The sequence below is a fragment of the Streptomyces sp. NPDC002742 genome, from assembly GCF_042888885.1.
In the GTDB taxonomy this organism is placed as follows: domain Bacteria; phylum Actinomycetota; class Actinomycetes; order Streptomycetales; family Streptomycetaceae; genus Streptomyces.
Window position 1 is genome coordinate 1 of sequence record NZ_JBIAQF010000039.1, and the last position, 53151, is coordinate 53151.

Sequence of the window (53151 nt, forward strand, 5' to 3'; positions counted from 1 at the left end):
TCACCAACTGCCAGGTCGGCGTCTCGCTCCACCTCGCGTCCGACCGCGCCTCGACGGCGGTCAACTGGCGGCTGTTCCTGCCCCCGAGCTGGGATTCCGCCTCGCCGAAGGCCGATGCGGACAAGGTCGCCCGACGTGCTGCCTGCGGCATCCCCGACGATGTCGGGCACGTGGAGAAGTGGCAGCTGGCCCTGGACATGCTGGATGAGACCCGTTCCTGGGGGATCGAGGTGCCGCTGGCGATCGCGGACGCGGGTTACGGCGACGCCGCCGCGTTCCGGCACGGACTGCAGGAGCGCAATCTGAATTACGTGGTGGGGATCTCCAGCACGCTGTCGGCCCAGCCCGCCGGTGCGGTGCCGGTGGCCGAGCCGTACTCGGGGTCCGGACGCCCGCCGGTGGCGAAGTATCCCGACCAGCCGCGGTCGGTGAAGGAGCTGGTCATCGCGGCGGGCCGGCAGGCGGTCCGGCCGGTGCAGTGGCGCCAGGGCTCCCGGCCCGGCACCGGCCGCAGCGGCTTCAAGCGCATGTACTCCCGCTTCGTGGCCCTGCGGATCCGGCCCGCCGGACGCGAGGTCCGCCAGAGCGTCGACGGCCCGGAACTGCCCGTGTGCCGGCTGCTGGCCCAATGGCCCGCCGGCGAGAGTGAGCCGGTGCAGTACTGGCTGTCCGACCTGCCCTCCGGCCTACCGTTGACCACCCTGGTCCGCCTCGCCAAACTCCGCCGGCGCATCGAGCACGACTACCGGGAGATGAAACAGGCCCTGGGACTTGCCCACTTCGAGGGCCGGACCTGGGGCGGATGGCACCACCACGTCACCCTCGTCTGCGTCGCGCACGCCTTCTGCACCCTGCAACGACTGGCCCAAGCCCCAAAAGAGCCGGCGCCGGCCTGAGCCTCTACCAGGTCGTCCGCGAGCTACAGACACTCCTCGCCCTGTGGACCGGCGCCTGCCCCACCTGCCACCGCGACATACCAACACCCATATCAACCTGACCAGGCACTACTAGCAGGGCAAGGGCTGCAAGCGTCCGTCAGACACAGATCCAGCAGTAGAGGCGATGCCCTCGCTCGACCGCCCGGCTCGCCAGGTCGACGGCCTGCTCGAGGAACTCCGCAAGGCCGTCCGGATCTGGCGGCGTGGGGAACACGTCCGATGCGGCCCATACCCGGGCCAAGCCGTGCAATGAACCATGGTCAGCGGCGGCGAGTGCGTCACGCAAGGCATCTGTTAGCGACAAACAAAACAGTTGCCCATCGTCAGCCGTCGCGAGCAGGTGACCATGCCGCAGGTCCTCCTGGACAGTCTTGGCCGACCGGCCCGAAAGGATCACCTCCACCGGCAGCAGGTCGACGGTCGGATCCATACCGTTGACGTCAAACCCGTCATAGCCCGTCGCGGTCGGTTCGTCGTCCTCGCGTATCACGGCCCGGACCGCGTCGTCATCGTCAGCAGCGGCAAAGTAGCCATAGATAACTCCCATGCGGCAATCTTGGCACCCGCCCCTGACACCCGCTCTCGGTCAGTCCTTCACTCCAGAGGAACCGCACCCATCGAAGTTTGAGCAGCCGGGGTGTTGGTGTGCCAGGGGTAGGGGTTGTGGGGTCGCGGAGGCCTGCGCTTTGGCCCGGCCTTGAGGGGGCCTGTTGCCGTCGCGGGAGGATCTCAAGTCTCCGTTCGTCGGGTTGACCCGTGGTGGTCGCAGCGACGATGGAATATCGCGCGGTACTCCCTCGGCCGCTGGCCCGTATGTCTGGCAAAGATGCCGCTGAACGCCCCAGGGTCGCCGTACCCGACGTCGCCTGCGATGCTCGCGACGGTCCTGTCGGTCGTCTCCAGCAGGTGTCTGGCTCGACGCACCCGGACCGTCTGCAGGTACGCGAGTGGCGTCTCGCCGGCTTCGTCGCCGAAGCGGCGGAGCATGGTTCTCGTGCTTACGTGGAACTCCTGGGCGAGGGTGGGCAGGTCATAGCGAGCACTGAGGTTCTGGTCGAGCCACCGCTTGACACTGAGCGAGAACTCCCTGCCCACAGTGGGTATGAGCCCAGGGTCGACATAGGGAGCCTGCGTGGAACGCGCGTCATCAACAAGCGCGATACGCGCGGTGCTACGGGCGACGCGGGGGCCGTCGTGCTCGCGGATGAGCTGCAGGGCGAAGTCGTACATGGCGCTGAAGGCCGCTGTGGTCGTCACCCCCCGGTCGGTCACGACCAAGCTGTCCGGGCGGAGGCGCACGTCGGCGTACCGGCGGGCGAACCGATCCGCGAACAACCAGGACGTGGTCGCTTGGCGCCCGTCGAGCAGCCCGGCTTCAGCGACCAGGAAGGCGCCCACGCAGATCGATACGACAGCGGTCCCCGAGGCCGCCTGCGATCGAATCGACGCTGCTTCCGGTCCCAGGTTTGCGAGTGTCGCGTCGAGATCGAGCGTGGGCGAAAGCTCGAATCCCGGCACGATCAGGATGTCCACCGGGCGGACCGCCGAGACGTCGAGGACCGAGCCGCCGGCCGCGATCACACGACGCCGGGGCGAGATGACCGACGCCTCGTAGGCCGGCTGAACCGACCCTTGCGCCGCGGCGACGTGAGTTGCCATTGCCAGGAGGTCAGGGACGCCGAATACCTCCGACGCGAAGCAGCCGGGGTAGGCCAGCACACCAACGCGCAGCGGACTCATGCGGCCCCTCCGGCACCTTCGAACGGGTGGCGATATTACCGTGATACGTGGCGATGCCGCCGCTTCTCAGAAGGGGCGGCCGCTCGTCATCATCTCGGTCATGACAATCATGCGAGGACAGAGCGACCCCTTGGACGACTTCTCACGGAGAGCCGTCAGCGTCGATGACGTCGACAAAACCGTGTACGTTGCCGGGTCAGGACCGGCAGTCATCCTCATGCCTGAGATGCCGGGTATCAGCCCCGACGTTGCGCGGTTCGCGCGGTGGGTGCGTGATGCCGGCTTCTCCGTGTACCTGCCCTCTCTTTTCGGCGTCGACGGTGCCTATCCGCTCGCCGAGGCACGCGAGACCGTCGTTCGACGCGCCTGCGTCAGCGCCGAGTTCCGAGCCTTCGCCGGTGGCGGCACCAGCCCCGTCGTCACGTGGCTGCGCGGCCTCGCCCGCCTGGCGCACGCCGAGCGTGGCGGCCCTGGCGTCGGCGCCGTCGGTCTGTGTTTTACCGGCAACTTCGCCTTGACCATGGCGCTCGAACCGGCTGTCATCGCACCAGTGGTCAATCATCCGTCGCTTCCGCTGGACGATCCCGGCGGTCTGGAGATCAGCGACGAAGACGCTGCTGCCGTGGCTGAACGCGTAGCGCGAGAGGGATTGAAGGTTCTCGCTTACCGCTTCGACAACGACAGGTGGTGCACTGGTCAGCGGTTCGCGGCTTACCGAGCGCTGCTCGGGGACGCATTCGACGGCCGCGTACTCAAAGCCGAGACGGCGAACACGAACCCTCCGCCCTTCTTCCGTGACGTCGTCGGTTGCGCCCACAGCGTCGTCACGGCACACCTAGTCGACCAGGACGGTCACCCCACCATGCAGGCCCGGAACGAGATCATCGCCTTCCTGGCCGAGCGGCTCGGGATGTGGGCTGAATGAGCCCTTGGCACTCCGGCACCTGGCGATGTGACAGAGCGCCGCCGCTTCCCGATGCGATCTGGTCGTCGGCCTGGGGCACTCGTGACCGCCCCTCGGCGACCACGCGTGACACAGGCCACTCAGATTTCGATGACACACGCTCAATCTTCAGTGGCGCAGGACAGCCTCTCCGGTAGGTCGTGGTATCTGATCACGCTGAAGGGGAGAGCTGTTCGCGTACCCATTCGGGGTCGGGGTTGGTGTGTGGCTGGCCCGCCACGACGACGGTCGGCACGGTCTCGTTGCCGTCGTTGGCTGCTCTCACCGCTGCGGCTGCTGCCGGGTCGCGCCAGATGTTGACCCAGTGCAACTGGCGGGCGCTGCCGCCCAGCCGGATGCGCAGTCGTATGCAGTACTTGCAGCCCGGCCGCCAGAAGACGACTGGTCGGCCGTCGACCGCGCTGCGGCGTTGTGCCTCCTGCGCACCGATCGACCTCGGGAAGATCAGGGGTGAGTTCACGCCGGCGAGCGCCAGGAACGCCAGCAGGAGTGCTGCGGCTGTGCCGGGGCTCCCCTTGAAGATCTGCCCGGTCGCGACGGCTGAGCCGCTGAGCACAAGCAGCATCGGCAGGATCCAAGCGCGCATCATGGTGATGCAGGCTATCGATGAGTCGAATTGCTCCTCGAACTAGGTCGTTCACCTGGGTGTTCGCCGGACGTTGAGGCGGACTTCGTCTGATCATGTGCTCCGGCCAAGGACACACGTGACCACGACGAAGGCCGTAAAGGTGAGTGTGCTGCCTGATCATGCTCCGGGGGAAGCGTTCGCGAAAGCGTCACGCTTCCGGGAGGACTAATTCGACTGTCTGACGGCGCGCGGGGACGAACTGTTCGACCTCGCCGGCGCGTTGCTGTGCGCGGACGGACCGGTGACCTCGCCGGTGGACCTGACGCTCATGGGCGCCTTCCACGGCCTGGGGCCATGAGCCCCTTCGACGCGCCGCGCGTTGGCAGACGAGCCAGTAGATGAGCGCAGCAGGTGGCGAGACGCACAGCAGGACGATCAGCAGGCGGGAGTCGATCACACGAGTGGGTCGCGCTGGCGGTTCCGCGTCGCCCGGCAGGTCCGCCAAGAGGGCATGGAGTTGCTCGCGGGTGCGCGCTTCGTAGGCCACGACCACGCGTTCTTCGAGTTCGGGAAGTGTCAGTCGGCCAACTGCGTAGTGGTGTTGCAGTTGCGCTTCGACCAGGTCGCGTTCGGCGTCCGAGGCTCGTAACGCAGGGCTGGTGGGGTGCTCCTCGCTGTCATTCATGGCGGCCTCTCAGGCGGGGGCGTCCGGGGATGGGCGGTCTTGCAGGTCGACGACCGCGATAACCACCCGCGTCCAGACCCCTGGGGCGTCGCGGTCCCCGAATCGGGTGGCGAGCCGTTCGATGTGACCGCGCAGCTCGGCGAGGGCCTCGTCGGTCAGTCGCAGCGCACCACGATGCCGGGCGAGTTCACGTGCGGACTGAGGCATCTCCCACAACGCCTCCAGGAGCCGGATGCAAACTCGACAACCAATAGGGGGCGCGATCAGTCGGAGCTGTTGGTACGGAGCCAGGCCAGAGGTTTCCATCCCGGACGGGCCGGTGCGGTGCCTGGGCAGCCGCGTCAGCCGGCCGAGGCTTGCCGGGCTTGTGCCTTGGTGTGTGCGAGCCGACAGGACTCGGTGCCGGCCTGGATGATTGCGCCACCGGTCTGCGGAGCGGGCCTGTTCCAGCACTGTCGACCCGGGGAAGGCGCCCGGCTTGCGCATCAACGCTTCCAGGTAGTGGTCCAGGGCCGGGCGGCAGCCGTTGCGGCCTCCGAGACGCTCGTGCCGGGTCACCACGGTCCGGCCGTCATAGACGATCAGGTCGTTGGCGTGCGGCAGGACTCGCAGCTGACGTCCGATGAAGCGGACCGGCACCGAGTGGGCATTGCCGCGGACGCTGATCTGGGTGAACCGGTCGACCCGGGGAGTGAACCAGCGGCCCGTCTCGAACGGCTCGGTCGGCAGCGGCCTGAGCAGGTGCTGTTCGCCCGCGAAGTAGTCACCGACGGTGCGTATGCGGCCCCGCAGCAGTCGTGCCTCATCGTCCTGGTTCCCACTGGTCGACCATCGCGTTCAGTTCGGTGAGCGGGGCGGCCTCGGGAACGGGAACGAAGTGGTTACGGCGGAAGTATCCGGTCTGTCCCTCGACCCCGCCCTTCTCGTGGGCGCCCTCGATACCGGGTCGGCAGTAGAACGCCTCGACGCCCAGTGCGAGCGGAACGCGGTCCAGCGATCTGCCTCCACCCGGCCCCGGTAGAGGCCCAGCACCCGCTCGACCGCGGCCAGCAGGTTGCCGCAGCGGACGTGCCTGCGGGGGATGCCGCCCAGGACCCGGAACGCGTGCACGTGTAATTCGAAGAAGGCTTCCTGACCTGCGGTGGCGAACACCCTTCTCTGCACTATGCCGGGTGCCCTGCAATGACTCGCTCGACCACGGTGTCGGGGTCGGGGTCGGGGTCGGGATTCGACGGCGTCAGGCGGGAGTGATGAATGGTCTCGCGCTGGCCCACTCCCAGAAGGCATCGCCCGCGTTGACCGCCGACTCCATGACAGCAAACAGGCTGGAGGGCTCGGTGTTCGGCGGGACGTCGACTGCGACGTAGCGCTCGCCGCTCCACTCGCTCAGGAGTCCCGCCTGGCTGATCTCGGCCCTGATCCGGTCTGCCGCCTGCTGGCGGTCTTCGGCGGGCAACTCGGGGACGAACATCATCCGCAGTGCCCGATGACCGGACGCCCTGACCAGCTCGTCAACGTAGTTGTCATCCGTCAGGAGCACAGTGTCGCCGAGCGCGAGTCCATAGGTGAAGAACGGGATGCAGGCGACCTCGTAGGTTCCGTTGGCGACGGCTTTGAGGCAGAGCTGTTCGACTCGTCCGCCCATGCCGAAGCTGGCCAGGTCGGCTCGTGCGATCCAGTTGCTCGCGGAGCGACCAACTGGATCGTCGTGAACGATGAACCTCATGACGTGCACTCCCTGGCGGCTCCGGTGGCCTGCCATGATGCCGTAGTCGATCAATGTGACCTCCGCCGGGGCGCCCCGAATGCGGTGGGCCTGGAGCGGTGAAGCCGGCTCGTGGGACCCCGCCACGCAGGTCCTGGCGCCACCGCCGGACCACCCGCGACCGGGCTACCGGCTCTGCGCGGCGAACGGCTGCACCACGGCTGCCGAGCCGGACGACGGCCTCTGCGTGACCTGCTCCCGCTTCCAGCAGGCCAGTGGCCTACCGCTGGAAGTCTTCGTGACCGCGCCAGCGCGGCGGGCTCCGGCCCGAGGCGACCACGGACCATGCGCGGTGCCCCGCTGCGCGCGGCCGGCCAGGACACGCCGGACCGGTTTGTGCATCACCCATGGTCGCCAGTGCGACCGCCTCGGCTGAACACCGCCGCATTCGTCTCACGGCCCTGCGTACTTCCCGCAGCCAGATCCTGGCTTCTGGCGCAGTGAACAGCGACGTGGTCACGGCCTGGTGGAAGGAGCAGCCGGACAACGCGGATGCGCTGCTGATGTGGGCCAGGGTGCAGACGCAGCGCGCCCTCAACGCAAGGTGCGGCGCGGTGACGGCGCGGGTCGTGCTGCGGAGCATCGGTGACGCCCGCCGTGCCCGCTGGAACGCCGCCCAGACTCTGCCGAACGACCCCGTGCAGTGAGTGTGCCGTCTGGCTCTGGCTCAACTGGACCTCGACCGCAGGTACATGCATCTCCCCGAGCACGGGGCCGCTCCGCCGGAGGCCCTGCCGCCGCCCGGACCGTGGCCCCTGCTGTGGGAGGTCGTCCGCCGCGATCCCGACAACCGCGAGGGCTATCACCGCATGCTCCAGTGCTTCCAGGCCCGCAGGCAGGGCACTTGGGACTTCGCGCGGTGGACGGCACTGAGGTCGCGCGAGGAAACGAAGAACTACTGGCGCAGGACACTCGGGCGCCGTGATCGACGAGGCGCAGGAGCTTTGAACTGGCATGTCAGAAGCGGCCAGTAGCCTCAGGCACCATGGGCATTCAGATCGATGTAGTGGCTGGCCACCCGATCAACGATGAGGTGGAGAGGGTGCTCGGGTTGGCCGAGGCGGTTGGCGAGCCCGTCACGGTCACGTTTATGTGGGAGGGGCGTGAAGTGGCGGAACGCGCGGTGCTCGTGCCTGCGGCCACGCTGGCTCTCTGGGAGCATTGGGCCCCCACCGCCTACCCGACGAGTGGCGCTGGAGACGAGAACCGGGCTGTGGCGGAGGAGCCGGAACTGGCCCACCCAGCGGAATTCGGCGTGTTCACGCTCTTTCGTCGTCGCGTAGGAGGGCGCACGGCGGTTGCTCGCAAAGGCGTGGTGGTCGCCGAGCTACTGGACCCCGACGAGGCGCACTGGCTCCAGGAGAAGGCCCGCGATGTCCGCCAAGGCTTCATGGATCCGAAGCAGAAGGCGGCGTTCGAGGAGTTCCTTGGCCGGCAGGCACCCCTCGATGAGCAGTGACGCGCCGACTCATGTTTCGTGGCTTTGTAATTGATCTTCGGGTTCTGGTCCACTTCGTGCGGTGTGGTGATGCCTGCCGTCGGCATCGGTGGATCTTCAGGGGGATCCGACGGCGATCGCCCTGGTGCGTGAGGCGCTCGACGGAGCAGCGCATACTGCGGAGGGCACGGCTCCCGGCCCCGAAGGCGACCGGTTCCTCGTGCCGACGGCACACCGCTGGCGGATCTACCTGCCCTGTCCCTCGGCCCACCAGACACCCCAGGTCTACGTCTGCCTTCACAACCTGAGCGACCGGCCGCTGCTCGTCGCACTGCTGAACCTGACCGACCGCTATCGCTGCCATGCCGGGCTCTTCTTCGGCGACCTGGGAGGGAAGCCCGGGAGCGAGTGCGGCTGAATGCTGTGGCTCGGTTCGAAGCCGGGGATAGGAACAAGGCCATCGCCGCCGCTCTGCGGGTGTCTGAAAGATCGGTGGAACGGTGGCGTCGGCAGTGGCGTGAGGGTGGGGCGGCTGGTGTTGCCTCGAAGGGGTCGCCCGGTAGGCCGAGGCTAGCGGTGCCCAGGTCGTAGCCGGAGGGGTCGAAGCGGGTGATCCGGCGGATGCCGCTGTCGCCGCGCAGCACGGCCGACCAGTAGTCGTCGGGGTTGAGCCCGGTGGGGGCGACGATACCGATCCCGGTGATCACGGACCGTACCGTCGTGCCGGTGGCGCTGCTCACGCTGGCCTCCCTTCCGGCTTGTTGAGTACCAGCGCGCTCTGGAAGCCGCCGAAGCCGCTGGCCACGCTGAGCACCGTGCCGACCGCGCTCTCGCGGGCCACCAGCGGTACGTAGTCGAGGTCGCACTCCGGGTCCGGCTCGTGCAGGTTGGCTGTTGGCGGATCACCGAGTGCTCGACGGCCAGAGCGCACGCCGCTGTCTCCAGCGCGCCGATGGCGCCCAGGGAGTGCCCGATCATCGACTTGATGGAACTGACAGGGGTGCGGTAAGCGTGATGTCCCAGGCTGCGCTTGAGCGCACTGGTTTCGTGCCGGTCGTTCTGCTTGGTGGACGACCGTGGGCGTTCACGTAGGCGATCTCGCCAGGGTTGAAGCGGGACATGTCCAGGGCCGCGGTGATGGCGTCCGACATCTCCAGGCCCTCGTCGCTCAGCCCGGTCATGGAGTACGCGTTGCACCGAGAGGCGTGGCCGGAGAGCTCGGCGTACACATGGGCGTCGCGCCGCCGAGCGTGCTCCAACTCCTCCAGGACGAACACCGCGCGGCCCTCGCCGAGCACGAAGCCGTTACGGGTGCGGTCGAAGGGCCGGGAGGCGGTCTCCGGGCTGTCATTGCGAGCCGAGGTCGCCTTGATGGCGTCGAAACAGGCCACAGTGATGGGCGAGATCGCCGCGTCGGACGCGCCCGCGATGATCACGTCCGCGTGGCCTTCGCGGATCAGGTCCGTCGCGTGCCCCAGGACGTCGATACCGGAGGTGCAGCCAGTGGACACCACGCCCACCGGGCCCTCCGCATCGGTGATCCAAGCGAGCTCCGCGGCCATGGAGGACGGCACGAAGTAGTCGTACAGATAGGGCGAACCGTGGAACTCGTCCACCAGCCACGACTTGCCCTCATCGCTGACGAGGGCGTACTCGCTGTCGAGGCTCATGGTGCTGTCACAGGCCGTCCCCATCATCACGCCAGTCCGGTGCGGATCGGACTGGCCTGCGCTGAGCGGGTCGAAATCGCACTCCGCCGCCACTCGGGATCGGAAGGGTGCCGCGCCGAACAACGAGATGGTGCGGGTGGCCGTACGTCCTGACGTGAGCAGTTCCCAGTACTGCTTCCTGCCGATTCCACCAGGGGCCACCACGCCGATTCCAGTAATGACAACGCGGCGCCCCTCGGGTATTCCTGTCACCGTAACTCCCTCCGCTGGTGATTCCCGGAGCACACCATCCAGCGGTCTAATTTCCGGGCTGGATTCGAGAACGCGATGGCGCGATCGAGGATGATTCGAAGTCCGATCCACGGACCATTTCCTGCACTCCGCGGAGGCTCCTCAGAGGGCCGGCGCCGGAGTCCGGTGTGCCGGGACGCGCCGGGTGGCCGGCTGGATCGGGCTGTGTGCGGAGCGCGCCCGTGAGTCCGCTGCGAGAATCTTGTGGTGCAGCTCCCACAGCTCGGGCGAGGGCTCCAGCCCGAGCTCGTGGCGCAACAGATTACGCACGGTCTGATAGGCGCGCAGAGCCTCGCTGCGGCATCCCGGCTTGTTCAGCGCAATGATGAGCTGGGCGTGGAACCAGTCGTTGAGCGGGTGAACGGCCACCAGGGAGGGACGACGAGCCGCTGGATCAGAGCTGGCGCCCCATCGACCCGGACCGGGACCACTTCGAACCTCGCGGCAGGCAGGAGGCACCGTGGCCCGTCGACTGCACGGTCCTGTACTGGTGGCACCATCGCGATACCGGATTCTGGCGCCGCAGCAGCTGAGGCGGTCAGCTGTAGGTTCGCATTCTCAGTGTCCTATTCTCACAGGCGGTGTCCCCTGCCCGGCCCGAAGGACACGGAAGTGAGACAAACGTGTCTTGTCGCGGTGCGGCTGGCGGATTGTCACTCGGTCTCATCGGGGCTGCCAGATTCTCACTGCGCCGCGGTTGACCGCTGGATGTTCGTCTCGTCGAACCTTGGCTGGCCCGGCACCAGCAACTGGGGCCGCACATGGACGCATCTGGGCAGGGAATACGGTGACGACGTGACGGAGACACTGCCCGCTGATGTGGCCCTCGTGCTGGAGGCCGTTCTCGGCGAGGAGGATCCGGTCCACCTCGCACTTCGCCAGCAGGTGTCGCACATCCGCGTGCGAGAACGCTGCACGTGTGGGTGCGGCACCGCGTACTTCGATCTCGATACAGAAGCGGTGGAGCCAGCGCCGTCCGGGCCGGGCACTGTGGTGGCGGCCGAGGTCCAGATCTTCACGGAAGACGGAGAGTGCCCCGGCGAGGTGCTGGTCTTCGCGCAGGGCGGCTACCTCTCGTGGCTGGAGGTCTGCTCCTGGAGCGACGACATCGAGGTAACCCTGGCCACCGCTCAACGCTCGCTGCGTTCTTGAAGCTGGAGCCCTTCACCGAGGGCCGGCTCCGTTTCTGACCTGGGGCGGTCGGCTCGCAACCCACGCGGGATTCCGTAGAAGTCAGATGCACCGAGAATCCCGAACCGGGAGTTCTGATCCGACCTGGCAACCCCGCAGCTCAGCGCAAGGTCCACAGACAAGCTCAATTCGACGGGACAAACGACTGGGGTTTGACCCCGCGAGAACTCAACGCTTCAGGCCGTGCCCGGACGCGCCGGGGGCGGGCTCACTGTTGCACCGGCCCCGCAGCGACGGCGTCCAGCTGCTCCTTCGACCACGAGAGCCTGCCGGCTCGCAAGTCTTCGACCACGGTGCGCACCCACTCCAGCTCCGCGGCCGTCACGGCCCGCAGGTACTCGGTCTCCAGGCGGGTGATGCGCGGCAGCCCCTGCTCCGCCTCAGCAGCCAAGGCCACGTCCAGTCCGTCGAGCTTCTCCGAGAGCGCGTCGACCCGCCGCTCCAGTACGTCCGCCATCTCTTCCGGCGTGAGCAGCAGCAGATTCGAGAGGGCGGCCGGGAACTCCGGGAACTCCTGCTTGGGCGCGGAGAGCATCTCCTCCAGCCAGGCGCGGGCGGTCTCGCGCCCCACCTCGGTGACCTCGTACACGGTCCGCTCGGGGTACTGCTGATCGCGCCCGGTCTCGCGGACGGCGATCAGCCCGTCGCCATTGAGTCGCTCGATCGTGCGGTAGAGGCTCGCACGCTGCCTGACGTTGACGACCTGCTCCTTGCCCCAGTCCTTGACCAGCCGCTGGATGCCGTACGGGTGCAGCGGTTTGTAGTGCAGCAGGGCCAGGACGGTCAGGGCGAGGGGGGAGCTGCGGGGAGCCGATGTGGTCATGGACTCGATTTTAGCCCCGGAATAACTAGTTGACGAGATACTAGTTGCAGTGCAACTATCAAATCGTCAACGCGACACCACCCGAGAGGAACCACCGAGATGTCCCTCACCGAGCGCATCCACTCCGACCACGACCTCGTCAAGCACCTCGGCAACTGGACCGAGGCCGGCCACTTCGAGATCAAGGCCCGCCATGGCACCGCTGTCCTCGACCTCCGCTCCCCCGGCCTCCCCGACGACGTCGAGATCCACCTCGACATGGACCGGGCCACGGTCAAGCTGCTCGTCGACGACGGCACCGCCGTCGACCACTGGAACCTGAGGTGGACCGCCCGCGGCAAGGTCAAGGACTCCCAGTCCTCATCCACCCACGACACGACGGCCGGCCGCCGTGTCCGCCTGTCCGGCTCCGCGACGAACAGCGAGATCCGCATCCACCGCGGTGGCATCGCGATCCTGTCGGCGATGTTCTCCCGTGCGTACGTCCAGGATGTGCGCCGCGCACACAAGAGCGGCGGCGTACCGACGATCAACGACCCTGCGAGGGGGAACCAGTCATGACCCGCATCGGCAAAGCCCGCACCGCGCTCGTCATCGGCGGCGGCATCGCGGGCCCGGTCGCCGCGATGGCCCTCCGCCAGGCAGGTATCGAGGCCGCCGTCCACGAGGCGTACGACTCCACGGCCGATGGGGCCGGAGGCGGCATGACCATCGCCCCGAACGGCCAGAACGCCCTCGACGCGATCGGCGCGGGCGACCTCGTCCGCACCATCGGCACACCGGTCACCGCCATGGGGCTACGGAGCTGGACAGGTAAGCACCTCGCGCAGTTCGCCCCGCCCTCCCGCCTCCCGTCCCCGCAGTTCGTCTGGCGCGCCGATCTCTACCGCGCGATCTACGACGAGGCGGAGCGCCGCTCCGTCACCATCCACCACGGCAAGCGGCTGACCGGCACGACGGACACCACCTCCGGCATCACCGCGCACTTCGCGGACGGTACGGAGGCGAGCGCCGATGTCCTCATCGGCGCCGACGGCATCCGCTCCACGGTCCGCTCCCTGATCGACCCGGCCGCAGCACAGCCGAACTACGCCGGCCTGGTCTGCTTCGGAGCGCGGATGCACCAGTCAGGGATGCCCTCCACCGACGGCGTCATGTACCTGTGCTTCGGCAAGCGCGCATTCTTCGGCTACCAGGTCTTCGACGACTCCTCGGCGGTGTGGTTCGTGAACCTGCCCCACCGCGCCCCGATGACAGTCGCCGAGGCCCAGGCGATCGGCGCCGAGGAGTGGATGCGCATCCTGCGGACCGCCTTCTCCGACGACCGCACCCCGGCCCTCGAGATGATCAGCCGTACCGACGCCGCCCAACTCCTCATCACCGGCCCGATGGAGAACATGCCGAGGGTCGCGAACTGGACCCACGGCCGCATGACCCTGATCGGCGACGCCGCCCACGCCGCCTCGTCCAGCTCCGGGCAGGGCGCCTCCATCGCCGCCGAAAGTGCCGTCGAACTGGCGCGCTGCATGCGGGACCTGCCCTACGACCAGGCTTTCGCGGCATACGAACAACTGCGCCGCCCCCGCGTCGAACGCATCATCAAGCTCGGCGCCCGCACGAACAGCAACAAGACCGCGGGCCCGGTCGGCCGCGTACTGCGCGACCTCGTGATGCCGGCGACCATGAAGCTGATCAACCCGGAGAAGATGGCCTGGCAGTTCGACCACCACATCGACTGGGACGCGAAGGCAGCCCCGCTCACGTGAACCCCAGCCCGTCCGCCGGGAACGGGCTGATGCTCGTACACGTTGCCCCCTACTCCGTGACGAAGGGTGCGTATCCGACCGGGACCTCGCTCACCTGCAGGTCCGAGAAGAGCAAGGTCAGGTTGTGCGTGTTGGTCTCCATGCGTACCTCATGGAAGTCGACCCCGAGGGCGTTCGACCAGCGGCGGGTCGCCTCTGACTCAGGGAGGAGCTTGGCTCCCGGGTACAGGCAGTGCCACTTCACGCCCCAGACGTATCCGTCGAGGTCGACGCCGGTCTCGGACTCGATGAGCCGGTCGTCCAAAGAGACACGCCAGGTCTCCGCCGGCACTGACGTCTCGCACCGGGCCTCGACGCAGTACCGAAAGAGATACCGCAGGTGGGACGGCATGATGCCGGTACGGGGATCCGCAGTCGCGTAGACGATGACCTCGTAGTCGCGCATGTAGCTGGTGTATCCGTGGTGCACGACAGCGTGATCGAAGGCCTCGTCCAGCATCTGTTCAAGAACGGCGGTATCCATACCGCCCTTCTACCTCACTCGGCGAGAGCCTCGACAACGAGATTTACAGGCGGCAGCCACCGTTGCCTCAGAGATCGCCCGGACAAGTCCTGGCAGCATCGCGAGCACCATGGCCCGGTCCCGTGCAGTGTTCAGTGTGCCGAGCACCCCCTCGACCTCGTCCGGGCCAAGAACGCGTGGCAGGGTCGGGGCGTCCGCAACAACGGGGCCCCGCGATTTCCTCCCCGTCGGCGTTCGGCCAGCCCCGTCGGCACCGGATTGCGCTTGACGGCCAGGTCATCGCGGGTCATCAGGTAGCCGAACAGCCCCGAGACACCGGCGAGTCGACGCTTGATCGTCCGTGCCGACAGACCCGCTTCACCGTCCTCGAGGCGGACGACCTTCGTTCCTCGTCGCGGCTTCCTCCGTGCGGTGATGAACGCGAAAACGTCGGCGGTGACGACATCTGTAGGCTCCTTGGGCACTGCCGAGAAGAAAACCTTCAGGTGGCAGGCGGTGGCCAGCAGCGTGTTCAGCCGGCAGCGAGCCGCCACGAACTCCAGGTAGTCGTCGACCAACGCGTGATCCAGCGATGCCGCAGGATTGCCTGCGGCATCGACACCTCGTACCAACTCCGGCTGCCCGGCCATCCGAGCTCCTCGACGGGAGCGACCATCCTGGCCGGGAACACGAGATCGCCGAAGAGTCGTCACCCACATAACCGCCCAGGACCCGGAACGCGTGCACATGGCCTTCGAAGAAAGCTTCCTGACCTGCGGTGGAGAACACCGGGTGCACCGCCTTGCCCGAGTACGACAGCCGCAGCGAGAACTGGTAGAGACGCGTCATATCACCGGCCAGCACCATGCTGACCTCACCGAAGTCGACCTCTGCCTCAGCCCCCGGCAGGTGCGTCTGCGGAACGAACATGGCCTGCGGACCGATCCCCGCGTCCTGCCTGATCTGCGGACGCCGGTCCTTCACATAGGTGCGGACCATCGGATACGAGATCTCATGGGCGTCGTGCTCGTCCACCAGCCGGTCGAAGATCCGCTGAGCTGTGTGCCGCTGCTTGGCCGGCGCGTCCAGATCCGCCCGCAGGATCCCGTCGACCAGCGACTTGTATGGATCAAGCCGCGATTCACGGCGCCGGTGCTGTCTGCGCGGCTCAGGCCACTTGCCGTCCAGAGCCCGACGCAAGGTCCGCCACGTGACGTTGTGCTTGCGCTGTAGCGCCCGCTGCGACATGCCTCCTTAATGATCACGACGGATCGCTGCGTACAGATCAACCTTCGATTGCGGCATACGGCCCCCAGCGGCAGAAGCACAGTCCACCGCCCCACCGCAATACCTCAGGTGACGTCAAAACAAACCGACATCGCAAACTCGGTCAGAAGGTGACTCCCGGCATCACCTCGAAACGACTCCCGCACTGAGATACAAAGCCAACATGCATGGCAGCTCCTACTAGATTGTGGTGCTTGAATGGACCGTCGTCTCTGGTCGAGCAAGGAGCGCGCTGTGCCCCTGGTGTCTGTCGTGATGCCCGTGTACAACTCGGCAGCGACGTTGGGCGCAGCTGTCCGGTCGGTGCTCACGCAGACCCACGGCGACCTGGAGCTGCTGGTCACCGACGACCAGTCCTGCGACGGATCCATGGACCTGCTCCAGGAATTCGCCCGGCAGGACAAGCGCGTCCTGCCGGAATCGGCACCCGAACGGGGCGGTGCCGGCCGGGCCCGCAACCTCGCGATTGAGCGGGCCCGCGGGGACTACGTCGCTTTCCTCGACAGCGACGACATGTGGCTGCCGGCGAAGACCGAGCGGCAGCTCGCATTCGCCGCGGAAGGTGACGCGCCGCTGACGTTCACCTCGTACTTCAAGATGGACGCCGACTACGACGGCGAGAGTACCGACTTCGTCCCGAACGGGCGCGTGGTCCGCGCGCGTGAGCACGTGGACTACCGCGCGATGCTGGTCCAGGACCACATCGGCGCTCTGACCGCCATGTACGACCGCAACGTGCTGGGCAAGAGGCTGATGCCGGAGCTACGGAAGCGGCAAGACTACGGCTTGTGGCTGTCGATCATGCGGGACGGCGCTGACGCCCGGGGCATGGCCGAGCCGCTTGCGGTTTACAGGGCCCACCAGGCGGGCTCGCTGTCCTCCAACAAGCTGTCCCTGATCCAGTACAACTGGGCGCTGTACCGCGAGCACGAGCACCTGTCGGTCCCCCGGTCGACGCGGGCGCTGGCCGGGGCGGTGTGGCAGTCGCTTCGCAATTCGCGGATCTAGAGCAGATCTAGAGCAGATCCAGAGCCTGTCTCCTTGATGAGTCGGTCCACTGATCGGCGCCCCCTGAATGCTTGCGGCACCATGCATGGAAGCCTTTCCACATGGACACATTCGCGGACCGACTCGACGGCGGGTGGAAGTGGTGGGAGGCCGCCATCGAAGAAGTGCAGGAGGGGCGCTGGGTCCGTGACGCCGTGGAACGGCAAGTGATCGAGGACATCGGCGCCGCCACAAACCCTCTTCATGGTGGGCGGATGGCCCCGTTCACCGAGGACTCGTGGCACGTACGCATTGGGAGGATCGCGAACTGGGCCGGAGTGCTACGGCTCGCGGCCCGGTCAGGCGGCTGGGTACTCCAACCGGTCGCCGGGCGCAACCCGCCGGACCCTGCCGGCATGACCGAGTTGCTTTCTGGCATCTACGCGGTCGGCGAGCAGGGAGTTCCACGACCTGCTGGGCGCCACGGTCCGCGAGAAGCTGGGCCGCGACGCGGAGCCGAGTGCGGGTGTGATCGACTCGCAGTCCGTCAAAGCGGACGCCGTCGTCGGCTCCGACAGCCGCGGGTTCGACGGCGGGAAGCTGGTCAACGGCCGCAAGCGGCACGTCGTGGTCGACACGCTCGGCCTGCCGCTGGGAGTGATGGTCACCGCCGCGGACACCGGCGACCGCGCCGCCGCCCAGGTCCTGCTGCGACAAGTCGCCGACGCGCACCACCGGCTCGCCCTGGTCTGGGCCGACGGCGACTACACCGGCAGCCTCGTCGAATACTGCCTGACCGGGCTCGCGCTGGTCCTGTCGATCGTCAAGCGCAGCGACGACATGCGTGGCTTCGTGGTGCTGCCCAAGCGGTGGATCGTGGAGCGGTTCTTCGCCCACCTGATGCGCACCCGCCGCCTTGCGCGCGACTACGAGCGCCGCACCACCAGCGCCGAAGCGATGGTCTACTGGTCGATGATCCTGCTCATGACCCGCCGCTTGGCCGCGACGCGACGACGTCTGCAAGGGTGAACCGGCCCGGCTGCCGCTCGGCGAGCCAGCCGCGTGCCACCAGGCGTTTCGCCTTCGACCGCAACACCTCCACCTTGGCCGGCACCGCGTCCAGGCCGAACAAGACAGCCAACTCCTGGCAGGTCAGCGGCCCTTGACGGAGCCGATGCCGGTCCGCGAGCGCCTGCACGATGCGCTGATAGTCCACCGACAGATGCCTGCTCTGGGTGACTCAGCGAGCCGTTCGGCCGCAGAACTCTGCCTGGTCGCTGTCGGCAGGCTCCCGGCCGACGCCGTCTGATGGCGTGCTCGCCTCGACTGCGGATTCTGCTGTGCGCCGAGGTTGCCCTGACGGTGACTGTGCCGATGCCGACCGGGCTTGCCTGCGTGCAGGGGTGGGCTCCTCCTGGCAGGAGGAGCCCACTTCGGGGGATGTGTGAGGGGTTATTCCGTGCGCAGGCCTTCCGGGCGCATCATCCGCAGCAGCGGCGGCAGGCTGAGCAGCGTGACCACGCCGACCACGGCCGCGCCCACGCCGGTCATGGTCAGGACGCTCGCCCAGTCCATGGCCACCGGTGTACGGGTCATCTTCAGCAGCGCCGAGCCAAGGGTGATGCCCACCGATGTGGCCAGTACGAGGCCGAGTCCGACCGGGAGGGCCGTCTGCCACAGTACCGACAGGGTCAGCGTGCGGCGCCGGGTGCCGAAGGCGACCAGCGCGGAGAGCAGCTTCCTGCGCTCGCGCAGCTGCTCCAGCTGGGAGACCAGCAGACTCGCGCCGATCAGTGCCAGCACGAAGGCGGAGCCGACGAACAGGCCGGTGCGGATGGAGGTGTACTTGGCGTCCTCCTGGGTCGCCGACCAGCTGTAGGTGCGTGCCAGGGGGTCGATCCGGGCGACGACGTTGCGTATGTACTCCCGTGAGTCCGGCACCGACGGGTCCAGACGCAGGTAGACCCCGTCCGAGAACACCGCGGGCGCGGCCTTTTGGGGCAGGGCGGCGGGGGTGACCAGCAGACTGGTGTAGTCCTGCAGGGAGTCTTTGCGCGCGTTCACCTCCCGAATGTTTGCCGGAACGGTCCAGGGCACCTCGAGGCGGCGTTCGGCGCCGTCGTATGACGGGTCGATGTAGAGCTGCCGACCGGGTTTCACCAGGGCGATTTCGGATGCGTTGCTGGGGTCGGAGTAACCGCTCCGCGTTCGCGTGATGAACACGTCACCGTCCTTGCAGGAGGGCAATGTGGCGAGTTCACGCAGGGCGGCGCAGTTACCCACGGTCAGGCCGTTGCTGTTCTCCGGGTTGCGACGTGCGTCCCCGTACTGGGAGCGGGCCAGGGCCACCGCGGCCCGGACCCCCTTGGTGCCGGTGAATTCGCGCTCGATGCCGGGCAGCGGCTTGGGGCCGCTGAAGTCGACCTGCATCTGGACCCGGCTGGGGTCCTTGCCGGTGTTCTTGGTGTACTGGCTCTGCGTTCCCGTGAAGAGCATCTGCAGCGCGATGGCCCCGGCCACCGCCACGGCGATGCCGTTGACCATGCGGGCGGCAGTGCCGCTACTCAACTGCAGTCGTCGCACGGCCAACTGCCAGGACAGCGGGCCCTTGCCGAGCCGGACGACGACCGCCTCCACGGCCCAGGGCAGCAGGGCGGTGATGCCGATCAGCAACATCAGGACGCCGCCGATGACGAAGTACTGGTTGAAGTTTCCGTTCTTGTGGCCTTGGCCGATCATCGGGTAGAGCATCGCGAGGCCGGCCAGAGTCGGCAGCAGCCGCCACCACAGCCGACGGCGACTCTGCTTGGCAGCACGCACGACACCGAGGGGTTCGACGACCACGCCGCGCATCGCGAGCAGCGTGACCAGCACCGCGGCGACCGGCACCGCCACCGCGACCAGCGCGGCAAGCGCGGGAGTGGGGTCGAGGTAGCTGGGCCAGACGCTCACGCCCAGCAACTCGCCGGTGCCCAGCTTCTGGCGGCCGAGCAAGAAGAAGCCGGTGCCCACGGCCAGACCGAGCAGGGCTCCTGCCAGCGCCTCGCCCGCCGCGATCCGCCGGGTCATCCCCCGGTCGGAGCCGACCAGGCGCAGCGCGGCGAGGCGGCGGTCGCGGCGTTCGCCGCCGAAGCGGACGGCGGCGGCGATGAACACGGCGACCGGCGTCAGCAGCACCACGAACACGACCAAGACCATGAGCAGCAGCACCGGGTCGCTCTTCTCGGGCGTCGCGTCCGGTTTGCCGAACTTGGCCAGCCGTGTCGCCAGGGAGGAGTCCGTGAGCTTCAACCCCGAGGCGCCCGCGTAGTAAGCCAGTTCGTGCGAGCCGATCAGCCCGCTCTCGCCGATCGTGCCGGTGATCTTGTACGGCAGGCGCTCCCGCAGCAGTTTCGCGTCGTCCGAGTCCAGCAGGTCCTTGAGCGCGGGGGAGACCACCATCTCGCCCTTACCCGGGAAGCGGTCGACCCCGGGGGGCAGCGGCGCCCGCCTGCCCTCGGGTTCGACGAACCGGCCCCGGACGTCGTCGTCGTGCCAGGTGGTGTCGGCATCGGCGATCAGGAAAGTGTTGTCGGCCTTGGGCGGGACCGTCTGGGAGTACGTGTTGGCGTAGCGGGCGTCCTCCACCTTGCTACGGGAGGTGAACACGTTGGGCATCGCGGTGCACAACAGGAGCAGAGCCACGCCGAGGCCGACGCCGACCGCTGTCAGCGTCATTCGGACCCAGCCCTCGCGGCCGCCGGTGACGGCGAACCGGGCTCCCATGGCCAGGTCTCTGGACCACTGGCGCGGACTCATATGGCGCGCTCCATGTCCCGGGACTTGCCGTCGCGTACGACGATCTCGCGGTCGGAGTAGGCGGCCACCCGTGTCTCGTGGGTGACGAGGACGACGGCGGCGTTGGTGGAGCGGGCCGCGCCGGTGAGCAGTTCCATCACGCGCTCACCGTTGTAGGAGTCGAGCGCGCCGGTCGGTTCGTCGGCGAACAGCACCCGGGGGCCGGTGACCAGCGCGCGGGCCACGGCGACGCGCTGGCCCTGGCCGCCGGAGACCTCGCCGGGCCGCTTGCCCTTCAGGTCGTCGACCTCCAGGCGTTCCATCCAGCCGAGCGCCGCCCGCTCGGCTTCCTTGCGGGAGGTGCCGTTCAGCCTGAGCGGCAGGGCGACGTTTTCCACGCAGGTCAGTTCCGGCACGAGCTGCCCGAACTGGAACACGAAGCCGAACTCGGAGCGGCGTAACGCGCTGCGCTGGGCGTCGCTCATCGTCGTCACCTCGCGCCCGTTGTATGTGATCGACCCGGAGTCGGGCGGCAGGATGGCCGCGAGGCAGTGCAGCAGCGTCGACTTGCCGGAGCCGGAGGGGCCCATGACGGCGACGACCTCGCCGGGGTGGATGGAGAACTCGGCGCCGTCGAGGGCATGGGTGTGCCCATAGGTCTTGCGCAGGTCCTGCGCGGTGAGCAGGGAACCAGGGGGAGAAGTCGTCATCGAGCTACAGCCTCACGGAGTTTGTCGAGTCGGGCGGCGGTCAGCTCCAGCCAGCGCAGGTCCGCTTCCAGGTGGAAGAGGGCGTGGTCGCAGATCAGCTGGTCCGCCAGATCGCCCTTGCGCTTGCGGTCGGTCAGGATGCGCATGCTGCGCAGGTGTTCGGAGCGTTGGGTGTCCAGGATGTCGGCGGCGTCCCGGTGGGTGAGCAGCGCGAGGACGACTTTGGTGTAGAGGGCCGACTGGAGGTATTCCTCCGGCTTCTGCGGGGTCGCGAGCCACCGCTCTACGTCGGTGATGCCAGCGTCGGTGATCGCGTAGCGCTTGCGCTCCGGGCCGCCGCCGGCCTCGATCCCGTCGACCTCGACGAGGCCGTTCTTCAGCAGCCTGGACATCGTCGAGTAGACCTGGCCGTAGTGCAGCGGTCGGTCGTGACCGAACGTCTCGTCGAAGGCCCGCTTCAGGTCGTAACCGTGTCGCGGGCCGGACTCCAGGAGCCCCAAAAGGGTGTGACCGATGGACATGACCCGCACTATACACGCCGTGTATACGCGGCGTGTATACGCAGAGTGTGTAGCTCATGGCGAGGGTGTACGACAGCGCAGGTGAGGGAGCCGGGAATTCCGATCGTCACGGTCCGGAAACGGGCAGTCAGCTGCCTCGACTGCTCATGACCCGCTTCGAACAGCTGTAGGTCGACCGGCGAGGCGCCCGGCCGGTCGGGCAGAGAGCGGCGGTCCGAACCCTTGCGCCGTCACGGCCATCTCCTCGGAGACCATGTCAAGCCCGCCGACCAGGCCGTCCGCGACTCGGCGAGGTCGTCCGGGCTGTCGAAGGTGGGGTTGGGGCCCGGCCACGCCAACCAGGTGCGCTCGTGCGGGGGAGGCATGGGATGTGGGTTCGTAGACGGTACTGTCACGGAGCAGCGCGAACAGCACGCTGCTCGCGTTGGTCCATGTCTTCCCCGGGCCAGGGGCGGAGGAGCCGTCGGCAGGCTGTCCGCCGGACTCGTACAATGCATTCTTCCGCCGCTGGCGCGACCACGCCCTGGTCAGGGAGTTCCACGACCGGCTGGGCGCCACGGTCCGCGAGAAGCTGGGCCGCGACGCGGAGCCGAGTGCGGGTGTGATCGACTCGCAGTCCGTCAAAGCGGACGCCGTCGTCGGCTCCGACAGCCGCGGGTTCGACGGCGGGAAGCTGGTCAACGGCCGCAAGCGGCACGTCGTGGTCGACACGCTCGGCCTGCCGCTGGGAGTGATGGTCACCGCCGCGGACACCGGCGACCGCGCCGCCGCCCAGGTCCTGCTGCGACAAGTCGCCGACGCGCACCACCGAGGAAGGCCGCCCCGAATCATCCAGCAGCCGAATCCACGTCAATTCTGCCCGTGGGCGGCACGCTATGTCCCGTTCGATCGAGAATAGATCTCGCCGGATTCCGGGAATTCAACGGCTGGCGACAGCTGCAGTTTTCCAGAGTTTCCAGAGTAGGCGTACAGGCCGAATTTGCCCGTCCCTGAAAATCCGCACTGCCCTTCCCGGAAAATAACGGAAACCCACATGTCGCCTCCCGCAGGCACAGTGTCCACCTTCCAGGAAAACTCACACTCCTTTCTAGTCTCGCTTTCCTCTATCAGGCTGCTCAACTGAAGCTGTGCCTCCGCGGAAATGAGACCCGTTCCTTCTTTTTTGAAGTTGATCCAGTCCCCTCCGGGATTGCTCCAGGAGCCGACGACCTGTCCTTTCGTCGGGACGGGGGCATCTTCTTCGTCCGCGCAGCCAGACACACTCATCACGAGGGCCGCGACGAGGATGGCGAGGAAGGGGGACCGTTGACTTCGCTTAATACGGTACATACCCTTCCTCGATCCAGGTGATCTTCACGTTTATGTCTCTCCGGCCATCAGGGAAGATTCGTTTGACGGCGTCCGATCCCGCCTTCATGACGAGGTTGCCGCTTCCGTTCTTGTAGCCGTCGTTCGACAGGCCGCGCGTGGCCGAGGCTACCGTCATACGGTTGGACACCTCTATCTTCATTTGGCCGACCAGCGCTCCCTGGTCCCGAGTTCCGACACAGTGCCCCCTAAGGGCTGTCCCGGCAAGCCCCCCGCCATGCGGGCCAGCAACAATGGCCCCCATCCTGTGCCATCCAGTACCGGCATTTCAGGGAAATCCAAGAGAGACCCGTAGAGCGTCTCGCCCGCCAGGAGTCCGTGATCAACCAACTCACCGAGTTCAAACAGCGAGCGATCAGCCAAACTTGCAGGAAATTGTCAAATCCTGTGTATCGATGAGTCTGGTCGGACTTCCCAGGTAGGCCGTTGGAGCTGATCGTTGTTCACGATGATGTCGGCGTGGTCGGTTGGGCGGGCTGTGGCGAAGTAGAGCTGCTGGGACGGGATATAGCGGTTGCGCCAGGACCGTTCGATTTCGGCGGTGACTGCGGTGGATCCGGCCGGCGCTGTGCCTCGATCCCGGGCCCGATCGATCGTCTGTTCGAAGGGGGCGGACACGAAGATGCGCAGGTCCCACCGGTCGATGAGTTCTGGGCGCAGGAGGAAGACGCCGTCGAAGAGCAGTACGGCGTCTGCGGGGGCGGTCGTGACCGGCGGGGACGATGGGGTGTCGGTGTCGCTGTCGTAGACCGCATGTTGGAACCTTCGGTCTCCGCCTGGGCCCAGCGGATCGAGCAGGACCCGGCACAGCGCGGCGCGGTCGTGGGCGTCGAAGTAGCAGCCTTGCCGGAACCTGGGCTGAACAACACCTGCCGGCGCAGGCGGCCGCCGTCACCGCCGCCCTGTCACGGGCACTGGACCTGGCGCCCACACAATGACCAGCTTCCTGACCCACCGAGCGCGCGTGCACGACGCCCGCCTCCCCCTTCGTCGTCGGCACAGCGCGCTGCGGACCTGCATCACCGTCTTTGCGCCGTACGGCTTCCGGGCGACGTACCACCACCTCACGCTCAGCGCCGCGATCCCCCGGCGGCTGGAGGCGGATCCGGAAGCGCTGGTGCGGGCGGTGGAGGAACTGCATGAGGCGCGGGTGCTGTGGCTCGCGCGAGCGGAGGAATACGCCGTGCAACGCCGGGCGGAGAAGCGGGCCGGGCGGCGGGCTGTGGCGAACCCACGACCGTGGTGGCTGCGGAGCGGGTGGGACGGCCCGGACCGCGCCTGGCACCAAGACACGTTTCGCCACCCGTCGCTGCGGCTGTCCGAGTACGTCCGGAGACAGAACATGATTCTGGAGGGCGCCGAACCCCCGGCTGCCCGGCCTGTGGGGATGAAGGACCGCGGGTGCTGAGCTCGACCGGGCACGGCTGGATCGAGCTGTGCCGTGGGTGCGCGTGGGTGCTGGTGCCATGTCCGTGCGGGCAGCGGCACCGGCTCGTGCCGGAGATCCCGTTCAGCTGGAACGAGATCTGGCAGCGGGCGCACATGAGCGATGACGGCATGCCGAACCCACACTGGCCTGCGGGCTAGCCAGTCGGATGCGGCACGGCGAACGTTCGGAACCAGATTCCGTCAGCTAATGGCCAGCAGCGCGGCCTGACCTGCATTACGGGCAACCGAACGCATCCCAGCGGATCGCCGGAGTAGAGCCGAACCCGAGGTCAGGGCGCCAATCGTCGAAGCCTTGTCGACCGACTCGGCCGACCGGTCACATGCTGGCCACCACCCTGTTCTCGGCGGCGCTCACGGTGCCCATGTTCACGGCGACGGCAGCGAACGCAGCCGATGGCGCCGTCAGCCCGGGCAAGGCAACGACTCGAATCGGGAACTCCCAAGTCCAATCGGTGCGCGCCATGACCGAGCGGATCGCAGACATCCTCGACGAGTTCGGCGCCGGCCATGCCAGGCCAATAGCAGCCGCGTTCCTGGTGAACAGGGCGGGTCCCTGGCTACGAGCGCAGGTCAGCGAGACGGTCCACGCGAGCATGCTGACTGCCGCCTCTGATCTGACGTACCTGACCGGGTGGATGGCCATGTACGAGAAGGCTCACGGGCTCGGGCAGACGTACTACCTCAAGGCCCTGAACCTCGCTCAGAAAGCAGTGGGGCTCAGCGTCCCCGCAGCCCAGACCTTCCCTCCGGAGAACCGCACCCATCTCGGATTGAGGCCGCACACCCTGTCATCGAGCCGTAGTGGCCTCCTTGATGGTGCCAGTGCGGACCGGAAGGCTAAGCAGACCGCGGGAGCGCATCGAGGGCCTCCACTGCAGTTCGCCTGGCGACACGTCCAGGGCCATCTCGGGGAAGCGTTCGAGGAGCGCAGACAGCGCGATCTCGGTTTCCATGCGGGCCAGCGGAGCGCCGAGGCAGTAGTGGATGCCGTGGCCAAGGGCGAGGTGGCCGGTGGCATCGCGGTCGATGCTGAAGCGGTCCGGGTCGGTGAAGCGTTGCGGATCCCGGTGGGCAGCGGCGAGGGACAACAGGACCGTCTCGCCCGCGGGGATGGTTACGCCGCTGACGGTGACGTCCTCGGTCGGAAACCGGCGAATGGCCAGCGGTACCGGGCCGTCGTAGCGGGCGAGCTCCTCCACCACCGCGCTCAGGCGTGTGGGATCGGCCCGCAGCTCCGCCAACTGGTCGGGGTGGCGAAGCAGAGTCAGGACCGCGTTCCCGATGAGGTGAACGGTGTTCTCATACCCGGCGAACAGGATGAGGAAGGCCAAGGACATCAACTCGTCCTCGCTCAGCCGGTCTTCCTCATCGCGCACGGCGATCATCGCGGAGAGTAGGTCATCGGTCGGGGCGGTTCGCTTGTCGGCGATGAGTTGGGTGAGGAACGACAGCATGTTGCCGACCGCTTCCTTGGCAAGGAACGGCCGCGCTGGATCGGGAGCAACGAGAGCGTCGGTCCATGAACGGAAGTCGAACCGGTCGGCTGGGGCTACGCCGAGCAAGTCACAGATCACGGTGATCGGCAGCGGCGCTGCGTACGAGGCAATCAGGTCCGCGCGCTCAGCCGCAGCAATGGCGTCCAGCAACTGGTCAGCGGTGCGCCGGATCGGCTCACGTAGCTGCTCGATCTGACGCGGGGTGAAGGCCCGGCTCACCAGCCGCCTGATGCGGGTGTGGTCCGGAGGGTCCATGTTGAGCAGATTTGCGTCCAGCGCCGGCGGTAAGGCCATGCCTCGGTAGCCGCCGGGCGCCGCGTTGCGTTTGTCCAAGGAGAGCCGCGGGTCGGCGAGAGCCTGGCGTACGTCGTCATAGCGGGTCACCAGCCAGGCAGGCAGCCCGTCTGTCCCAGTGATCCGGTGAACGGGTCCGGCTCGGCGAAGCTGCGTGTACACGGCGTACGGATCGTCAGCAAGTGTTGCGGGGTCAATTGGAGTCTGCTGACCGGGGGTTGTTTGGGTCATTCCCTGACCCTACTCAGACGGCGTCTTGATTGGCGGTAGCTCGTTGCCCAGGGCATGGACATGATTGAGCCGCTGGTGCCGGACGGGCTGTGGGAGATTAACGGCCAACGGCAGTGGTTGGCCGGCGACATGAGCGGTGAGCACATGGAGTTGATCGACCGATGGCTGCGTGGCGAGGTCATGGACGGCAAAGTGGGCATCAAGGTCCAAGGCGGGCCGTTCCACGGTCGCACCCGGATCGTGGTGCTGGACGAGTCCGGTCAGCCGCCGCCACGGCAACGCGGGCGTGGCTCGGGCGGACACGCGCCGACCGATATGTGGCACGTCCACGAGCACACACCCTCGCTCGGCACAACCGCGGGATGGTCGTACGACTACGCCGGAACCGAACCCTGCAACGACACTCGGTAGATAGCAGGCCAACTGAGAGAACGTCTTAGCTACGGCGTGTATCGAAAGTCCCTGGTGAGTATGACGGAGAGCGCATTTGTGGTCCAGGATGATCGGATGGTCGTGCTTGAGACTCCTCGTTTGATCCTGCGTCGCTGGCGTGAGGAAGACGTTGCGCCCATGGCTGCCGTCAATGCCGACCCCGAGGTCATGCGGTGGATCCGTGACGGCAGCGTCCGTGACGAACAGCAGACTCGCGGCGGAATCCAGGCATGGGAGAGCGAGTGGGAGTCACGGGGCTTCGGCCTGTTCGCCGTGGAGATCCGGTCTACTGGCGAGCTGGCCGGGTTCACCGGTCTTTCGGTGCCCGACTTCTTGCCAGAGGTACTGCCGGCGGTCGAGGTCGGCTGGCGGCTGGGACGTTGCCACTGGGGGCAGGGCCTGGCTACCGAGGCCGCGAGAGCTGCTGTGCGGTTCGGGTTCGAAGACCGCGGGCTGGAGCGGATCGTCAGCATCGCTCAAGTGGGCAACGACGCCTCTGAGCGGATCATGACCAAACTGGGGATGCATCCGGTCCGTGAGACCGTCAGTCCCACCGGCGGTCGGCGAGTACGGGTGTTCGAGTTGTCGTCGGACCACGGCCTCGGGACTGGTAGGCCCACATGTTGAGGTGTCGCGTATTCCTCGGTGAGGTCAGGCGTGGTGTCACCGTGTGTGGTCGCCGAAGGTGCCATCATCTGCTGGCACAAGACCCCGGTCGTCCGCTGCCTGTGCGCCGTTCCGTACCATCCGCTGGTGATATCCCGTCTTTTCTCCACTCCACGCCGCGCCGCCGAGTCACAGCCGTGCTCACAGTGATGGCCGCCGTCGTCGCGTTCGGGTCGTGGGCGCTGTGGCCGGTCTACGACTCGTCGTGCGTCGTCTACTCCGGGGCCTACATCCCCATGAATACGCCGAAGGCCGAAACCGACGCCGCCGTGCAGCGGGCTTACGACAAGGCCCTCGCCGACGGCGCGTGCGGTCCCAAGCGGGCGCGCTTCCACAACTGGACCCAGTGAGCTCAATCCTGACGTCACCGTGAATGGTCGCCAGGGGCGTATCGGCTCCAGGTTCCTCCGGCTCACGCCGTAGCCGCCGTCGAGCGGCCGGCAGCGGGCAAGGAGCTGGCGGTGGACCGCTGGCACGGCCGTGACGCGCAGGGTGTAGCCCTGGCCGCGCCGTACGGCTACCCCCTGGTCGAGCGCGGCGCGCTCGGTGGGCTCCAGATCGGCCGCGCGGAGGAAGTCCGCGACCTTGCCCGGCACGTCGAGGGTAACCGGCAGCTCTGGGGCCGGGGCATCGTCCTGCTCGATGGCCGTGTGCTCGAGCGGGAGATCGGCGACGGCCGTGCGGAGGCGCCGCGGCTCACGCCGTGGTCGCGGGCGGGAGCGGCGCTGGAGCGGCCTTCGAGGTACGTGGTGCGCACGGCGTCGGTCTTGTCGGCCGGGACGGCAGGGCGGCGTCCGCCCTTGCTGCCCTTGGCCTGCGCGGCCCGCAGTCGGTCGTAGGTCAGCTCCCGCTGGAAATCGCGTTGGAGTTCGCCGGCGGCGAGGGTCTCCACCATGAACTTCACGGTGGACAGCAGTTCGCCGGTGCGCGGGTGGCGGGCGGTGAGGTCCATCGCGGAGAACGCACCGTCGTGGATGCGCGGTGCCACCTGGTCGCGGTGGAGGACGTCGAGCACCTCGAGGATGTGCCCGGTGCCGCGTACGAGGCGGAACATCTCGGAGATGTGCACCGTGTCGCCGGGCCGCGCGTAGGTGAGCAGTTCGCGGAACTTCGTCCGCTGGAGCCGGGTGGAGGCGGCTGGAGGTGCAGGGGTCCTCTTCGAAGACGACGGGGTCCTCGGTCCCGGCCTCGTCGAGAACGAGGTTCTGCCGGGCGGTGGACTGCTGGTCGGTCGAGACCCGCTTGTAGACCAGGTTCGCCACCAGGGGCCCCTTCCGTGCGGAGGATCGGACCCTGCCTGTCACCAAACCCTGGTCAGCAATCGCCATCGGATCTGCAGTGATTGGATTCAGGCCGTCGCGAATCCCCGGATCGCACGGGTTCGTTGGACGCGCCACCCGCCTGTCGTCAAGCGATCGCTCGGCGACAGGCAAGCAGCCGGCGAGGCGGCTGGCCGGCTTTGCGCAGACCTCGGGCATCGCCACCCGCGCTCGACCTCACAGCACTACCGCACATGTTTGACATAGGACAAACCGTTAGTGTGGCCTGTGGAGGTGATGGCGTGCCCATCAGCGGTACGACCGCGGCGGAGATCGCCGGCAGTGTCCGGGACCAGGTGGCGTCGGGCGAGCTTGCGCCAGGGGCGCTGCTGCCCCCGGTGCGGACGCTCGCGGCCGGGCTGGGGGTGAACCGGAACACGGTCGCCCTGGCCTACCGGCGGCTCGTCGAGGCCGGGGTGGCCCAGACCCGGGGCCGCGGCGGCACGGTGATCGCCACGGTGCCGCAGCTCGCCCGCGAGGGCGTCGGCATCGGCGGCGATCGCGTCGACCTGGCCAGCGGAAACCCTGATCCACAACTGCTGCCGGACATCCTCGCCGCGGCCCGCGGCGGACACTACCGCCAGCCCTTGTACGGGATGCCCGCAGTGGATGAAGCGCTGGATGCCTGGGCCCGCGACGACTTCGCCGAAGACATAGACCAACCGTTTCGGACACTGGTCACACACGGCGCGGTCGACGCCACCGAACGACTCCTGAACGCCCACCTGACCCGCGGCGACACGGTGGCGGTCGAGGACCCCTGCTTCCTGGCGAGCATCGGCACGCTGCAGCTCAACGGCTACCGGACGGCGCCGGTCCAGGTCGACAGCGCGGGCATGCGCCCCGACGACCTGCGGGCCGCGCTCGAAGGCGGCGCCCGGGCAGTCGTCTGCACGCCCCGGGCCCACAACCCGACCGGAGCGAGCCTGACCGCGGAACGGGCCGCCGACCTGCACGCCGTCCTCGCTGACCACCCCCAGGTCCTGGTGATCGAGGACGACCACTTCTCGGCCGTCTCCACCCGGCCGTACTGCCGGATCACCCCTGCCGCCACGGCGCGCTGGGCACTGGTGCGGTCCCTGTCCAAGTTCCTCGGACCGGACCTGCGGCTGGCCCTGGTCGCCGCCGATACGCAGAGCGCGATGCGACTGGAGGCCCGGCTCAGCGCCGGCACTACCTGGGTCAGCCGCCTGCTGCAGCACAGCGCCCGCGAACTGCTGGCCGATCCCGGCGTGCACGAACTCCACGAACGCGCCCGCGAAGCGTACGCACACCGCAGCGGCCTGCTCATCCAGCGGCTGCACGCCCATGGCATCGAGGTGCCCCACCGGCCCGATGGGCTCAACGTGTGGGTCGAACTCGACGTCGACAGCGGATCGGTGGTCCAAGCCCTGGCGGAGCGGGGCTGGGCCGTGCGACCCGGCCACCTCTTCGTCCATGCCCCGTCCGCCCGCCAGGGCGCGATCCGGGTCACCAGCTCCACCGTCACCGAGCCGCAGGCCGAAGCATTCGCCGCCGAACTCGCCGCCGTTGTCGCTTCCTCGCGCACCACGCGCTGACGAGCGGACCTTCTTCCTTCGTCTGCGGCACCCCGGCCGTGTGGAGCCACCGCGCCACCGCCTATAGCAATTCCGCCCGAGTACCTATCGGAGGTTTCCTCTTGTTCACCGGTCTGAGCGCCTTCCCCCTCACCCCCATCCCCGGCAACGCGGGCATCGACGAGAAGGCGTACGGCAGGCTCGTCCACCGGCTCGCCACCGCCGGCGTCGACTCGATCGGGGCCCTGGGTTCCACCGGCTCCTACGCCTACCTGACCCGCGAGGAGCGGGCCCGCGTCGCCCGCCTCGCGGTCGAGCACGCCGACGGGGTGCCGGTCATCGTCGGCATCGGGGCGCTGCGCACCCGCCATGTGCTGGAAGCGGCCCAGGACGCGCAGAACGCCGGGGCAGCCGGTGTGCTGCTGGCGCCGGTGTCGTACCAGCCGCTGACCGACGACGACGTGTTCGGCCTGTTCGAAGAGGTCACCGCGCACCTCTCCGTCCCCCTCGTGATCTACGAAAACCCCGGCACCACCCACTTCACCTTCACCGACGAGCTGTACACCCGCCTGGTGTGCCTCCCGAACGTGGCATCCATCAAGATCCCCGGAGTTCCCGCCGATCCTGAGGCGGCGCGGGCTCGTATCGAGCACCTGCGGCGGCTTCTGCCCGCCACGGTGACGATCGGTGTCAGCCGAGACGCGGCAGCCGCCAGGGGCCTGAACGCCGGATGCGACGCCTGGTACTCGGTGATCGGCGGCACGTTCCCTGAGCCGGCGCTCGCGCTCACCCGGGCCGCACAGGCCGGCCGGGCCGAGCAGGCCGAACGGGAGTCCCAGCAGCTCCAGCCGCTGTGGGACCTGTTCGCCCAGCACGGCGGATCGCTACGGGTCGTCGCGGCAGCGGCCGCCCATCTTGGCCTCACCGCATCTTGCAACCTTCCCCTGCCGCTGCGCGGCCTCGGGGCGAAGGAACGCGCCCAGGTCGCCACAGTGATCGAGAAGCTGCAGCTCCACGCCTGACCACGTCACACGCCCACGTCACCGTTCTCCCGTCGGCGGGCGGGCGGGCGGTGACGTGAGCCGCTCCCGTCTGCCGTCCCGGCAGAGCGCACGGCCATGCACCGCAGCACCGAGAAGAACACCGGCAGTGCGGGCTGGGGCCCGCTCCCCCGCTACGTCATCGCGGCGACCTTTGCCCGCACCTCCGACGGCGGCGCGGTCGTGGCCATCGCCTGAAGGCGGGCGATGTCGGGCTGAAGTTCCTCACAGGCGAACTCAAGGGCTCGCACGACCCGTCCGGGATCGAGTTCACGGTGCTGGCCGCGATGCCGGGCATGGAGCGCGAGTACATCCGCGACCGCACCCACCATGTGGTGAGGCGGACGTTGGTCTGTTCATGGGGCGGGGTACGCGGAGTTGGATTGTTCCGGACGGGCTGTGGGTGATCACGAAGCCGCTGATCCCTCCGCCAAGGGTGCGGCCGCAGGGCGGCGGAACGCAGGACACTCCTGATGAGACGCTGTTCGCGGCCATCATCTACGTCCTGGTCGTCCTGGTCAGCGGCTGCGCCTGGCGGGTCCTGCCGCCCTGCTTCGGCATATCGAAGTCGACCGCGTATCGAAGATTCCTGATCTGGCCGAGAGCCGGTGCGTGGGGCCGGCTTCACCAGGCCGTGCTGCACCGGCTCGCGACGCCGGCCTCGTCGATGTCACCCGCGTCTTCCTCGACACCGCCCATGTCAGGGCTAAAAAAAGGGGCGGGAACCCACAGGTCCGAGCCCCGTGGACCGGGGTAGGCCGCGTTCCAAGATGCACATCCTGTCGGACACGAACGGACTGCCCCTGGCGGTCGTTGTCTCCGCCGCAAACGTCCACGACAGCGAAGGGCTGAAGCCCATGGTCGCGGGCCACCAAACGAAACACGACCCGTTCCGCGGACGGTACTTCGAGCCCCAGCGACTCCACGCGGACAAGGCCAACGACATTCCCCACCTGCGAAAATGACTTTGGGGAAAGCCCATCGGCGTTCGCATCGCCCGCAAGGGGATCGAGTCCAGCGAACGACTCGGCCGCCGCAGGTGGGTCATCGAGCGAACCATGTCCTGCCTCTCCGGCTACCGACGACTGAGCCCCCGCCACGAACGCAACCCCCGCAACTATCTGGCATTCCTCGGCCCCGCCGCCACCCTCTGCCGCTACAAGAGGTTCGTCCGCCTCACCACATAGGACACGGTCCAAGCCACAGACTGGCTGCAACACCCCGGGTGTTGCAGCCAGTCGGAGAAGCCGACCTCTCATGGGTGCAGGAGTCGTAGACGACGTGCAAACTGGCCTCTGCCACTACACCTTCATGGAGGCCGACTCCGGGCCAGTCATGCCCTAACCGCTTCAGTCATCACTTGCGGGGCAAGTCCTCAGCCCCCGGCGCAATGGGCTCCGGTTCAGACATTTGACGACAGGCCGAGATATACACCATTGAGCGCCCCATACGAGTTCACCTGGCTGCTCTCGTTGAGGGTTGTTCCGAAGCAAACCGACCAGGAGTTCGCCCCAACCCCCGATGACGGGCACTTCCAATCACCCAAGTGCGTGCCGGAGGCGGTATACAGGTCCATACGCGCTTCCGCGCCATAGAGGCTGGTTTTGTTGTTGCGCACGATTACTGCCGCCTGGACCCCGCTTCCACTTGATGACCTAATCGCACAGACCTGCGCGACCACGCTGGTAGTGATCGTCTGACTGCTGGCGCAATGCCACGTGCTGGAGCTGGAAGTGATCGGATTCGTGTTGCCGTAAGCACGCCAGGCGCCATCCGCGGCCGGAACAGGGACGGCGACGGTGGAGGCCACCCAGGAGCGCAGGTCGTCGACGCGGGTGCTGACGGCGCCGGTCTGGGTCACGGTCGGGTCGGTGCCGAAGCAGCCGCCCTGCCAGGACCTGCTGCTGACGGCAACCAGTTCGGACTTGCCGCTGACCGTGCGCACGGTCGGGCCGCCGGTGTCGCCCATGCAGACGCTCGCGCCGTCCTCGCCGGTGGTGGCGACGGTGTCCGTGGCGACCGAGTCGACGGCGAAGGTGCCGCTGTGCAGGCGCAGCGGGGCCCATTCGGTCGCGGTGCGGCCGTAGCCGGCCACCGTCAGCTTCTCGCCGGGCGTGGCCACGGCGGTGGCCAGGCTCACGGGCGTGATGGTGGTGACGGGGCGGCTGAGCCGCGCCAGGACGGCGTCCCGCGACGGGTGCGCGACGAGTTCCACGATGGTGCGTGTCTCGCCGCCGGTGGTCGTGAGGTCGGTGCGGCCGATGGTCGCGGTGGTCTTGAGCTTGGGCGCGCCGGTGGGTATGGCGAGGCTCGCGGCCGGGTTGTCGGCGAAACAACTGGTGGCGGTGAGCAGCCAGTAGGGGTCGACCAGGGCGGCGGAGCAGGCCTTCTGGCCGTCGCCGATGTCCAGGCGTGCGGTGAACGCGAGGGAGCCGTCGGCCGCGTCGGTGCCGGAGACGGCGTTCGCGGGGGTGATGCTCAGCGCCAGCAGCGCGGCGGCGAGCGCGGCGGCGAGGCCTGTGGTTAATGCTGTACTGAAGGGAGCGAGGCGATGGCCTCTGAGGTGTCGCATGACCTTGGCTTCCTTGGTGGGAGACGTGCGGCTCACTCGTTCGACGCGCCCCCGCGGGGCGGAGTCGAGGCGCCGATGGGGGTGCTACTTGGCGGACCTGATCTCGACGAGCATGTGCTCGCGTCCCTCCGGGTCCGCGCTCTCGCCCACCGCGGTCCACTGGTTCTTGGCGACGGCGAAGCTCGTCTCCTCGTCGCCGACGGTCATGTCGACGTCGGTCGTGTAGTCGTTGCCCCGGATGCCGTAGACCGAGGGGATCTCCAGGGTCAGCCAGCCGGAGTTGCCGACGACCTTGAAACAGATCATGGACTTCTCGCGGGCCCAGACCTGGAGCAATCCGGTGCCGCTCGCGCAATCGGCGAGCGTGATGTGGCCGTCGCCGCGCTTGAGAACGATGTTCTGCTCCGCCAGGATTTTGTCGGCCTGCGGGTAGTTGAAATCTTCGATCGCGTAGCCGGGGCCCTCGTCGGCGACGGACGTGATGGTCGCGGACTTCACGCCTGCCGCGGTGGGGGCAGCACCCGGCAGCGCGAACCAGGCCAAAGCGCCGGCGATGGCCGCGGCGCCGAGCGTACGTGCGAGGAGTCTCTTCCGCAGCGATTTCGTCGCGGATTCGGTGCGTTCCTTCATTCGATTCCCAAACTCGTCATTACCGACCGATGGTCCGGAACATGATTCGAGGAAGACGTGAAGGTGCCTTTGATGTGATTGCGGCTTCCCTCACGCCCCGGCCGGAACGTCCCCGTTGCGGGCATTCTTCACTCACTGCACCACCCGCGAAAAGGCCCTTTCCGAAGCCGCTTCGTCTGCGAAATCGAACCATGCGGTTCGGATCCCTGTCCAGAGTTGGCCTTTGCGTCTGAAGTGACTCATCTCTCCCAACTCTCGTACAACCTACAGGAGTTGACGTAGTTGACTGGTCGTCAGGAGCTGCGCGACCGGCGTGCGGGCGGAGGCTGGTCACGGGAGACTTGAGTTAGGCTTCCCGGCCACGCGATTCCACGGGGCGGACTGTCCGGAAAACGCAGGACAAGCGGTAAGTGCCTCTGGTTCGACAGGGAGAAGATCGTCCGGGGTCTTGTTTCCGGGTCTGCCGGAAAGCCTTCCCGGGTGGGCGTGCGGGTTGGGGCTCGGAGTTCGGCGTCGCCCGTGAAGGTTCTCGACCACCCAGGGGCTTTGAGAAGTGATTTTGTGTCCGGGTTCGTCAGGTTAGAGGAGGTTAGAGGTCGTTTCTCACTAAAGGCTGTCCCGCAATGATCAACTGACTGACACGGTCGGCATCGGGGACGCCCACCTTGGGCCGGGTTATCCGGCGAGCGCGAGGTTGTGCAGGCGGGCGATGCCAAGCATGGCGTGATGAACGCCGTCGCCCTTCAAGCGGCAGTCGCGGAGGATCTTCCAGCTCTTCATGCGGGCGAAGGTGTGCTCGACTCGGGCACGGACCTTGCGGTGCGAGCGGTTGCGCTCCTCTTTCCAGGCCAGGAGTTCGGCCTGGCCGGGTTCACGCCGGTGAGGGATCACCAGGCCGGTGCCGCGGTAGCCGCCGTCAGCGACCGCCGTGGTGTTTCCGACGGCTGCCTTCCCTCCGGACAACTCCCATGCCTTGCAGTCGTTGCGGTTGCCGGGCAGGGGCCGGCCAACTACGACGACCAGTCGCGTATCGGCGTCGATGACGACCTGGTGGTTGGTGGAGTACCGGTGTTTTTCGACTCCTCGGCCACCGCGTGGTCACGTGTGGGGACCAAGGTGCCGTCCACGATGAGCACGGTGTCCTTGCGGAATCGTCGGCGCGGCCGCAGGGCGAGCAGTGGTGCGAGGCGGTTGATGATGCGGTCGGCCGCAGACTTCGAGATCCCGAACAGCGGCCCGAGCTGGCGCAGTGTCAAGTTCGTCCGCCAGTACGCCGCGACCAGCAGGACGCGGCCCTCCAGGGGTAGGCCCCACGGCCGGCCTCGGCGGACCGTGTCCGCCCCCTCGCGACGCAGGGCGGTCACCAGCTTGCCGAAGCAGCGCGGGCTCAGCCCGGTGAACGGGCCTATCCAGGACGGCTGTGACGCCGTGATCACACCAGTCGCAACAAGATCATCTCAAGCCGTGGCCAGCCGTTACGAAACATCCCGCAGCCCACCTCGCCTGTCGGGGCCAACAGGACGCCATGGCAGATCCCGCGGTCCTGCCGAGTTCAGCCGACGGCGTCCTGCGCCCTGTTGACCACACGCTTGATGCCGATCAAGACCCGGTATCGGTGCCGTTTCGCGAACTCTGTCATCTCCCAGACCACCGGGCGCCCTATCTCCGCACATAGATGCAGCACTCGTCCCTCGTTCACCCAGACTCCTACGTGGGCGCCGTAAGCATCGTCGGTGGCGTTGAACAACACCAGGTCAAGCGGCTGCGCAACCGATACACGAACTGTGGCCTGCGTATCGGCCCACAGTTCACTCGAACGCAGATCAGGCGGAACCAGGCTGAAGTGCCGAAGCACCTCGCAGGCGAACAGCTGGCAGTTGGCACCTTCCTCCAGGCCGGGAAGGTCAGCGACCTCCGGCGCCCCCGGAAACCGGGAGCCCACGTACGGAACGGTCCAGAAAGCGGCAGGTAGTTGGTGCAGCAATGGATCCATGCCCCCATCGTCCCTGATGCCAGACCCGGACAGGGTGCTCCACCCATGCACACCGCCAGAGCGGTTGCGGGACAGCCTTAGCGTGATCGTTCGTTGAGCAGTGCGGTGTGACCTCGTTTCGGGGTGCTCGTGCTGGTCGTGCGGCAGTCTGGGTGTAGATCGTCCGGCGGGGCGGTTTTGCCGATGAGTTCACCGTCCTCGAACGGTCTACCCAGCGACACGACCGTTCTCGACAGGAGTGCCATGTCCACCATCCAGCCAGTGATCATCACGGCCGACCAGGACGTCCTGCGCGGCTTCTATACGAAATTGTTCGGCGCCGAGGAGATCTTCCGGGTACCGGCGGAAGGCCCGGCCTTCTACCTCGGCTTGCGCATCGGCGACACCGACCTCGGGCTGGTGGCCAAGACGAACCCGGGGACCGGGGCGGCACCGCGGATCCTGCTCAGCATCGGTGTCGACGACGTCGACGAGACGCTCGGCCGGGTGGAGGCGCTGGGTGGCTCGGTCCGCAGCGGCCCCAACGACATGCCGTGGGGACAGCGCGTCGCCCACATCCAGGACCCCGACGGCAACCCGGTGAACCTCACCCAACCGATCCCGGCTCATTGACGCTGTTCCGGGTGCTTGTGCTGGTCTTGGGCTACCTGCTGTACGGATCAATTGCCTGTAGTGGCCTCGATGTTCGTCAGTACGAGCAGCGCGCGAAGCAGGTGGGTGGCGCGAGCGGGGTCAGTACGGAGCTTGGTGAGGATCCGCCAGTTCCTCAGATGGGCGAAGCCGCGTTCGACCGGGGCGCGTCCGGCGCCCAGGATGCGATTGGCCTCCCTTTCAGCGGGTGCGGGCTTGCGGGCACGGGTGGCCTTGAAGCCGGTGACGACCACGGATCGTCCCCGTCGTCGTCCAGGCCGAGAAAGCCCAGGTCGGCCAGGCCGCCGAGACCGGCAGCGCGCAGGTGGGCCAGGATATGGTCGCGGCGGGCGGCAGCTCGTCGCGCCAGCGCCGGATGGTGGTGGCGGAGATGTCGTTGCCGCCGACCATGTCGGCCAGGCGCTGATCGTGCCGCAACACAGCCAAGACGATCACCGCGATCCTCCCGGGCGGCAGCACCCGCCACCTCGACCGTATCGCCTTCAGATGGCGTCGCAGGAGGTCGGAGAGGTAGTTCAGGGTGTGCGTGGACAGCGGCAGGCGGCACTGGCAGACCAGGGACACGGTGTCCCCGGCGTGCTCTTGGGTTTTCGTCACACAATTCCAACAGCCGCCGGGGGCACCTTGGTTACGCCCCGATCGCCGCGCGGACCGGTCACGGGCGAGTGGTGAACTTCCCGTCGGGTCGCTTGTGCAGCCAGCCGCGGTCGGCCAGCTTCGTGAGCTTCCCGCGCAGCGGCTCCAGCTTGCCCCGTACCCCGGTGTCCAAGCCCAGCACCTCGCCGATCTGCCGGGTGGAGACCGGGCCGGCGGCCTGCCGCACGGCGGTCAGGATGCGCTGGTACTCCGCCGGCAGTGCGGCAGGGAAAGTTGCTGGTGAGCCGACCGCGGAGGCGGTTGACGGTGCGGGTTCGGTCGGCGACCAGGTCCATGCGGCGGCCGGTGAGGATCTTGAGATCTGTGACGGTCTCGTCGCCTGTGCGTAAGGGGCGCAGGTCACGGCGGATGCGGACCTGGTCGGCCGTCGCCCGCGTGGTGGACCGGGTGTCACAGGACCCACCTGGAAGCGGAGCGGCAGGCTGCGCCGAGCCCCAGTTTCGCGGGCAGGTGCTCTTGGCAACAGTTCTGACGGTGGCTAACATTTTGAGCGGTTGCTCAAACTGGTCGATCAGCAAGGAGTGGCTCGTGGCCAAAGCCGGTGGGAAGCGGTCTGTCGACCCGTCCGGGAACTCCGGTTCGGCGGAGACACGAGCGTCGCTGATCGAAGGAGCGGTCGCAGCCTTGCGCGAGAAGGGATTCGCTGGGGCCAGCGCGCGTGAGATCGCTCGGCTCGCGGGCTGCAATCAGGCGCTGATCTTCTATCACTTCGGTTCGGTCGCCAAGCTGCACCTGGCTGCCCTGGACGCGGTCAGTGCTGCGCGAAACGCGCGCTACCAGGCGATGGTCGATGATTCCAAAAACCTCGGGGACTTGGTTCAGGCCGCCAGGTCGGTCTTCGACGAGGACTTGAACGAGGGGCATGTAACCGTGCTTGTCGAGATGATCGCCGCTGCCCAGTTCACCCCTGAACTCCGCCCGGAAGTCGCTGCCCGGATCGGCCCGTGGCGCACGTTCGCCGCGAACAGCATCCGCGAAGAACTCGCGGGCTCACCCGCCGCTCGGCTGCTGCCGCCCGACGAACTCGCCCACGCGATCGTAGCCCTGTACCTGGGCCTGGAAATGCTCGCGAACCTCGAAGGGGAACGCGAGCCCGCCCTGGCCCTGTTCGACCGTGCCAGGAAAGTCGCCTCCGTCCTCGACATCTTCAAGCGAAAGAAGAAGACATGACCAGCAACAGGCGGGACTGGTTGCTCTTCACCGGATGGCTCCTGACCGGGGCCTGCTACCTGCTCGTCCTCCTGACCGCGCTCTCGATCGGGATCTTCATCCTGCCTCTGCCCGTCGCGGGCACCCTGCTGCTGGCCACACGCCGAGGCACCGATCGGGGCCTGCCCGGTCTGGTTTCCAGCGCGAGCCTGCCGATGTTCCTTCTCGCCTACCTCAATCGGCATGGCCCCGGCACCTACTGCGAGCATTCGGCCGGCGGCGAGAGCTGCACCGACGGCTTGCTCAACCCCTGGCTCCTTCTTCTCGGGGGGCTACTCGCCCTCGCCGCGGGAGTCGCCCTCTTCCTCAAAGTCCATCGACGTCCCGTGGCCAACTCCCCCGTGCGCAGGCCCTGATAGGGCCAATGGCGTTGCTTCGGGTGGCTGGCGCAGGCTGCTCGGGCGCAGCGGCCGCGTGCCGGCGGGCGCGCGCATTCGCCAGATCGACGTCGGTGGCCCGGGCGAGACCACCCTCCGCACCGGCCTGGACCACGGCGCGGCGAACGCATGTTGCCCGGTGCCGTCGGTCGGACCACCCCGAAGTGGGCCGGCCGACGGCCCCCACTACGCCATGTGGAGGGTGTACCGACGGGAGGTGTGCGCCGTGAGCCGCCAGCCGTCGGGCTGCTTCGCCAGCCGGATGCCCGTGAGGCCGCTCCTCGTGGCCTGCGGGCGGCTGGGGCCGGGGACCCAGACGTCCAGGGTGCCCGCCCCGGAGCCCGACAGCCGCAGGTCCCGCGTGGCGGCGGAGGACCGCAGGGGGCTCAGGGCGACCGCGGGGCGCGGGGGCGCGGCCTAGGCTGGGGGTATGCCCCCGCCGAATCCAGGTGCCGCCCGATCCGTACGATCTGGCCCTCACACTGCGGGTGTTGCGCCGCGGCGCGGCCGATCCGACCTGCCGGTGGGAGCTGGACGGCACCTGGTGGCGTGCGTGCCGCACTCCCGACGGCCCGGCAACCCTGAAGACCACCGCCCACGTCAACCCGGCTGAGGAAACACTGGTCGCAGGCGAAGCATGGGGACCCGGTGCCGCCTGGACGCTGGAAACCCTTCCCGCTCTTCTCGGCGCCGGGGACGATCCCGCCGCCTTCGTCCCCAGGCACCGGATCGTCGCCCAGGCTCACCGCAAACACGCCGGCCTGCGCCTCCCGCGCAACCGGCCTGGTCATGAAAGCGCTCGTGCCCAGCGTGCTGGAGCAGCGGATCACCACCGGCAGCGCCCACTACGACTGGCGCCGCCTCCTTGCCCGCTGCGGAGAACAGCCGCCCGGGCCCGCTCCGCAGGGGATGCGGGTCATCCCCGCCCCGCAGGTGTGGCGGATGATCTCGTCCTGGGAGTGGCATCGCGCCGGCGTCGACCGCGCTCGGGCCACGGCGATCCTGCGCGCCTGCCACCACGCCCCGCACCCGGAAGAAGCCGCGGCCATGACCCTGCCCGACGCCACGCACCGCCTCCAGCTCATCCCCCGGGATCGGTCCCTGGACCGCGGCGGAGACTCTGCAGCGCACCCTCGGCGCGCCGGACGCCCTCACCCTCGGAGACCTCCACTGAAAGCCCGTGAGGATGGGCGCCGCGCAAGAGGCCAGTGATCGTCACGGCGGGGGCTGAAAACACCCCGGCAGGCTTCGGGCGGAGACGGCGCGCCATGGTCTCACCAGGGAATCGGCCCGTCCTCGGCCAAAAAGGCGCCCGTCGGGCCGTCCTCGCCCGCCGTCGCCAGGTCAACCGCGACGGCCGCGCCCTCCTCCGCCGTGCGTATCCCGGTGTGGCGGTTGAGGTCGGTCGCGCAGTAGCCGGGACTCACCGCGTTGACCAGGATCCCCTCGGCGCGCAGTTCATTGGCGTAGAGCACGGTGATCGCGTTCAGCGCGCTCTTCGAGGTGCAGTAAGGGACGAGAGTCGAGAAGTAGGCGGACCACGGGCTGCCCGGGTCGGCCAGGTGGGTGAGGGAGCCGAGTTCGCTGGACATGTTGACGATGCGTGCGGCGGCGGAGCGGCGTAGCAGGGGGAGCATGGCGTGGGTCACCGCGATGACGCCGAACACGTTGGTCTCGTAGACCTGCCGGACGGTAGCGGCTGGGGTTTCACTCGGCTTTTGCGGTCCGGCGGCGATCGCGGCGTTGTTGACGAGGATGTCGAGGCGGCCGAACGTGGCGTCGATGTGCTTGGCGGCGGCCTGGACCGAGGTCTCGTCGGTGACGTCCAGCGGAACGAACCGTACGTCGGCGCCGCCCGCGCGAAGCTCCTCGGCCGCCGCCTCGCCACGCTCGGCGTTGCGGGCGCCGATCAGCACGGTGATGCCGAGGGCTGCGAGCCTGCGCGCCGTTTCCTTGCCGATGCCCTTGTTCGCACCGGTGATCAAAGCAGTCTTCTGCGAAGTCGTCATGGCACCCAGCCTCCCCTCACCCATGGGCGGCAGGGAAAGACCAGAAGCCTCTGGATCTATAGTCCACAGATATGAGTGAGCTAGAGGTGCGGGAGCTGAGGTACTTCATCGCGGTCGCCGAGGAACTGAACTTCAGCCGGGCCGCGCAACGCCTGGGGATGGCGCAGCCCCCGCTGTCCAAGGCGATCGCTCAGATGGAGTCCCGGGTCGGGGTACGCCTGCTGGAGCGCACCACCCGGCAGGTGAGGCTGACCACCGCCGGTCAGGTGCTGCTCGACCAGGCCCGGATCGCGGTCGACGCGGTGCACGCGGCGGCCCGGCGAGCACGCCGGGCCGGTCAGCCGACACCCCAGCTCGTCGTGGCGGTCAAACCGGGAGGCGATGCCGGGCTGCTGCGGGAGATCCTCGCCGCCTACCGGGAAACGGGTTCGCATCTGCCGCCGCCTGAAGTCGTCGTCGGCGGCAGCGGAGAGCCGATCGCCATGCTGCGGGACGGCCGTGCCGACGTAGCGCTGCTGCGCAGCCCGTTCGACGGTCAAGGGCTGGATTCCCAGACACTCGTGGTCGAGCCGCGACTGGCCGTCCTCCCCGCCGCGCACCGCCTGGCCGGACGCCGGCGACTGCGGCTGACCGACCTCAAGGGCGAACCGATCCCGCGCTGGAAGGGGGCCGCCCCCTCGACCACCGCCTACTACACCGGATATGACGGCGCAGAAGCAGACGACGGCCACACAGGCTTGGCGCCGGCTGACACTCCTGAGGGGCCGCTCGTGGCCAGCGTCGAGCAACTCCTGGAGGTGGTCGCGCTGGGGCAGGCGGTGGCGTTCCTGTCACGCTCCACCACCGAGCGGCACCAGCGCCCGGACATCGCATACCGGCCGGTCACCGGCCTCAGCCCCAGCGCGGTCATGGTCGCCTGGCCGGAGACCTCGCGATCCGCAGCCGTCGCCACCTTCGTCCAAGCCGCCCACGACGTCGCCACCCACCACCTTGACCCCATGACCGCACTGGCCTGACCGGCGTACTCAACCCCAGGTCGCGCCGACCACGCGCTTCTTTCCTCGCCCCGATACCAGACGGCAACCGGCGCGAAGAATCGCCAGCCCCCACCCGTCACCGTCATGCGCATGCCGCGGGAACACGGCCAACAGGAAGTGATGACGACTGACCGCTAACCGCTGCCTTCAGTCACGGCAACTACACATAGTTACCTTTCACTTGTCGCGCCGACCCGAACAGGCAGGCACAGCGCCCGTCCGGCCCAGCTACCGGCCCCCGAGCCGGAAACCGTCCGACGCCTCCAGGTCGTCGTAGAAGCCGTCGTCCAGATCGTCGGCCGGCGGGGGCAGCCCTGCACGCACACCGGGTTCCACACGGTCCCGGTCCAGCGGTGCCCGCACGCCAGGGTGCTGTCGTCCAGGTCCGCGAAGGGCTCCGCAGCGAGGGTCTCGCATTGGGCGGTGCAGTAGCCGTCGCAGGCTTCCTTGCTGATCGGGTGCCCGCACTCCAGGAGGTAGCCCACCCGGTCATCCTCGCGCCGGGGCCGGACGGGGCGTGCACACCTTGCGCATGTAATTCCCCATCGACGTCGCGCACTTGGACCGCAGGCTGCGCGTCCCGTCGGTACGCACGATCCCCGGGCCGCCGGGGCCTCCCGTACCCCCGCGCCCGGCACATCCCGGAGGCGGGGGCCGCGGCGACAGTGGACTGAGGGCTGCGGCCGGGGACGCAGGTCGCGGTCGGCGCGGTTACGAACCCTCCGTGAACGCGGTGGCGTGGTCGGCGGCCCATCGGCGAAACGTTCGCGGCGCCGTCCCGAGGATGTCGGCCACCGCAGTGGTGATGTACGCGGGCTGTCCGACTGCCGCGCTCCACGCGGCGAGCAGCATGTCGACGACCGAGCTGGGCGCCGTACCCTCCGACAGGCTTCGGAACTCGTCCGGCGTCATCTCCTCGAATGCGATCCGGCGCTCCAGGGCGTCACCGATGGCACCCACCTGCGCGGCCTGGGTCAGCGATTCGGGGCCCGTCAGGACGTAGTCGCCTCCGACGTGTCCGTCCTGATAGAGCGTCCGCGCCGCGACGGCTGCGACGTCGCGGTCGTCGACCGGTGCCGTCTCGGCAGCGCCGTAAGGCCACCGGACGACCTCACCGGCCCGGATCGCGGGCGCCCACCAGGCCAGCGAGTTCGACGCGAGCATCCCCGGCCGGATGGTCGTCGACTCGAGTCCGGTGGCCGCGATGAGCCGCTCGATGTCGGCGTGCAGCACCGCCATGGGATTGGGCTGCTGGAAGAAGGGGTGCGGCGTCTGGTGCGGGGAGGAGAGGAAGACGACCCGCCGCACGTGGGCTGCCAATTGCTCGACGACTGCCGCGGCGGTCCGAGGCGGGGCGGTCCAGACGAGGAAGACCGCACCGACGCCATTCAATGCCGGGTCGAGCGACTCGGGCACGGTGAGGTCGCCCGTGAAGACCTCGACCTTCGCCGGCAGCGTCGCCGTCGCTTCGGAGCGATGAGTGAGGGCGCGGACCGGCACGCCCGCGCCGAGGAGTTGGTCGATGACGACGCGGCCGACCCGGCCCGTCGCCCCGGTTACGAGCACAGGAGGAATGTCTGTCTGATTCATACCGACCATGAAAACGTTACTCGGTTAAAAAAGCAACCCGGTCATTAATGTTACGGTGGTCAGATGAGCGAGCCGACGGGACTGCGGGCCCGCAAGAAGGAGCGAACGCGCGACGCCATCGGCGACGCGGCCGTCTCGCTGTTCCTGGAGCGCGGCTTCGACCGCGTCTCGGTCAACGAGATCGCCGCGGCGGCCGAGATCTCCAAGCCGACCCTCTTCCGGTACTTCCCCACCAAGGAAGACCTGGTGCTGCACCGGTTTGCGGACCACCAGGGCGAGGCGGCACGCGTCGTACGTGACCGCAGGTCCGGCGTCAAGCCGGTGACGGCACTGCACCAGCACTTCCGGGCCGGCCTCGATCGGCACGACCCCGTCACCGGCCTCAACGATCATCCCGAGGTGGTGGCGTTCCATCGGCTGGTGTTCACCACACCGAGCCTGGCGGGACGGCTCACGCAGTACCAACTCGAGGACGAGGAGGCACTGGCGGATGCCCTCGGCGAAGGCATCCAGGCACGCTTGCGAGCCGCCCAGGTACTCGCGGTCCAACGGGTGCTCGCCCGGACCAACTGGCAGAAGATCGCCGACGGTCGAACCGCCCGCGACGTCCACCCCGAGGCCGTGGCCGACGCCGACCAGGCTTTCAACCAACTGCGGTGACAGCGGCACTCCCGGTCGAAGAAGGCTCCGCGGCCCGGTGCCCGCGTTTGCACGGGCCCGGTCAGGCCGCTTCCGTGGATGCTCGCGCCACCACCCCGTCGGATACACGGCGCCTGCACGGTCCGATCCTGCGGTCACGGAAGGTGACGGGGGCGCTGCCAGACAGCCTCCCGCCAGGTGGCAGCCGACGGGGAATCCGAACCGGCCCCTGCCAGATCACCGAGACGGACGACCCCGCCCGCAGAGACCGTTCGCCAACCGATCCAGTCGAGGCAGGTCAACGCACGCAAACCGACTGACGTCGCTGCCAAAGGACACCCATCCGTGGAAATGGGCGCCTCCCAAACTCATCGACAAGCGACGTCACTATCACTATTGCGGCCCTGGTCCACTTCCTCTTCCTCTTCCTCTTCCTCTTCCTGTGGTTGCGTACGCAGGGTGACTGTCGATCTTCGTTCCTGGCGGTGGCCTGGCTGTCACCGGTATCGGCTTGGATGGGCACGTGACTGTCTATGACGTAGCTCGCCAGCTCCCTGCCATCGCCGACCTGCGGGACCTGTGCCGTTCACTGGCGATGCTCGATGCGATCCTCAGCCCGGACTGGGAAGACCGGTACTACTCCATGAACGCCGATTGGGCCGACGGCGAGGAGATGGCCTCGATGCGCAACGGGTCGGGAAGCGAGTACTCCATCGTGTTCTCGACTGCCGGGGCTTATATACGTGGCTTCGACCATGAATCGCCGATGAGCCCGTACGGCAATGACGGCGAGCCCTGGCCTGGAGTGATCGACGAGGTCCCCGAGCCCTTCAAGCCCTTCGTCGAGGAGTCGGCGTTCACCGACGAGGACGGCGTCCCTGTCGTGACGGCCTGCTTGTGGCGGGGAGCGACGGACGATCGGTGGCATCACGGGACGATCGATTTCCCCGATCGCGCTGTCGATCCTGACGGAGCGACGGGCCTGTTCGAGCTCCTGGTCGACCGTTCGCCAGAAGCGTTCCAGCGCTTCGCCGAGGACTACTACGAGGTCCCCGTGGACCTGGAGGCCGTGAGCCAGGTGTATGCCTTGCGGCCGCTGAGTCCGGAGCTCGTGTCGTTGCTGAACCCTGAGGTCACCTTGACCGGCCTGGCCCAGGACATCTCCGAGGTCGGCTACCCGCAGCCGGACCAGGAGTCGGCCTGAACGCCATTTCGCGGGAAGTGAAACGCGGGCCTGTGTTGTTTCACGATCTCGATGGTCCAGGGGCCATAGCCAGTCAGGGCTACTGTGTGCGGCGGGCCATCGCAGACCGGCAAGAACGATTCGCTCACCGTGTCCGACCCCTCCATCAGCCCGCAGATGGCCAGCAGGTGGCCAGCAGCATATGGCGAGGCTTGGCGATCACGTCCTGAGGAGGATGCGCCTGCGGGGCAGATCAAGGTTGGCGCGGCCGTAGCCCATGCGCTTGAGGAGCTTGGCTCCGTCACCGTTCCGAGCAAGTCCTTGATGTAGTCACGGTGTTGGTCGAACTCGGCCCAGGTGACGTGCCGCAGCCCCCTGTCGACGAGGCTGGGAACCATCCCTCGATCAGCCCGGCCCAATCGGCCTCGGTCATCGGCGGCCCACCCGGAATGACCCCGGACGCCTCCGCCGGCGCCAGGTACTTCCTGGCCGTCTCGCGGTCCACCCCCAGCGACGCGGCCAGCGCGCTCTTCGAGCGGCCCGCGTACCAGTGGACGTAGATCTCGGTGATGCCGACCACGACGAACGTCCTCCTTGCCATCCGGGCTGCGCGTCGGCGTTCGGGACCCACTGGGCGAGGGCCATCCGCAGCTCCGCGATGACCAGGTCCCTCGATCCCGAACTCCCCCATACCCATAGCCAATCAGGAGGATTCAGAATAGAGATCGCATATCTATCAAACCTCCCCATCCGCCGAAAACCCGTTGACTGCGACACCCTCCTGCGGGGCGCGACCACCAAGGAACCCGATGCAAAGGTTCCATTGCAAGCATTCCTTTGCATCGCTATCTTTGTAGGCATGAACGCCCCCCAGGATTCGCACGTCCGCAATCTCGATGCCCGATCCCTACGTGGGCTCGCGCACCCGCTGCGCATGCAGCTGCTGGACGCCCTGCGCTTCGGCGGCCCCGCCACCGCGTCTCAACTCGCCGAAAAGCTGGGCGAGTCAAGCGGTGCGACCAGCTACCACCTGCGGCAGCTCGCCATTCACGGCTTCATTGAGGACGTCCCCGAGCGCGGCAAGGGGAGGGAGCGGTGGTGGAAGGCGGTCCACAAGGGCCTGCGCTTCGACGGCGCACTGCTCACGGACGCCAGCCCGGACGTGCGCGGGGCTGCCGACATGTATCTCCACGAGGTCGCCACCACCCAGACCCGGGACCTGTCGACCTGGCTCGGCAACCGTCAGGCATGGCCGGAGGAATGGAACCGCACCTGGGACATGAGCAGCGCGACACTGCGGCTGACGCCCGAACTGACCCAGGAACTCGTCGAGAAGCTGCACGCGCTCGTCGACACCTACCGCGACCGGGCCGCCCGCGAGGACGACGCCAACACCGCCCAGGTACGCATTCACACACACGCGTTCCCCGTCACCACGGAGTGAAAGGCCACAGCCCGATGCACCCCGAGACCCACCTTGCCCTGCACCATGTCCGCGCCGCCGAACTCCGCGCCGAAGCCGACGCGTACCGTCTCGCCGCAGCGGCCCTGCACCCCCGGCACCCCCGGGACCTCCGTACCCGTCTCGGCTGGGCCCTCGTGGAAGTCGGCCTGCGGCTGGCCGCCGCCCCCAAGGCGGCAGCCGCCATTCCTTAGCGCGTTCGCGACGGCCGCCCCGTGGGGAAACATGACCGTGCGGATGGGGAATTGGCTGACGCCGAGCCCACCTGAGGTGGGGCATTGCATGCCCGTCGACACGACTCTCCGCAACCCCAAGATCCGGGCGGGCAGCCTGTTGACAGCGGACAGGGTCTTCCCACGTACGGCCCGTTGCGAATGTGACGTTCAGTGACCACCCTCGGTGGGCGCCGCCCTGGGCGCGTCTGAGTCGGCTTCAGGCTAGGAATGCTTTCCGGAGGAGCTCAGCGAACTCGTCGGGGTGCGTGGTCAGGCCGGTGTGCCCGCCGGGGAAATGTAGGAGTTCCGTGCCGAGACGGTCGGCCAGGAAGGCGGCCGGCCGGTGGGGCAGCTCGCCGCGTGAGTCCTGGCCGCCGGCGAGCACGAGCCGGTTCGCCAGTGCCTCCAGTCGGTGGATGTCCGGGGCGTAGGACATGAAGCTCGGCACGATGCGCCCGACGAAGTAGGGCAGGTTGGTCATCGTCTGCTCAACCCGCGCCGCTGCCTGCGGCGGAAGCTGGATCTCCGCCTTCGGCTCGATGGATTCCCCGTCCTTCTTGAGACCTGCGGAGAACACGGCCATCGCCGGCATGAGCCCCTCTGTGTGGAACGTTGCCTGTACGCGTCCGAGGAACGCGCGGTGTTCGGGGGCGTCCGGCAGGACCTCCACTACCGGCGGCTCGTGTGCCACGACGCGTTCGACGCGTTCGGGACGGGCGGTGAGCAGGTGCAGCGCGGCGATCGCGCCCGAACTGGAACCGAACACCCGGGCAGGCTCATCGGGCGACAGCAGTTCCACCATCCGGAAGGCGTCGTCGGCGTGCTCGGCCACGCTCTGCTCGGCCTCGGGGTCGTCGAGCGTGCTTCGGGACATGCCGCGGGGGTCGTAGGTCGCGACGGTGTACTCGGCGGCCAAGCCCTCGGCGATGCCGTCGAAGGAAGCAGCGCCCCCCGCCCCTCCGGGGATCAGCAGCAGGAGCGGGCCCTGGCCGCGCACTTCGTAGTGCAGGGTTGCGCCGTTCACGCGCAGGCTGCCGATGGTCGGGTCGTTCATGCGGAGTCTCCTTCTTGGGACGGGGGCCAGTGCTCCAGGAGGGTGTGGAGAGCGTCGAGGGCTCGGACCCAGGACTGCTGCGGCGAACGCTCGTGCGCGAACCCGCCCGCGGCCTCCAAGGCGACGAAGCCGTGGAACGTGCTGCGCAGCAACCGAACCGCGTCGGTCAGGTCAGGCTCGGTGAGTCCGTAGCCGCGCAGCATGCCGTAGGTCAGCTCGACCGCGCGCCGCGGCCCGGCCGCTTTTGCGGCCAGCTCGGGGTCGATCCGGATCGGGGTCTGCGTCGCCATGTAGCGGCCTGGATGCGTGTGGGCGTACTCCCGCCAGGCGTCGGCGAACGCGACCAGTGCGTCCTTGCCTGCCCGTCCGGAGGTCGCCTCTGCGATACGGATGGTCTTCTCGTCTGCCGCCAGCAGCGCGATCCGTCCGCGCAGATCCTCCAGGCTGCGGACATGCGTGTAGAGGCTCGCATCCTTCACGGCGAGTCGCCGTGCCACCTGCGACATGGTCACCTGGCCGAGCCCGACCACGTCCGCCAGTTCGGCGCCCGCGAGCGTCACCCGTTCCGCTGTAAGTCCTGCCCGTGCCATGCACCCTCCTCATCTACCTAGGACCCCTAGTTTTAATCTAGAGGTCCTAGGAATGGCAAGTAGGAGGCATCACTCACGTGGGTACTGCTCCTGCGGATGGCTCACCACGTGCTCGCCCACCGTCGGATTCACGTCTCCGCCTGCGGCCAGACGGCCTCGTCGGCGCTCGACGCGCAGGTTCCGCCACGCCAATCAGCCACTGCGACGATCGCGGCCAGACGGCTCCCCACTACCGAGTTGGTGGGTGATAGCGGGTGATGCGTCGGTGCCGGCTGGTGGCATGATCCGGGTCCGGGTGTGCCGATCATGGTCGATCGGGCGGTTCTGGCGCACCGGCTGTTCACCGGGATCTCGCGGCGTCATCTTGCTTGCTGGTCGAGGAGTTGGCCGGGCCGTGGCGGGCCGGTGTCAAAGGCCGCCGTCATGCTGCGCGAGGCGGGGCAGGAAGCGTGCTGCGGGAGCCGGCGCCCGCCATCGTTTGGTGCTCGTCGACCGAGTGACGGCGACACTCATTTCATCTTCGGCACGACCTGCCGCACGCTGCCCTTGGGCTGCTGTTCGGGGTTGACCGCTCCACCGTCACCCACGCGATCGGCGGGATACGCACCCTCGTGGCCCGAGTGTGGATGCGCGCGCCGCCCGCCCCGGGCGGCAGGCGGCCTGCGGGAACCGTGTCCACTCCCGCCGCGAAACGGGCACATACCCCAAGACACTCCCCGGGCCGGACAACGCCAAGGGATTCAACACTGCCGAAGGACGGTCTGTGGGCTCAGTGGACACCTCTCCGCGCCATTACGTCTTCAGCGATGTGGACGAGACGTTGATCAACCGCAAGAGCATGTTCGACTTCCTCTCCTTCTACCTCACCCGGCGCTACGGACCCCAGGGAGCCCGGAGAGCGACCACTGTCCGGGAGGACCTGGCCGCCCGGGCCGCCGCGGGCGTCCCCCGGGAGGCGTCCAGCCGGACGTACTACCGGGCCTGGGCGGGACAATCCGCGTCGGACGTCACCCGCGAGGCGATCCAATGGCACAGAGAGCGCTCAGCGGACAACAGCTTCTACATTCCCCAGACGCGTGCCGCGCTCGCACGCCACCGCGCGGAGGGTGCCGCAGTCGTGCTGGTCTCCGGGGCCTTTCCAGCAGTGCTCGGACCCATCGCGCACGACGTGGGCGCCGCCCAGGTCCTGTGCACCGTCCCCGAGGAGCGCGACGGCGTACTGACCGGAGAAATCACCGGCCCGCCGATGCTCGGAAAAAACAAGCGCGGGGCGGTACGCGCCCTGCTGCGCGACAACCCCCACATCGACCCCGCCGAATGCTTCGCCTATGGAGACCACATATCCGACCTGCCCATGCTCACAGAAGTCGGACACCCAGTGATCGTCGGCCCCGGCAAAGAACTGGCAGCCGCACTGCCCACAGCCCAGCGACTGCACACAAAGCAGCCCCAATGACAGACGAGTCACAGATGAACCCGGCCACACACCGGGCACCGCACAACCCAAGAACCCCAGACACACCACTCGTTCACTTGAGAGGACGTTCTGAGCCGTTATGCCCGCTTCGGGTGTTGGCTTGGGCTGTGTTCTGGGCGTCCACGCGGTCACCCGCGCCAGGTGGGCGTGGTTTGGTCGGTGAGCCGGCGCGCTATCACGTCGATCATGACCCAGCGCACCCTGGACTCCGAGGTCTTCGGCCGGCTCTCGTAGTCCCGTACGAGCCGGCGGAACAGCATGAGGATGCCGAGTGTCCGCTCCACGATCCAGCGCTTGGCCTGCGGTCGAAGCCGGTGCCCTTGTCAGCGGGGTTGCGTTCGACGATCGCGATGTCGATGCCGACCGTGGTGCCGTGATCGACGAACGGTCTTCTTGAGGCCCTGGTCAACAGGGCCTTCTTGATTGCCCGTTGGGGGCGACCTGGCCGAGCAGTGCGATGCCGAACGCGTTGTCGTGGGCGCTTGCGGCCAGCACGGTCACGGCGATGACCAGGCCGAGGACGCCGACCGCCAGTCCGCGCTTGCGACCCGGCACCTTCCTGGCCGCGTCCCTCCCGGTCCTGGCCGCGGGGACGTTGACCGCCGCGTGGACGGACTGCGTGTCGATCACGACCAGGCTCGGGTCCTCCGACCGTCCGGCCCTTTCCCGAACCTGCCAGCGAAGCAGGTCATTGATCTCCACGTCTGTGACGACGTCCTAACGACCCCCACGCCCTGGTCCACCGCTACACCGATCTCGGCCGCACGCAAGAGGGCAGTACGGCGGTGGTTCTCGCCGAAGCGGTCGCGTCCCGTACCGCCGTGCGTGCGCGACAGGATTCCGATCACCGTGACTGGTCTCAGGTGCCGAAGATCCATGCCGAAAAGATCTCCTGACCGGCCGTCAGGGTGCAGCGACTCGGCACGCAGAGTGCCGAGTCGCCCGGCACGTCCGCTCCGGTGAAGACCGGCCGCACCTGCCTGCTCTGCCGCCTGCCTGCGCGCGGTGGGAAGACCTCGCCGCGCCGCTGCGGGCGCGACTGCTGGCCGACGCCGACGACGCGGTGCGTACGGCGGCGCTGCTCGCCCACCACGACAGCGTGCCCATGCCGCGCGAGGTTTTTGCCGAGCTGCCCGCGCCCCGGCGCGCGCTCGAACAGTGCCGTCTCTCGCCCGAGCTGGAGGCGGAGCTGGTCCGGGACGGGGACGCGGAGGTACGCCGAGCGCTGGCCGCCAATCCGCGGCTCGGTGCACACAGCGTCGCAGTCCTGGCCGAGGACCCATACGACGACATCCGCTCGGCGGTGGCGCTGCGGCCCGATCTCAGCGAGGAGCAGCGGGCCGCGGTGCGCTACGACTTCGACCCGACGTCGATGTCGCGCACTCTGCCCTGGGTCGAGGGCCTGCACGGTGACGCCGACGCGATGCGCCGCCTCGCCGTATCGTCGCATCCGCTCATCCGCCGAAGCGTGGCCCGTGCCCGGCGTCTTCCACCGGACGTCGTGGAGCGTCTGGCGCGGGACGAGGACCGGACGGTCCGCCTGTTCCTCGCCGAATCGTGCGATGACGCGCCGACCGAGATGCTGCTGGAGGTCTGGCGCTGGTGGGACGGCAGCTTCACTCACCCCGACCGCCCCCGCGGCCACCCCAACTTCCCCCGTACGGGCCTGCTGCGCTACGTCGGCGACCCCGGTGGGCGGATGCGCCGCCTGGCCCTGGACGATCCGGAGTCCACGCCTGCCGACGTCGCACATCTCGCCCGCGACCCGGAAGCCGAGGTGCGCCGCCGCGCGGCAGAGGACACCCGGCTGTCACCGGCTGACGCGGTGCGGCTGCTGAACGACCCAGCGGCCCACGTCCGCGACATCGCGATGCGCAATCCGCGGCTGCCGGCCCGCGTGCTTGCCGGGCTGCTGCACGACCGCGACACGGCATGCACTGCGGTCACCAATCCGGCGATCCCGGTCCCCGTCCTGCACCACATCCTGTCCGCGGCCGCGGCAGCCGTGGCAGCCCGGCGCTGAACATCGAAGCCCTGCTCCCCCGCTTCCGCCCCTACCCCAGCGTGCCGGGCGTCCCGGAACTCCTCCGCCTCGCGGCCACATGACGCTGGAGCGTCTCGGCGCCCGGATGTTTCGCCTCGAGAAGGGGACTTGAGGCAGTTCCCCGGTCAACTGGCGCGGTGAGGTCGATGGACTCGACCTCACTCTGAGGTTTCTGGGCAGCAAGCGCGCCCACGCCCACCGGGCCGCCGCGACAGCCGGTGTGGACCTGGGCATGCCCATACGGCCCCAGCCTGGACGCTGATCGAGCACAACGATCTGTGGACGGGGCTGACCTGCGACGACTGG

The 53151-nt window shown here is 68.0% G+C and carries 62 protein-coding genes and 11 pseudogenes; 34 read left to right on the plus strand and 39 right to left on the minus strand.

Going from position 1 to position 53151, the window contains the following annotated elements; genetic code table 11:
- The coding region (locus ACFYW8_RS40270; protein WP_389090889.1) for an IS701 family transposase at positions 1-896 on the plus strand (896 nt) is incomplete at its 5' end.
- 139 nt (positions 897-1035) lie between these two features.
- Here ACFYW8_RS40270 and ACFYW8_RS40275 read toward each other — a convergent pair.
- Both ACFYW8_RS40275 and ACFYW8_RS40280 read right to left on the minus strand, forming a co-directional pair.
- The gene (locus tag ACFYW8_RS40275; RefSeq protein WP_389090894.1) at positions 1036-1485 is read right to left on the minus strand and encodes a hypothetical protein; all 450 of its coding nucleotides are present in this window, start codon (positions 1483-1485) and stop codon (positions 1036-1038) included.
- A 182-nt stretch (positions 1486-1667) separates the two neighbouring features.
- Positions 1668-2678: a helix-turn-helix domain-containing protein gene (locus ACFYW8_RS40280; protein WP_365880729.1), complete on the minus strand. Its 1011-nt coding sequence runs from the start codon at positions 2676-2678 to the stop codon at positions 1668-1670.
- 100 nt (positions 2679-2778) lie between these two features.
- Between ACFYW8_RS40280 and ACFYW8_RS40285 the strand changes: the two genes are divergently transcribed.
- Positions 2779-3603: a dienelactone hydrolase family protein gene (locus ACFYW8_RS40285; protein WP_053751392.1), complete on the plus strand. Its 825-nt coding sequence runs from the start codon at positions 2779-2781 to the stop codon at positions 3601-3603.
- 190 nt (positions 3604-3793) lie between these two features.
- Here the strand turns inward: ACFYW8_RS40285 and ACFYW8_RS40290 are convergent, their stop codons facing one another.
- A complete protein-coding gene (locus ACFYW8_RS40290; RefSeq protein WP_389090901.1) occupies positions 3794-4231 on the minus strand; it encodes a glutaredoxin domain-containing protein in 438 nt (145 codons plus the stop codon).
- Positions 4232-4370: 139 nt separating this feature from the next.
- Here ACFYW8_RS40290 and ACFYW8_RS40295 point away from each other — a divergent pair.
- A pseudogene (locus ACFYW8_RS40295) lies at positions 4371-4541 on the plus strand (transposase); the annotation flags it as partial.
- 171 nt (positions 4542-4712) lie between these two features.
- On the opposite strand, the pseudogene ACFYW8_RS40300 reads toward ACFYW8_RS40295, so the two are convergent.
- The 4 genes and pseudogenes from ACFYW8_RS40300 to ACFYW8_RS40315 form a co-directional block, all read right to left on the minus strand.
- Positions 4713-4895: pseudogene (locus ACFYW8_RS40300) on the minus strand (DUF1707 domain-containing protein); the annotation flags it as partial.
- A 9-nt stretch (positions 4896-4904) separates the two neighbouring features.
- Complete coding sequence (locus ACFYW8_RS40305; protein ID WP_389090905.1) at positions 4905-5102, minus strand: hypothetical protein; 198 nt, start codon at positions 5100-5102, stop codon at positions 4905-4907.
- A gap of 327 nt (positions 5103-5429) precedes the next feature.
- Positions 5430-5690, minus strand: a pseudogene (locus tag ACFYW8_RS40310) (IS21 family transposase); the annotation flags it as partial.
- 442 nt (positions 5691-6132) lie between these two features.
- Positions 6133-6621 carry a DUF4265 domain-containing protein gene (locus ACFYW8_RS40315; protein WP_389090910.1) on the minus strand — a complete coding sequence of 163 codons (489 nt, stop codon included), beginning with the start codon at positions 6619-6621 and terminating at the stop codon, positions 6133-6135.
- A 479-nt stretch (positions 6622-7100) separates the two neighbouring features.
- Here ACFYW8_RS40315 and ACFYW8_RS40320 point away from each other — a divergent pair, with 479 nt between their 5' ends.
- From ACFYW8_RS40320 to ACFYW8_RS40340, 5 genes are all read left to right on the plus strand, one after another.
- Positions 7101-7307 (plus strand): hypothetical protein, encoded by a 207-nt coding sequence (locus ACFYW8_RS40320; protein WP_389090914.1) that lies wholly within the window; start codon positions 7101-7103, stop codon positions 7305-7307.
- Entirely contained in the window at positions 7308-7634 is a 327-nt protein-coding gene (locus tag ACFYW8_RS40325; RefSeq protein WP_389090919.1) for a hypothetical protein, read from the plus strand.
- 11 nt (positions 7635-7645) lie between these two features.
- Entirely contained in the window at positions 7646-8119 is a 474-nt protein-coding gene (locus tag ACFYW8_RS40330) for a hypothetical protein (protein WP_365880741.1), read from the plus strand.
- A gap of 88 nt (positions 8120-8207) precedes the next feature.
- The gene (locus ACFYW8_RS40335) at positions 8208-8516 is read left to right on the plus strand and encodes a hypothetical protein (RefSeq protein WP_389090924.1); all 309 of its coding nucleotides are present in this window, start codon (positions 8208-8210) and stop codon (positions 8514-8516) included.
- Positions 8517-8521: 5 nt separating this feature from the next.
- Positions 8522-8689: a helix-turn-helix domain-containing protein gene (locus tag ACFYW8_RS40340; RefSeq protein WP_389091166.1), complete on the plus strand. Its 168-nt coding sequence runs from the start codon at positions 8522-8524 to the stop codon at positions 8687-8689.
- Between the two features lie 5 nt (positions 8690-8694).
- Here ACFYW8_RS40340 and ACFYW8_RS40345 read toward each other — a convergent pair.
- From ACFYW8_RS40345 to ACFYW8_RS40355, 3 genes and pseudogenes are all read right to left on the minus strand, one after another.
- Positions 8695-8838 (minus strand): annotated as a pseudogene (locus ACFYW8_RS40345) (beta-ketoacyl synthase N-terminal-like domain-containing protein); the annotation flags it as partial.
- Positions 8835-10020, minus strand: a pseudogene (locus tag ACFYW8_RS40350) (beta-ketoacyl-[acyl-carrier-protein] synthase family protein). The pseudogenes ACFYW8_RS40345 and ACFYW8_RS40350, both read right to left, overlap by 4 nt.
- 141 nt (positions 10021-10161) lie before the next feature.
- A complete protein-coding gene (locus tag ACFYW8_RS40355) occupies positions 10162-10428 on the minus strand; it encodes a BTAD domain-containing putative transcriptional regulator (protein ID WP_389090928.1) in 267 nt (88 codons plus the stop codon).
- A gap of 339 nt (positions 10429-10767) precedes the next feature.
- On the opposite strand from ACFYW8_RS40355, the gene ACFYW8_RS40360 reads away from it, so the two are divergent.
- Positions 10768-11211, plus strand: coding sequence for a hypothetical protein (locus ACFYW8_RS40360; protein WP_389090933.1), 444 nt, complete (start codon positions 10768-10770; stop codon positions 11209-11211).
- Between the two features lie 247 nt (positions 11212-11458).
- On the opposite strand, the gene ACFYW8_RS40365 is transcribed toward ACFYW8_RS40360, so the two are convergent.
- The gene (locus ACFYW8_RS40365; protein ID WP_326790503.1) at positions 11459-12073 is read right to left on the minus strand and encodes a PadR family transcriptional regulator; all 615 of its coding nucleotides are present in this window, start codon (positions 12071-12073) and stop codon (positions 11459-11461) included.
- Between the two features lie 99 nt (positions 12074-12172).
- Here ACFYW8_RS40365 and ACFYW8_RS40370 point away from each other — a divergent pair, with 99 nt between their 5' ends.
- Together ACFYW8_RS40370 and ACFYW8_RS40375 are read left to right on the plus strand one after the other, a co-directional pair.
- A complete protein-coding gene (locus tag ACFYW8_RS40370; RefSeq protein ID WP_365880757.1) occupies positions 12173-12634 on the plus strand; it encodes a hypothetical protein in 462 nt (153 codons plus the stop codon).
- Positions 12631-13839 carry an FAD-dependent oxidoreductase gene (locus ACFYW8_RS40375; RefSeq protein WP_389090941.1) on the plus strand — a complete coding sequence of 403 codons (1209 nt, stop codon included), beginning with the start codon at positions 12631-12633 and terminating at the stop codon, positions 13837-13839. Before ACFYW8_RS40370 ends, ACFYW8_RS40375 begins: the two co-directional genes overlap by 4 nt.
- Positions 13840-13888: 49 nt before the next feature.
- Here ACFYW8_RS40375 and ACFYW8_RS40380 read toward each other — a convergent pair whose 3' ends face one another.
- Both ACFYW8_RS40380 and ACFYW8_RS40385 read right to left on the minus strand, forming a co-directional pair.
- Complete coding sequence (locus tag ACFYW8_RS40380) at positions 13889-14362, minus strand: hypothetical protein (protein WP_389090945.1); 474 nt, start codon at positions 14360-14362, stop codon at positions 13889-13891.
- 131 nt (positions 14363-14493) lie between these two features.
- On the minus strand, positions 14494-14991 hold the full coding sequence (locus ACFYW8_RS40385) for a hypothetical protein (RefSeq protein WP_389090950.1): 498 nt from the start codon (positions 14989-14991) through the stop codon (positions 14494-14496).
- Positions 14992-15088: 97 nt separating this feature from the next.
- On the opposite strand from ACFYW8_RS40385, the gene ACFYW8_RS40390 reads away from it, so the two are divergent.
- The 3 genes from ACFYW8_RS40390 (at position 15089) to ACFYW8_RS40400 (ending at position 17644) form a co-directional block, all read left to right on the plus strand.
- Positions 15089-15574, plus strand: coding sequence for a hypothetical protein (locus tag ACFYW8_RS40390; RefSeq protein ID WP_389090955.1), 486 nt, complete (start codon positions 15089-15091; stop codon positions 15572-15574).
- Positions 15575-15862: 288 nt separating this feature from the next.
- Positions 15863-16636, plus strand: a complete 774-nt coding sequence (locus tag ACFYW8_RS40395) for a glycosyltransferase family 2 protein (RefSeq protein WP_389090959.1) — start codon at positions 15863-15865, stop codon at positions 16634-16636.
- Between the two features lie 477 nt (positions 16637-17113).
- Positions 17114-17644: a transposase gene (locus tag ACFYW8_RS40400; RefSeq protein ID WP_389091168.1), complete on the plus strand. Its 531-nt coding sequence runs from the start codon at positions 17114-17116 to the stop codon at positions 17642-17644.
- On the opposite strand, the pseudogene ACFYW8_RS40405 reads toward ACFYW8_RS40400, so the two are convergent.
- The 4 genes and pseudogenes from ACFYW8_RS40405 to ACFYW8_RS40420 all read right to left on the minus strand — a co-directional run.
- Positions 17598-17837, minus strand: a pseudogene (locus ACFYW8_RS40405) (hypothetical protein); the annotation flags it as partial. The gene ACFYW8_RS40400 and the pseudogene ACFYW8_RS40405 overlap by 47 nt on opposite strands.
- A gap of 230 nt (positions 17838-18067) precedes the next feature.
- Entirely contained in the window at positions 18068-20413 is a 2346-nt protein-coding gene (locus ACFYW8_RS40410) for an ABC transporter permease (protein WP_389090963.1), read from the minus strand.
- Positions 20410-21102, minus strand: coding sequence for an ABC transporter ATP-binding protein (locus tag ACFYW8_RS40415; protein WP_329302701.1), 693 nt, complete (start codon positions 21100-21102; stop codon positions 20410-20412). The genes ACFYW8_RS40410 and ACFYW8_RS40415 overlap by 4 nt, the downstream gene beginning before the upstream one ends.
- Entirely contained in the window at positions 21099-21623 is a 525-nt protein-coding gene (locus ACFYW8_RS40420) for a PadR family transcriptional regulator (protein ID WP_099938965.1), read from the minus strand. Before ACFYW8_RS40420 ends, ACFYW8_RS40415 begins: the two co-directional genes overlap by 4 nt.
- A 424-nt stretch (positions 21624-22047) precedes the next feature.
- Here ACFYW8_RS40420 and ACFYW8_RS40425 point away from each other — a divergent pair, with 424 nt between their 5' ends.
- Entirely contained in the window at positions 22048-22521 is a 474-nt protein-coding gene (locus tag ACFYW8_RS40425; protein ID WP_389090971.1) for a transposase, read from the plus strand.
- On the opposite strand, the gene ACFYW8_RS40430 is transcribed toward ACFYW8_RS40425, so the two are convergent.
- From ACFYW8_RS40430 to ACFYW8_RS40440, 3 genes and pseudogenes are all read right to left on the minus strand, one after another.
- Positions 22497-22952, minus strand: coding sequence for a hypothetical protein (locus ACFYW8_RS40430; protein WP_389090975.1), 456 nt, complete (start codon positions 22950-22952; stop codon positions 22497-22499). The two genes, ACFYW8_RS40425 and ACFYW8_RS40430, sit on opposite strands and share 25 nt — an antisense overlap.
- A complete protein-coding gene (locus tag ACFYW8_RS40435; protein ID WP_389090980.1) occupies positions 22939-23133 on the minus strand; it encodes a hypothetical protein in 195 nt (64 codons plus the stop codon). The genes ACFYW8_RS40430 and ACFYW8_RS40435 overlap by 14 nt, the downstream gene beginning before the upstream one ends.
- Positions 23134-23369: 236 nt before the next feature.
- Positions 23370-23816, minus strand: a pseudogene (locus ACFYW8_RS40440) (cytidylate kinase family protein); the annotation flags it as partial.
- Between the two features lie 139 nt (positions 23817-23955).
- Here ACFYW8_RS40440 and ACFYW8_RS40445 point away from each other — a divergent pair.
- Both ACFYW8_RS40445 and ACFYW8_RS40450 read left to right on the plus strand, forming a co-directional pair.
- Positions 23956-24399 (plus strand): hypothetical protein, encoded by a 444-nt coding sequence (locus ACFYW8_RS40445; protein WP_389090983.1) that lies wholly within the window; start codon positions 23956-23958, stop codon positions 24397-24399.
- Entirely contained in the window at positions 24393-24578 is a 186-nt protein-coding gene (locus tag ACFYW8_RS40450) for a hypothetical protein (protein ID WP_389090988.1), read from the plus strand. Before ACFYW8_RS40445 ends, ACFYW8_RS40450 begins: the two co-directional genes overlap by 7 nt.
- Before the next feature lie 178 nt (positions 24579-24756).
- Here ACFYW8_RS40450 and ACFYW8_RS40455 read toward each other — a convergent pair whose 3' ends face one another.
- The gene (locus tag ACFYW8_RS40455; protein WP_389090993.1) at positions 24757-25035 is read right to left on the minus strand and encodes a hypothetical protein; all 279 of its coding nucleotides are present in this window, start codon (positions 25033-25035) and stop codon (positions 24757-24759) included.
- 193 nt (positions 25036-25228) lie between these two features.
- Positions 25229-26461, minus strand: coding sequence for a cytochrome P450 (locus ACFYW8_RS40460; protein WP_389090997.1), 1233 nt, complete (start codon positions 26459-26461; stop codon positions 25229-25231).
- 60 nt (positions 26462-26521) lie between these two features.
- Here ACFYW8_RS40460 and ACFYW8_RS40465 point away from each other — a divergent pair, with 60 nt between their 5' ends.
- The 3 genes from ACFYW8_RS40465 (at position 26522) to ACFYW8_RS40475 (ending at position 27909) form a co-directional block, all read left to right on the plus strand.
- Complete coding sequence (locus tag ACFYW8_RS40465) at positions 26522-26872, plus strand: hypothetical protein (RefSeq protein WP_389091001.1); 351 nt, start codon at positions 26522-26524, stop codon at positions 26870-26872.
- Between the two features lie 96 nt (positions 26873-26968).
- Positions 26969-27520 carry a GNAT family N-acetyltransferase gene (locus ACFYW8_RS40470; RefSeq protein WP_389091007.1) on the plus strand — a complete coding sequence of 184 codons (552 nt, stop codon included), beginning with the start codon at positions 26969-26971 and terminating at the stop codon, positions 27518-27520.
- Positions 27521-27696: 176 nt separating this feature from the next.
- Positions 27697-27909 (plus strand): hypothetical protein, encoded by a 213-nt coding sequence (locus tag ACFYW8_RS40475; RefSeq protein WP_389091011.1) that lies wholly within the window; start codon positions 27697-27699, stop codon positions 27907-27909.
- Between the two features lie 167 nt (positions 27910-28076).
- On the opposite strand, the gene ACFYW8_RS40480 is transcribed toward ACFYW8_RS40475, so the two are convergent.
- Complete coding sequence (locus ACFYW8_RS40480; protein ID WP_389091171.1) at positions 28077-28658, minus strand: hypothetical protein; 582 nt, start codon at positions 28656-28658, stop codon at positions 28077-28079.
- 462 nt (positions 28659-29120) lie between these two features.
- On the opposite strand from ACFYW8_RS40480, the gene ACFYW8_RS40485 reads away from it, so the two are divergent.
- From ACFYW8_RS40485 to ACFYW8_RS40495, 3 genes and pseudogenes are all read left to right on the plus strand, one after another.
- On the plus strand, positions 29121-30437 hold the full coding sequence (locus ACFYW8_RS40485) for an aminotransferase class I/II-fold pyridoxal phosphate-dependent enzyme (protein ID WP_389091015.1): 1317 nt from the start codon (positions 29121-29123) through the stop codon (positions 30435-30437).
- Positions 30438-30538: 101 nt separating this feature from the next.
- On the plus strand, positions 30539-31438 hold the full coding sequence (locus ACFYW8_RS40490) for a dihydrodipicolinate synthase family protein (protein ID WP_389091021.1): 900 nt from the start codon (positions 30539-30541) through the stop codon (positions 31436-31438).
- Positions 31439-31814: 376 nt separating this feature from the next.
- Positions 31815-32643 (plus strand): annotated as a pseudogene (locus ACFYW8_RS40495) (IS5 family transposase).
- A 215-nt stretch (positions 32644-32858) separates the two neighbouring features.
- On the opposite strand, the gene ACFYW8_RS40500 reads toward ACFYW8_RS40495, so the two are convergent.
- From ACFYW8_RS40500 to ACFYW8_RS40515, 4 genes and pseudogenes are all read right to left on the minus strand, one after another.
- Complete coding sequence (locus ACFYW8_RS40500) at positions 32859-34028, minus strand: S1 family peptidase (RefSeq protein WP_389091024.1); 1170 nt, start codon at positions 34026-34028, stop codon at positions 32859-32861.
- A gap of 84 nt (positions 34029-34112) precedes the next feature.
- Entirely contained in the window at positions 34113-34658 is a 546-nt protein-coding gene (locus tag ACFYW8_RS40505) for a hypothetical protein (protein ID WP_389091028.1), read from the minus strand.
- 675 nt (positions 34659-35333) lie between these two features.
- Positions 35334-36094, minus strand: a pseudogene (locus tag ACFYW8_RS40510) (transposase).
- Positions 36095-36210: 116 nt separating this feature from the next.
- Positions 36211-36651: a hydrolase gene (locus ACFYW8_RS40515; protein ID WP_365880797.1), complete on the minus strand. Its 441-nt coding sequence runs from the start codon at positions 36649-36651 to the stop codon at positions 36211-36213.
- Positions 36652-36894: 243 nt separating this feature from the next.
- Here ACFYW8_RS40515 and ACFYW8_RS40520 point away from each other — a divergent pair, with 243 nt between their 5' ends.
- Positions 36895-37263 (plus strand): VOC family protein, encoded by a 369-nt coding sequence (locus ACFYW8_RS40520; RefSeq protein ID WP_365880799.1) that lies wholly within the window; start codon positions 36895-36897, stop codon positions 37261-37263.
- Positions 37264-37310: 47 nt separating this feature from the next.
- Here the strand turns inward: ACFYW8_RS40520 and ACFYW8_RS40525 are convergent, their stop codons facing one another.
- The 4 genes and pseudogenes from ACFYW8_RS40525 to ACFYW8_RS40540 form a co-directional block, all read right to left on the minus strand.
- Entirely contained in the window at positions 37311-37535 is a 225-nt protein-coding gene (locus ACFYW8_RS40525) for a transposase family protein (RefSeq protein WP_389091036.1), read from the minus strand.
- Positions 37483-37899, minus strand: a complete 417-nt coding sequence (locus ACFYW8_RS40530) for a hypothetical protein (protein WP_389091040.1) — start codon at positions 37897-37899, stop codon at positions 37483-37485. Before ACFYW8_RS40530 ends, ACFYW8_RS40525 begins: the two co-directional genes overlap by 53 nt.
- Positions 37900-37957: 58 nt before the next feature.
- Entirely contained in the window at positions 37958-38125 is a 168-nt protein-coding gene (locus tag ACFYW8_RS40535; protein ID WP_389091045.1) for a hypothetical protein, read from the minus strand.
- A 100-nt stretch (positions 38126-38225) separates the two neighbouring features.
- Positions 38226-38444, minus strand: a pseudogene (locus ACFYW8_RS40540) (hypothetical protein); the annotation flags it as partial.
- Between the two features lie 43 nt (positions 38445-38487).
- On the opposite strand from ACFYW8_RS40540, the gene ACFYW8_RS40545 reads away from it, so the two are divergent.
- Positions 38488-39129, plus strand: a complete 642-nt coding sequence (locus ACFYW8_RS40545; RefSeq protein WP_389091049.1) for a TetR/AcrR family transcriptional regulator — start codon at positions 38488-38490, stop codon at positions 39127-39129.
- On the plus strand, positions 39126-39524 hold the full coding sequence (locus ACFYW8_RS40550; RefSeq protein ID WP_365880807.1) for a hypothetical protein: 399 nt from the start codon (positions 39126-39128) through the stop codon (positions 39522-39524). Before ACFYW8_RS40545 ends, ACFYW8_RS40550 begins: the two co-directional genes overlap by 4 nt.
- Before the next feature lie 1295 nt (positions 39525-40819).
- On the opposite strand, the gene ACFYW8_RS40555 is transcribed toward ACFYW8_RS40550, so the two are convergent.
- Positions 40820-41554, minus strand: a complete 735-nt coding sequence (locus ACFYW8_RS40555) for an SDR family oxidoreductase (RefSeq protein WP_365880813.1) — start codon at positions 41552-41554, stop codon at positions 40820-40822.
- Positions 41555-41625: 71 nt separating this feature from the next.
- Between ACFYW8_RS40555 and ACFYW8_RS40560 the strand changes: the two genes are divergently transcribed.
- On the plus strand, positions 41626-42570 hold the full coding sequence (locus ACFYW8_RS40560; protein ID WP_389091058.1) for a LysR family transcriptional regulator: 945 nt from the start codon (positions 41626-41628) through the stop codon (positions 42568-42570).
- Between the two features lie 732 nt (positions 42571-43302).
- Here ACFYW8_RS40560 and ACFYW8_RS40565 read toward each other — a convergent pair.
- Positions 43303-44181 (minus strand): SDR family oxidoreductase, encoded by an 879-nt coding sequence (locus ACFYW8_RS40565; RefSeq protein ID WP_389091061.1) that lies wholly within the window; start codon positions 44179-44181, stop codon positions 43303-43305.
- 63 nt (positions 44182-44244) lie between these two features.
- Here ACFYW8_RS40565 and ACFYW8_RS40570 point away from each other — a divergent pair, with 63 nt between their 5' ends.
- Both ACFYW8_RS40570 and ACFYW8_RS40575 read left to right on the plus strand, forming a co-directional pair.
- On the plus strand, positions 44245-44841 hold the full coding sequence (locus tag ACFYW8_RS40570; protein ID WP_389091065.1) for a TetR/AcrR family transcriptional regulator: 597 nt from the start codon (positions 44245-44247) through the stop codon (positions 44839-44841).
- 502 nt (positions 44842-45343) lie between these two features.
- Positions 45344-46024, plus strand: coding sequence for a hypothetical protein (locus ACFYW8_RS40575; RefSeq protein WP_365880823.1), 681 nt, complete (start codon positions 45344-45346; stop codon positions 46022-46024).
- 280 nt (positions 46025-46304) lie between these two features.
- Here the strand turns inward: ACFYW8_RS40575 and ACFYW8_RS40580 are convergent, their stop codons facing one another.
- Positions 46305-46583: a hypothetical protein gene (locus ACFYW8_RS40580; RefSeq protein WP_389091072.1), complete on the minus strand. Its 279-nt coding sequence runs from the start codon at positions 46581-46583 to the stop codon at positions 46305-46307.
- 279 nt (positions 46584-46862) lie between these two features.
- Between ACFYW8_RS40580 and ACFYW8_RS40585 the strand changes: the two genes are divergently transcribed.
- Both ACFYW8_RS40585 and ACFYW8_RS40590 read left to right on the plus strand, forming a co-directional pair.
- Complete coding sequence (locus ACFYW8_RS40585) at positions 46863-47447, plus strand: ArsR/SmtB family transcription factor (RefSeq protein ID WP_389091075.1); 585 nt, start codon at positions 46863-46865, stop codon at positions 47445-47447.
- Between the two features lie 14 nt (positions 47448-47461).
- Positions 47462-47659, plus strand: a complete 198-nt coding sequence (locus tag ACFYW8_RS40590) for a hypothetical protein (protein WP_389091080.1) — start codon at positions 47462-47464, stop codon at positions 47657-47659.
- Between the two features lie 238 nt (positions 47660-47897).
- Here ACFYW8_RS40590 and ACFYW8_RS40595 read toward each other — a convergent pair whose 3' ends face one another.
- Positions 47898-48734 (minus strand): alpha/beta fold hydrolase, encoded by an 837-nt coding sequence (locus tag ACFYW8_RS40595; protein WP_389091084.1) that lies wholly within the window; start codon positions 48732-48734, stop codon positions 47898-47900.
- Positions 48731-49324 (minus strand): TetR/AcrR family transcriptional regulator, encoded by a 594-nt coding sequence (locus ACFYW8_RS40600; protein WP_389091088.1) that lies wholly within the window; start codon positions 49322-49324, stop codon positions 48731-48733. The genes ACFYW8_RS40595 and ACFYW8_RS40600 overlap by 4 nt, the downstream gene beginning before the upstream one ends.
- 306 nt (positions 49325-49630) lie before the next feature.
- Between ACFYW8_RS40600 and ACFYW8_RS40605 the strand changes: the two are divergent.
- Positions 49631-49980 (plus strand): annotated as a pseudogene (locus tag ACFYW8_RS40605) (transposase family protein); the annotation flags it as partial.
- A gap of 107 nt (positions 49981-50087) precedes the next feature.
- Positions 50088-50780 (plus strand): HAD family hydrolase, encoded by a 693-nt coding sequence (locus ACFYW8_RS40610; protein ID WP_389091092.1) that lies wholly within the window; start codon positions 50088-50090, stop codon positions 50778-50780.
- A 149-nt stretch (positions 50781-50929) separates the two neighbouring features.
- Here ACFYW8_RS40610 and ACFYW8_RS40615 read toward each other — a convergent pair whose 3' ends face one another.
- The 3 genes from ACFYW8_RS40615 to ACFYW8_RS40625 form a co-directional block, all read right to left on the minus strand.
- Positions 50930-51085: a hypothetical protein gene (locus tag ACFYW8_RS40615; RefSeq protein WP_389091096.1), complete on the minus strand. Its 156-nt coding sequence runs from the start codon at positions 51083-51085 to the stop codon at positions 50930-50932.
- 121 nt (positions 51086-51206) lie between these two features.
- Positions 51207-51503, minus strand: a complete 297-nt coding sequence (locus ACFYW8_RS40620; RefSeq protein WP_389091101.1) for a transposase — start codon at positions 51501-51503, stop codon at positions 51207-51209.
- 157 nt (positions 51504-51660) lie between these two features.
- Positions 51661-51891 carry a hypothetical protein gene (locus ACFYW8_RS40625; RefSeq protein WP_389091106.1) on the minus strand — a complete coding sequence of 77 codons (231 nt, stop codon included), beginning with the start codon at positions 51889-51891 and terminating at the stop codon, positions 51661-51663.
- Between the two features lie 15 nt (positions 51892-51906).
- Between ACFYW8_RS40625 and ACFYW8_RS40630 the strand changes: the two genes are divergently transcribed.
- Complete coding sequence (locus ACFYW8_RS40630) at positions 51907-52824, plus strand: hypothetical protein (RefSeq protein ID WP_389091111.1); 918 nt, start codon at positions 51907-51909, stop codon at positions 52822-52824.
- Positions 52825-53151: the final 327 nt, after the last annotated feature.

Bases quoted from the DNA above. Each gene is read 5' to 3' on its own strand.
- ACFYW8_RS40275 (WP_389090894.1), bottom strand. From the start codon at position 1,485: ATGGGAGTTATCTATGGCTACTTTGCCGCTGCTGACGATGACGACGCG.
- ACFYW8_RS40280 (WP_365880729.1), bottom strand. From the start codon at position 2,678: ATGAGTCCGCTGCGCGTTGGTGTGCTGGCCTACCCCGGCTGCTTCGCG.
- ACFYW8_RS40285 (WP_053751392.1), top strand. From the start codon at position 2,779: ATGACAATCATGCGAGGACAGAGCGACCCCTTGGACGACTTCTCACGG.
- ACFYW8_RS40290 (WP_389090901.1), bottom strand. From the start codon at position 4,231: ATGATGCGCGCTTGGATCCTGCCGATGCTGCTTGTGCTCAGCGGCTCA.
- ACFYW8_RS40305 (WP_389090905.1), bottom strand. From the start codon at position 5,102: ATGCCTCAGTCCGCACGTGAACTCGCCCGGCATCGTGGTGCGCTGCGA.
- ACFYW8_RS40315 (WP_389090910.1), bottom strand. From the start codon at position 6,621: ATGAGGTTCATCGTTCACGACGATCCAGTTGGTCGCTCCGCGAGCAAC.
- ACFYW8_RS40330 (WP_365880741.1), top strand. From the start codon at position 7,646: ATGGGCATTCAGATCGATGTAGTGGCTGGCCACCCGATCAACGATGAG.
- ACFYW8_RS40360 (WP_389090933.1), top strand. From the start codon at position 10,768: ATGTTCGTCTCGTCGAACCTTGGCTGGCCCGGCACCAGCAACTGGGGC.
- ACFYW8_RS40365 (WP_326790503.1), bottom strand. From the start codon at position 12,073: ATGACCACATCGGCTCCCCGCAGCTCCCCCCTCGCCCTGACCGTCCTG.
- ACFYW8_RS40370 (WP_365880757.1), top strand. From the start codon at position 12,173: ATGTCCCTCACCGAGCGCATCCACTCCGACCACGACCTCGTCAAGCAC.
- ACFYW8_RS40375 (WP_389090941.1), top strand. From the start codon at position 12,631: ATGACCCGCATCGGCAAAGCCCGCACCGCGCTCGTCATCGGCGGCGGC.
- ACFYW8_RS40380 (WP_389090945.1), bottom strand. From the start codon at position 14,362: ATGGATACCGCCGTTCTTGAACAGATGCTGGACGAGGCCTTCGATCAC.
- ACFYW8_RS40385 (WP_389090950.1), bottom strand. From the start codon at position 14,991: ATGGCCGGGCAGCCGGAGTTGGTACGAGGTGTCGATGCCGCAGGCAAT.
- ACFYW8_RS40390 (WP_389090955.1), top strand. From the start codon at position 15,089: ATGGCCTTCGAAGAAAGCTTCCTGACCTGCGGTGGAGAACACCGGGTG.
- ACFYW8_RS40410 (WP_389090963.1), bottom strand. From the start codon at position 20,413: ATGAGTCCGCGCCAGTGGTCCAGAGACCTGGCCATGGGAGCCCGGTTC.
- ACFYW8_RS40415 (WP_329302701.1), bottom strand. From the start codon at position 21,102: ATGACGACTTCTCCCCCTGGTTCCCTGCTCACCGCGCAGGACCTGCGC.
- ACFYW8_RS40420 (WP_099938965.1), bottom strand. From the start codon at position 21,623: ATGTCCATCGGTCACACCCTTTTGGGGCTCCTGGAGTCCGGCCCGCGA.
- ACFYW8_RS40430 (WP_389090975.1), bottom strand. From the start codon at position 22,952: ATGTACCGTATTAAGCGAAGTCAACGGTCCCCCTTCCTCGCCATCCTC.
- ACFYW8_RS40435 (WP_389090980.1), bottom strand. From the start codon at position 23,133: ATGAAGATAGAGGTGTCCAACCGTATGACGGTAGCCTCGGCCACGCGC.
- ACFYW8_RS40455 (WP_389090993.1), bottom strand. From the start codon at position 25,035: ATGCTCGCGTGGACCGTCTCGCTGACCTGCGCTCGTAGCCAGGGACCC.
- ACFYW8_RS40460 (WP_389090997.1), bottom strand. From the start codon at position 26,461: ATGACCCAAACAACCCCCGGTCAGCAGACTCCAATTGACCCCGCAACA.
- ACFYW8_RS40465 (WP_389091001.1), top strand. From the start codon at position 26,522: ATGATTGAGCCGCTGGTGCCGGACGGGCTGTGGGAGATTAACGGCCAA.
- ACFYW8_RS40470 (WP_389091007.1), top strand. From the start codon at position 26,969: ATGGTCGTGCTTGAGACTCCTCGTTTGATCCTGCGTCGCTGGCGTGAG.
- ACFYW8_RS40500 (WP_389091024.1), bottom strand. From the start codon at position 34,028: ATGCGACACCTCAGAGGCCATCGCCTCGCTCCCTTCAGTACAGCATTA.
- ACFYW8_RS40505 (WP_389091028.1), bottom strand. From the start codon at position 34,658: ATGAAGGAACGCACCGAATCCGCGACGAAATCGCTGCGGAAGAGACTC.
- ACFYW8_RS40515 (WP_365880797.1), bottom strand. From the start codon at position 36,651: ATGGATCCATTGCTGCACCAACTACCTGCCGCTTTCTGGACCGTTCCG.
- ACFYW8_RS40520 (WP_365880799.1), top strand. From the start codon at position 36,895: ATGTCCACCATCCAGCCAGTGATCATCACGGCCGACCAGGACGTCCTG.
- ACFYW8_RS40550 (WP_365880807.1), top strand. From the start codon at position 39,126: ATGACCAGCAACAGGCGGGACTGGTTGCTCTTCACCGGATGGCTCCTG.
- ACFYW8_RS40555 (WP_365880813.1), bottom strand. From the start codon at position 41,554: ATGACGACTTCGCAGAAGACTGCTTTGATCACCGGTGCGAACAAGGGC.
- ACFYW8_RS40560 (WP_389091058.1), top strand. From the start codon at position 41,626: ATGAGTGAGCTAGAGGTGCGGGAGCTGAGGTACTTCATCGCGGTCGCC.
- ACFYW8_RS40565 (WP_389091061.1), bottom strand. From the start codon at position 44,181: ATGAATCAGACAGACATTCCTCCTGTGCTCGTAACCGGGGCGACGGGC.
- ACFYW8_RS40570 (WP_389091065.1), top strand. From the start codon at position 44,245: ATGAGCGAGCCGACGGGACTGCGGGCCCGCAAGAAGGAGCGAACGCGC.
- ACFYW8_RS40585 (WP_389091075.1), top strand. From the start codon at position 46,863: ATGAACGCCCCCCAGGATTCGCACGTCCGCAATCTCGATGCCCGATCC.
- ACFYW8_RS40590 (WP_389091080.1), top strand. From the start codon at position 47,462: ATGCACCCCGAGACCCACCTTGCCCTGCACCATGTCCGCGCCGCCGAA.
- ACFYW8_RS40595 (WP_389091084.1), bottom strand. From the start codon at position 48,734: ATGAACGACCCGACCATCGGCAGCCTGCGCGTGAACGGCGCAACCCTG.
- ACFYW8_RS40600 (WP_389091088.1), bottom strand. From the start codon at position 49,324: ATGGCACGGGCAGGACTTACAGCGGAACGGGTGACGCTCGCGGGCGCC.
- ACFYW8_RS40630 (WP_389091111.1), top strand. From the start codon at position 51,907: ATGCCGCGCGAGGTTTTTGCCGAGCTGCCCGCGCCCCGGCGCGCGCTC.